The sequence below is a fragment of the Phenylobacterium sp. LjRoot97 genome (assembly GCF_964254345.1).
Lineage (GTDB): Bacteria > Pseudomonadota > Alphaproteobacteria > Caulobacterales > Caulobacteraceae > Phenylobacterium.
In genome coordinates this window covers 1-54,302 of the sequence record NZ_CAXUTH020000001.1, presented here as the reverse complement: position 1 = coordinate 54,302, position 54,302 = coordinate 1, and the positions used below count along the sequence as shown (strand labels likewise).

The following is a 54,302-nucleotide window of genomic DNA, read 5'->3' as shown; positions in this document are numbered from 1 at the left end:
AGGGCGCTCTCGACCAGGTCGCGGACGATCTGCTCGACGTCGCGGCCGACATAGCCGACCTCGGTGAACTTGGTGGCCTCGACCTTGAGGAACGGGGCCTGGGCGAGCTTGGCCAGGCGGCGGGCGATCTCGGTCTTGCCGACCCCGGTCGGGCCGATCAGCAGGATGTTCTTCGGCGTCACCTCGTCGCGCAGGTCGGCCGGCACGCGGCGGCGGCGCCAGCGGTTGCGCAGGGCGACGGCGACGGCCTTCTTGGCGTCGGGATGGCCGACGATGTAGCGGTCGAGCTCGGAGACGATCTCGCGGGGGGAAAACTCGGTCATGGCCCGCTAGATAGTCATGCCGGCGCGTCTGCGACAGGAAGAATCTGATCGAAGACCAGCCGCCAGCCGTCGGCGCGGCTCTGCCAGATCCGGACATAGTGCCCGCGGCGATCCTTGGCGCCCTCCGTCCAGCGCGCATCGCCATACGTCCAGACCAGATCGCCGCCGGCCGAGGCGCGGCCGCCCAGCGGCGCGAAGGCGATGGCGGACGGCCGGCGAGCCAGTTCCGCCTTCACCGCGATCGGGGTGGTCGCCGGAACCGACGGCGAGCCGGTGACGCGGGCGTCGGGGGCCAGAACCGCCTGGTAGGCGGCGACGGTGTCGGTGGCGGCGGTCTTGGCCAGGTCCGCCTCGACGGCCTGGACGGCGCTCATCGCGGCGGCGGCGTCCGTCTTCGGACCGGTGGCGGGCGGCAGATAGCCGGGTTGCGAGCCTTGGGGCGGCGCCGCGCCATGGGCGCTGGGCGAGCCGCCGTCATAGATCCACTTCCAGGCGCCGTCTTCCTGGCGGGCCCAGACGGTGAAGTACCAGCCGTTCTCCTTGCCGTCGAAGGTGCTCGGGCCGGTGGTGAAGCCGAGGTCGCCCGAGCGGGCGAGGCCGGCCCATAGCGGCCACCAGACCAGCGGCGGGTGGGGCTTGTCGGGGCGCGGGCCGTAGAGCTCGTGCGCCTTGACCGGATCGGGGGCGAACAGGATCGCGTCCGGCGTCGAATGGGCCAGGAACGAACGCTTGATCCCATGCGCCAGGCCGTCGGCCGCAAAGGCCCGCTCCGCGGCGACGACCGCGGAGGGATCAGGTTCGGCCATGACGGGGGTCGAGAGGAGAAGCGCAGCCAGGATCAGGCTACAGGCTTTCAACCGTCAGCTCTCCGTTCGTGTAGACGCAGATCTTGGCGGCGATGCCCATCGCCTTGCGGGCGACCTCCTCGGCGGAGAGTTCGCTGTCGGCCAGGGCCAGGGCGGCGGCGAGCGCGTAGTTGCCGCCCGAACCGATGGCCGCGACGCCGGTCTCCGGCTCCAGCACGTCGCCGACGCCGGTGACGGTGAAGATCGAGTCCTTGTCGGCGACTAGCAGCATGGCCTCCAGCCGCCGCAGGTAGCGGTCGGTGCGCCAGTCCTTGGCCAGGTCGACGCAGGCGCGGGCCAGTTGGGCGGGATACTGCTCGAGCTTGGCCTCGAGCCGCTCGATCAGCGTGAAGGCGTCGGCGGTGGCGCCGGCGAACCCGGCCAGAACCTTGCCGCCGGCCAGGGTGCGCACCTTGCGGGCGTTGCCCTTGACGACGGTCTGGCCCATGGAGACCTGGCCGTCGCCGGCGATCACGGTCTTGCCGCCCTTGCGCACCGCGAGGATGGTGGTGCCGTGCCAATCCGGGAAAGAGCTGGCGGGAAAAGAGTTCGAGCTTGTCGTCATGGCTTCCGATGTGGCCAGGGGGACGGGCGAGGTCAAGCGTGGTGCGACGGGGCCGGCCGGCCGAGCGCCAAGAACGGACGGTTTTGAAGATGAGCTTCACCGACGACGAAGTCGAGCGATACGCCCGCCACCTGGTGCTGCGCGAGGTCGGCGGCCAGGGCCAGCAGCGGCTGAAGGCGGCCAGCGTGCTGATCGTCGGGGCCGGGGGCCTGGGCGCGCCGGCGGCGCTCTACCTGGCCGCCGCCGGGATCGGGCGGATCGTGCTGGCCGACGCCGACGTGGTCGACACCTCGAACCTGCAGCGCCAGGTGATCTTCCGCGACGCCGACGTCGGCCGCCGCAAGGTCGAGGCCGCCGCCGACCAGCTGCGGGCCTTGAACCCGCACGTGCATGTCGATTGCGCGCCGGTGCATGTCGAGCCGTGCAACATCGGGCCGCTGGTGGCCGGGGTGGACCTGGTGCTGGACGGCACCGACGACTTCGCCACCCGGTTTGCGGTCAACGCCGCCTGCGTCCATCACGAGCGGACCCTGGTGTCCGGCGCGATCGGCCGCTGGACCGGCCAGGTCGGGGTGTTCCGCGGCCGGCCCTGCTATCGCTGCCTGGTGCCGGACGTCCCGCCCGAGGCCGAGACCTGCTCGGCGGTCGGCGTGGTCGGCGCGCTGGCCGGGGTGATCGGCTCGATGATGGCGCTGGAGACCATCAAGCTGGTCGCCGGGGCCGGCGAGCCGCTGGCCGGCCGGCTGCTGATCTATGACGGCCTCGCGGGCGAGAGCCGGACCGTCCGCATCGGCGCCGACCCCGAGTGCGAGGTCTGCGGCGGCCGTTGAATTGCTCCCCTTCTGGGGGAGCTGTCAGCCAAAAGGCTGACTGAGGGGGACTGCTGACTCTGCTGGCCCCCTCCGTCTCGCGGCGACGCCGCGAGCCACCTCCCCCAGAGGGGGAGGAATTGCGATCAGAGCATCGAGGGGATGACCCGGTCGGGCGGGCGGTGGCCGTCCATCCAGGTCTTCAGGTTGATGATCACCTTCTCGCCCATGTCGATGCGGGCCTCGACCGTGGCCGAGCCCAGGTGCGGCAGCAGCACGGCGTTCGGCTGGGTCAGCAGCTTGGGATTGATCGCCGGTTCGAACTCGAAGACGTCCAGGCCGGCTCCGGCGATGGCGCCGGCGGCCAGCAGGTCGGCCAGGGCGCCCTCGTCGATGATGCCGCCGCGGGCGGTGTTGACCACCACGGCGTGCGGCTGCAGCAGCTTCAGCCGGCGCGCCGACAGCAGGTGATAGGTCGCCGGGGTGTGCGGGCAGTTGACCGAGATGATGTCCATACGGGCGAGCATCTGGTCGAGGCTCTCCCAGTAGGTGGCCTCCAACTCCTCGGCGATCACATGGCTGACCGGCTTGCGGTTGTGATAGTGGATCTGCATGCCGAAGGCCTTGGCGCGGCGCGCCACCGCCTGGCCGATGCGGCCCATGCCGATGATCCCCAGCCGCTTGCCGTTGACCCGCCGGCCCATCATCCAGGTCGGGGTCCAGCCGGTGAACTCGCCGGCCTGCACGACGTTGGCGCCCTCCACGATGCGGCGCGAGACGGCCATGATCAGCGCCATGGTCAGGTCGGCGGTGTCCTCGGTCAGCACGCCGGGGGTGTTGGTGACGGCGATGCCGCGCTCGTTGGCGGCGGCCACGTCGATGTGATCGACCCCGGCCCCGAAGTTGGCGATCAGCTTCAGCTTGTCGCCGGCCGCCGCGATCAGGTCGGCGTCGATGTGGTCGGTGATGGTCGGGACGATGGCGTCGGCCCGCTGCACCGCCTTGATCAGCGCTTCACGGTCGAGCGGTACGTCGTCGAGGTTCAGCTCGGTGTCGAACAGCTCCCGCATCCGGGTCTCTACCGGGTCGGGGAGGCGGCGGGTGACGATGACTTTGGGTTTTCGAGCGGCCATGGCGTTTGAAAGGAATCTTTAACTGCGCGTGGCGCGCCTTGCGTTGTGACGAAGAACCTCTAGCAAAGCCCCCATGGACGGCCAAGGCGAGCGACGTACCTTTGGACTGCGGAAGCGCGTAACGCCCGTTTTTTTGACGGCGGCGTTGATTTCGGCCGCCCTGACGCCCGCCGTCCAGGCGGCGCCGCGCCAGACGCCGTCCGGCCAGCCGGTGCCGCGCTATGTCTCGCTGAAGTTCGACAAGGTCTATGCGCGGGCCGGTCCGGGGGAAGATCACAAGCTTTTGTGGGTCTATCAGGCCAAGGGCCTGCCGGTGCAGGTGATCGCCGAGAACACCGAGTGGCGGCGGATCTGCGATCCGGACGGCGGGATGGCCTGGGTGCACCGCCGGCTGACCAGCGGCGAGTCCACGGTCATGCGGGTCAAGCCGACGCGTCTGGCCTTGCACAAGAAGCCGCGGGCCGAGGCCGAGATCACCGCCTACCTCAACCCGCGTTCGGTCGCCGAGCTGGTCAAGGAGTGCGAGGACGGCTGGTGCCGGGTGCGCAGCGACGGGGTCTCGGGGTGGGCCCAGGCGGGCGAACTCTGGGGAACTTCCGACGCGATCCAGTGTAAAGTGGGCCGTCCTGGCGCCGCGCGCAGCCGTTGAGCCTGCCGCGCGGCTCTGCTAGGGCCTGAAATTCACGATTCCCGAGGCTCGGAAAAACGGGCCGCCGCCAAGAAAGCCAAGCATGATCCAGGGCGCCAAGGCCAAGGACCACTACAATCTCGAAGAGCTGCTGGCCTGCGGCCGAGGCGAGATGTTCGGCCCGGGCAACGCCCAGCTGCCGGTGCCTCCGATGCTGATGTTCGATCGCATCGTGAAGATCACCGAAGACGGCGGCGCGCACGGCAAGGGCTATCTGGAAGCCGAGCTGGATATCAATCCGGACCTCTGGTTCTTCCAGTGCCACTTCATCAACGACCCGGTGATGCCGGGCTGCCTGGGCCTGGACGCCATGTGGCAGCTGGTCGGCTTCTTCCTCGGCTGGTCGGGCGCGCCCGGCAAGGGCCGCGCCCTGGGCGTCGGCGAGGTGAAGTTCACCGGCCAGGTGACCCCGAAGGTCAAGAAGCTAGTCTACAAGATCGACCTCAAGCGCGTGATCATCCGCAAGCTGGTCATGGGCATCGGCGACGGCGTGCTCGAGGCTGACGGCAAGGTGATCTACGAAGCCAAGGACCTGCGCGTCGGCCTGTTCGACGCCAAGGACCTGGTCTGAGAGCACAGGCAAGACACATGCGTCGCGTCGTCATCACCGGCATCGGTATCGTCTCGTCCATTGGCGCTGACGCCAATGCAGTCCTGGCTTCGCTGCGCGAGGCCAAGTCCGGGATCAGCTTTTCGCCCGAGTACGCCGAGCTGGGCTTCCGCTCGCAGGTCCACGCCGATCCCGGCCTCGACTGGGAAAAGCTGGTCGACCGGCGCGCGGCGCGGTTCCTGGCCCAGGGCACGGCCTTCGGCCACATCGCCATGGAACAGGCGATCGCCGACGCCGGCCTCGAGGAGGCCGAGGTCTCCCACGAGCGGACCGGCCTGATCGTCGGCTCCGGCGGGCCGTCGACCAAGGCGATCATCGAGGCGGCGCACACCGCCAAGGAACGCGGCCCCAAGCGGGTCGGCCCGTTCGCGGTGCCCAAGGCGATGAGCTCGGGCGCTTCGGCGACCCTGGCGACCTGGTTCAAGATCAAGGGCCTGAACTTCTCGATCTCGTCGGCCTGCGCCACCTCCACCCACTGCATCGGCTCGGCCTACGAGCAGATCCTGATGGGCAAGCAGGACGTGGTGTTCGCCGGCGGCACCGAAGAACTCGACTGGTCGCTGAGCGTGCTGTTCGACGCCATGGGCGCGATGAGCTCGAACTTCAACGACCGGCCGGCCACCGCCAGCCGCGCCTATGACAAGGATCGCGACGGCTTCGTGATCGCCGGCGGCGCCGGCATCGTGGTGCTGGAAGAGTACGAGCGCGCCAAGGCCCGCGGGGCCAAGATCTACGGCGAAATCGTCGGCTACGCGGCCAACTCGGACGGCTTCGACATGGTCGCCCCGTCGGGCGAAGGCGCGGTGCGCTGCATGCGCCTGGCGATGGCCGATCTCGGCGGCCGCAAGATCGACTACCTGAACCCGCACGGCACCTCGACGCCGGTCGGCGACAGCAAGGAGATGGGCGCGGTGCGCGAGGTGTTCGGCTCGAACGTGCCGCTGATCTCGTCGACCAAGTCGCTGACCGGGCACAGCCTGGGCGCGGCCGGCGCGCAGGAGGCGATCTACAGCCTGCTGATGCTCAACAACGGCTTCGCGGCGCAGAGCGCCCACATCGAGAACCTCGATCCCGAGTTCGCCGACCTGCCGATCCTGCTTCAACGCAAGGACGTGCAGCTGGAGACCGTGATGTCGAACTCGTTCGGCTTCGGCGGCACCAACGGCTGCCTGGTGATGGCGCGGGTCTAGGACCATGCGAAAGGTTGCGGGACGATCGCTGATCGTTCTCGGCGCCCTGTTGCTGATCGCGCCGCTGGCGGTCTGGATCGGCCGCGGACTCAGCGGCTCGACCCAGCTGCTGGTGGTCGCGCCGACCACGCTGATCTTGGCCGCGGCCGCCTATACCGGACTTTGCTGCGCCCTGGTCGCCGGAGGCGTCCTGCTGTCCCGCTCGGGCTGACCTGAGCGGCGAAGCCGCTTGCGCAGGCTCGCGCGGCCGTCCAAAAACCCACACGACAATTCGCGAGGAGACGCGCATGGCCAAGGATGGCTGGGATCTGCCCAAGGGCGATCTGATGAAGGGCAAGAAGGGCGTGGTGATCGGCATCGCCAACCACGACTCGATCGCCTGGGGCATCGCCTCGCAGCTGGCGGCGCAAGGCGCCGAGATGGCGTTCTTCCACCTGCCGGGCATGGAGCGCCGCGTGCAGCCGCTGGCCGAGAGCGTCGGCGTCAAGACGGTGGTTCCGGTCGACGTGACCCAGGACGACCAGATGGACGCCGCCTTCGAGGCGGTGAAGCAGGCGTTCGGGACCATCGACTTCTTCGTGCATGCGATCGCCTATGCGCCGCGCGACCAGATCAAGGGCTCGTTCGTCGACAACGCCACGCGGGAAGGCTTCCTGCAGGCGATGGACATCTCGGCCTATAGCTTCGTCGACTGCGCGCGCCGGGCCGAGAAGCTGATGCCGAACGGCGGATCGATCATCTGCCTGACCTACATGGGTTCGGAACGGGCGATCCCGAACTACAACACCATGGGCGTGGCCAAGGCGGCGCTGGAAGCGGCGACCCGCTATGTGGCCCGCGACCTCGGCCCCAAGGGCATCCGCGTCAATGCGCTGTCGCCGGGCGCGATGCGCACCCTGTCGCTGGCCGGGATTTCGGGCGGCAAGGGCATGCTGGCCAAGGGCCGCGACCTGTCGGCCCTGAAGGAAGACACCTCGATGGAAGGTGTCGCGGGCGCCGCCCTGTGGCTGCTGTCGGATCTTGGCCGCTCGACCACCGGCGAGCTGATCCACGTCGACGCCGGCTTCCACATGATGGGCTTCACGGAAGACGAAGAAGGCTGAGGCGGAAGGGAGCCGCCGGCTCGGCCGGCTCCCTGGGTCAGCCCTGCGGCTGACCGCTCCTGTCCCTAGGCGTTCGCGCCGCCGTCGACGACGAAGCCGGCGCCGTTGGCGAAGCGGCCCTCGGGGCCGGCCAGCCAGGCGACGGCGCTGGCGATGTCTTCCGGCTTTCCATATTCGGGAATGGGCATGCGTCCGCGCTGCGGATCGGCGCCCGGGCCGGCGGCCGGGTTCATGTCGGTGTCGGTCGAGCCGGGATGCACCAGGTTCACTGTGATCCCCTGCGGCCCCAGGTCGTGCGCCAGCCCCTTGGTGAAGCTAAGTAGCGCCGACTTGGTCATCGCATAGAGGGTGATGCCGGCCATCGGCACCCGTTCGGCCAGGTTCGAGCCGATATTGATGATCCGCCCGCCTTTGGGCAGGTGCGCGGCGGCGGCCTGGGCCGCGACGATCACCCCGCGCACGTTCACCGCCAGCAGCTGGTCGATGTCCTCAAGCGTCCAGCCCTCGACCGGCCCGACGCCGCGGGCGATGCCGGCGTTGTTCACCAGGACGTCCAGCCCGCCCAGCTCGGCGGCGGCGCGGTCGACCGCGGCCTTGACCGCGGCCGGGTCGGCGCTGTCGGCCTGGATCGCCAGGCCCTTGCGGCCCAAGGCCTCGATCTGCCCGACGAGGGCCTGCGCCTTGTCGGCCGAGCGTTCGTAGGTGATGGCGACGTCGGCGCCTTCGCGCGCCAGGCGCAGGGCGATGGCGGCGCCGATGCCGCGGCTGGCGCCGGTGACCAGGGCGCGCTTTCCGGAGAGGTTCGACACGGGTTTGCTCCATTTCTGTGTCGTTCGATACAGAAAGCAGATGGTCGGCTTGCCCGGCGCCGTCAAGGGATTTATATATCGGTCGATCCAGAAAGGTTGAGCCATGGCCGAACGCGGCCGTCCCCGCAGTTTCGATCGCAGCGCCGCCCTGACCCGGGCGATGGAAGTGTTCTGGGCCAAGGGCTACGAGGGCGCGTCGATCAGCGACCTCACCGAGGCCATGGGCATCGGCTCGCCGAGCCTCTACGCGGCGTTCGGGTCGAAGGAGGCGCTGTTCCGCGAGGCGATCGAGCTCTACGGCCGCACCGAAGGGCCGGCGATCTGGGACGCGGTGGAAACCGCGCCTGACGCGCGCTCGGCAGTGGCAGGTTTCCTGACCGCCACCGCACATTCCTTCTCAAGGCCGGGCAAGCCGCGCGGCTGTATGGTCGTGCTCTCGCAGCTCAATCCGACCGAGGCCAGCGCCAGCGTCTGCGCCGCCCTGCGTGAGAACCGGGCCCAGGGGCAGTCGGGGCTGGAGACGCGTCTGCGCCGGGCGGTCGACGACGGCGAACTGGCGCCCGGCACGAACGTCGCGGCGCTGGCGGCGTTCTACCTCACCGTCCAGCAGGGCATGTCGATCCAGGCCCGCGACGGGGCCAGCGAGGCGAAGCTGCTGGCCGTGGCCAAGGGCGCGATGGCGGCCTGGGAGCCGCTCACCGCGCCCTGACGCATCAGGCGAACTGCTGGCCGCGGCGGCGGGCCGAGCGCAGGGCCGTGCCAGCCAGGCCGAAGCCGGTGATCATCATCGCCCAGGTCGCCGGTTCGGGAACCGCCGAGCCGGTGAAGCGCACTTCCGACAGGCCGATCGGCGCGTAGCCATAGGTCTCCGGATACTTCTGGTGATTGCCGTCCAGGGCGATCTGGATGTAGCGGGCCGCGCCGGTGAAGCCGAAGCTCTCGGCGGCCAGCGCCTTGCCGGTTCCGCGGGCGAGCTCGCCGGCCAGCACCTCGGTGTAGGTCACGCCGTCGGTGGAAATCGAGATCTTGAAGGCCTTGGAGGCGCGGTCGAGGGTCGAGGCGAACTCCTCGACGCCGAAGTTGTAGTTCCAGATGTCGGCGCCCGAGAGCTTGTAGGCCTGGCCGAGGTCGAAGGTCAGGGTGGCGGCCGAGACGCCGAGGTCGGTCATCCACATGTTGGCGTAGTCGGCGTCGTGCAGGCCGCCCGACAGGCCGCTGCCGTCGATCAGGTTCTCGGCGTTGTAGGTCCCCCAGAACGGGAAGGTGTTGGTGGCGGTGACGCCGACCGGGGTGATGGTGGTCGCGGCGGCCGCGGGAAGCGCGAGCGAGCCGGCGGCGACGAGGGCGGCGAGGCCCAGGGACTTGGCGAACATGGTTACCCTCCAGTTAATGACTGAAGGGCTGATCGCGCACCTGCATGGCGCCCGCATCATCGTTCGGTGAAGGTTGTGCGTCGAAGGCGACTCTACGCCGAGTAGGCCCGCATGAAGCGCGCGGCCGCCTCGCCGGCGACCCGGTCGATCTCGGCGGCCGAGAACTGGCGCTCGACCCCCAGCAGCTGGGCGATCTGGTGGCCGCCGATAACCATGCTGGCGAAGAACTCGGCGGCGAGCACCGGGTCGTCGACCGCCATGCGGCCGTTCTCGGTCTCCATCTTCAGGAACTCGGCCAGCCGGCGACGCGAGGTGGCGGGGCCGGCCTCGAAGAAGGCCCGCGCCAGGTCCGGCTGCTCGCCGGCGCTCTCGACCGTCATGCGCAGCATCGAGGTCCCGCGCACGTTCAGCACCGCGGTCAGCATCGAGCGGCCGAGCGCGGCCAGCGCCTCCTCGGGGTGGTCGACGGCCTCGGGCACCAGCAGCGGGGCGGTGATTTCGGCCACCCGCCGGTCGACAATGGCGCGGATCAGCTCGGGCTTGGAGCCGTAGTGGTTGTAGATCGTCTGCTTCGACACCCGCGCGCGGCGGGCGATCTCCTCCATCGAGGCGGCCAGGCCGCGCTCGCCGAACACCTCGGCGGCGGCGTCGAGGATGGCCTCGGTCTTGGCGAGGTCGATCTGGCCGGGGGCGCGGGGCATCAGTGGCCTCCGCCGTCGCCGGGCGGCGGCGCGCTCTTGCCGGGCGTGGCCAGGAAGCCGAGCAGGGCCGCGAAGGCGCAGCCCAGCGCCAGGAAGTAGAAGCCGTCGGCGAAGCCGAGCACGGCGGCGTCGCGGCGCAGGGCCATGCCCAGGAACTTGCGGGCCGCGCCCTCCGGATCGGCCAGGCCCTGGGCCTCCATCATCGCGGTCAGGCCGGCCAGCATCTCCTGGCCTTGCAGGTTGGCGACGGTCATCGCCGCCGACAGCTCCGAGAGGTGCACGGCGGTCTGGTCGCTGAGGATGGTGGTCAGGACGGCCAGGCCGATGGCGCCGCCGACGTTGCGGATCAGGTTCACCAGCCCCGACGCGTCCTTCATCATCGAGACCGGCAGGGTCGAGACCGACAGCGCCTGGGCCGCGATCATCGCGATCATCACCCCGAAGCCGCGGATCGCCTGCAGGGCGGCGAACTCCCAGAAGCCCCACTCGGCGGTGACCTTGACCCCGAGCCCGACCCCGTAGGCGGCCAGGGCGAAGCCGGCGACCAGCGAGATCCGCGGATCCATCAGCCGCACGACGCGGCCGACGATCGGCGCGCTGAGGAACATGGTCAGGCCCGAGACCAGCATGGTGGTGCCGACCTCGGCCGCCGAGTACTGGCGGATCTGGCCGAGGAACAGCGGCAGGATGAAGGTGCCGCCGAACAGGCTCATCCCCGAGACGGCGTTCATCAGGAAGCCGAGGGTGAAGTTGCGGTCGGTGAACGGCCGCAGCGAGACGATCGGCTGCTTGTAGGTCAGCTGGCGCCAGATGAAGACGGCGCCGGTGATCACCGCGGTCACGGTCAGCCAGAGGATCAGGTCGTCCTCGAACCAGCCCTCGCTCGAGCCTTCCTCGAAGACGTACTGCATCGAGAGCAGGAACACCGTCATCGTGAACAGGCCGAACCAGTCGATGCCCTTGGCCAGCGACGGGTCGCCCTTGTCGAAGTCGCCGTAGCGGCCGACCAGGAACATCACCAGCAGGCCGGGCGGGATGTTGACGAAGAACAGCCAGCGCCAGTTCAGCGCCTCGGTCAGGTGACCGCCCAGGGTCGGGCCGATGGTCGGGGCCAGGGTGACGATCAGACCGACGGTGACGTTGGCCATCACCCGCTTTTCCGGCGGGAACACGGTCATGGCGGTGGCGAACACGGCCGGGATCATCGCCCCGGCGGCCAGGCCCTGAAGCGCGCGGGTGGCGATCATCATCTCGATGCTGGTCGACAGCCCGGTCATGATCGAGGTGACGATGAAGGCGGCGGCGGCGAACACGTAGACCGGCCGCGTGCCCCACATCTTGGTCAGGTAGGCGGTGAGCGGAATGATCACCACCTCGGCCAGCAGATAGATGGTCTGCACCCAGCTGATCTCGTCGGCGCTGGCTCCGACCCCGGCCTGGATCTGGCTGAGCGAGGAGGCGACGATCTGGATGTCCAGGGTGGCCATGAACTGGCCGATCACCATCCCGCCGAAGCCGAGGAAGATCTTGATCCAGTCGACCTCGCCCGTGGCGGTCACGTGACCGCCCGGCGGGGCCGGGTTGGCGGGCGCGGCGCCCGGCTTGGGGTCGACGGCGGCGTCGGTCACGGCCGCGGGTCCTTAGCGGGCGACGCCGCGCCGGGCGTATTCGGCCGAGGGCGTGGCTTCGGCGAAGCTCGGGCCGGTGTCGGCGGTGACGTCGACCTTGACCTCGACCGAGAGGCCGGGACGCAGGGCGCCGGCCAGCGGCGACTGCGGATCGACGGCGATCTTCACGGGCAGCCGCTGGGCGATCTTGGTGAAGTTGCCGACCGCGTTCTCGACCGGGATCAGCGCGAACTCCGAGCCGGTGGCCGGGGCGAAGCTGTCGATCTTGCCCTTGATCTCCTGCTTGCCGAAGGCGTCGGCCTTGATGGTCACCGGCTGGCCGATCTTCAGGCGCGCGACTTGGGTCTCCTTGAAGTTGGCGACCACATAGGCCTGGCCCAGCGGCACCACGGTCATCAGCGACGAGCCGGGCCGCACGTACTGGCCGGTGCGCACGGCGCGGGCCCCGACGACGCCGGAGGCCGGGGCCTTGATCTCGGCGCGGTCGAGGTCGATGCGCGCCTGGTCGACGGCGGCGCGGGCGGCGTTCGCCTGGGCGACGGTCTGGTCGCGGGCCGAGCCGAGGCTGGCGGCGCTGCGGCGCTCGGCCTCCAGGGTGGCCTTGGCCTGGTCGACGCTGGCGGTCGCCTGGCTGGCGGCGGCGCGGGCCGACTGGGCGCGCTGGGGCGAGACCCAGCCCTGGTTGGCGAGGGCGCCGTAGCGGGCCAGTTCGGCCTCGGCGAGCTGGGACTCGGCGTGGGCCGAGGCGACCCCGGCCGCCTTCTGGGCGATCATCGCCTGTTCCAGCCGGGCCTTGTCGTCGACGGCGCGGACGGCGGCGTCCAGCGCCGCCGCGTTGGCCTCGGCCTTGGCGAGCGCGGCCTTCAGCGGGGCGGTGTCGAGGCGGACCAGCACCTGGCCGGCCTGGACGTGCTGGTTGTCGGCCACCAGCACCTCGGCGACGTAGCCGTCGACCTGCGGCGCGACGGTGACCTTGTCGGCCTGGATGAAGGCGTTGTCGGTGGCTTCGAACTTCTGCTTGTTCATCCACCAAGCGCCGCCGCCGACCACGAGGCCGACCGCGACGACCCCGCCGACGGCGAGGGGCATGAACTTCTTGGGCAAAACCGCCATGTGGAGCGCCTGAAAATCCAAAAGTGGACGCAAAAGTCCAATCAAGACCGAAGTAGGGCGAGTTCGGATCGCCGGCAATGGGTAAAATGGACGATTGCGTCCAAGAAACGCGCGTGAGGCAGAATGCCGCCGAACGCGGAAGGGGGCGCTCAGCCTAGGCGGCGCATGCGGTAGGCGTTGATCGCCATGTCGCCGACCCGCTGGGTCAGCCGCCAGTTGACGACCGCGCCGATGGGCGCGCCGACGATCGGGATCAGCTGGGCCATCTTCGCCAAGTCGATGTAGTCCCGGTACTCCTGCTGGAAGCGGCGCCAGTCGAAGTCGTCCAGGTGCTGGGGATGGGCCTGGGCGTCCCAGTCCTCCATGGCGCGGAACACTTCGGCGCGGTGCGCGGCCGAGGAGAAGGCCAGCTGGAAGATGTGCAGCAGGTAGAGCCGCTCGGAGAAGTCCTTCCCCGACTTGCCGTAGATCGCCATCAGGTCGAACAGCAGCTTGAGCTTGATGGTGATGAGCGCCGGGAAGTCGGCGACCGCCAGCCAGAAGCCGCCGGCCCCGGCGACGCCGCCCTCGACCGCCGCAGTGGTGCGATAGCCGCCGATGGTGGCGATGGCGCGGGCGTCGCGCAACGCCAGCGGGGCGTCCAGCAGAGGCGCGGCGGTGACGACGTTGGAGCCGGTCAGGATCGCCCGGGTCATCTGCTCGATGACCGCGGTGGCGGTCTTGTGCACCTGTTCGGGGATGACGCTGTTGATCTTCTGCTGGACGCCGCGGGTGGCCTTGTCGAGCAGGTTGGGCGACTTCAGCATCTCAGCCCGCCAACGGGCGACCTCCTGGCGCGCCCAGGCCTCGTAGTCGGTTTCCGACGCGCCGAACGGCGGCTCCACCTTGGCCACGCGTCAGGCGTCCGCGAGGTGGGCGCGGGCCGCCTCGATGGCGGCGGCGATCGCGCCGCGGGCCTGCGGGCTGTTGCGCCAGCAGGTCGAGCCGAGCATCGCCGAAGCCGCCGTGCAGATCGCGCCGGCGTCCTGGCGGGCGAGGGCGGCGAGATCCTCGATCCCGACCTGCTCCAGCCGCTGCACCACGGTGGGGCCGACGCCCTTCACGGCGAGCAGAACGGCGCGTTCGTCGGCGGCGAAGGGCATGGCGGCTCCAACTCTCCTTGGGCGTCCAGAGGTAGGCCTTCGCCGCCCCGGCGTCGAGGTTCGGCCTGGACCTTTGCCGTCATTCGTCGGCATATCCGCCCATGGCTGAGACCTTCGATGCGGACGTGATCATCGCCGGCGCCGGGATGGCGGGGGCGACCTTGGCGCTGGCGCTGAAGAGCGCGGGACTGGAGCCGCTGCTCATCGATCCGGTGGTGTTCGACGACCAGCTGGCGCCGACCTTCGACGGCCGCGCCTCGGCCATCGCCTACGCCTCGTTCCGGCAGTGGCGAACCCTGGGCCTGGCGGCCGAGATCGAGCCCTACGCCCAGCGCATCGAACAGATCCTGGTCACCGACGGCTTTTCGCCGGGGGCGGCGGCGCGGGCGCCGACGCCGTTCTACCTGCGCTTCGATTCCGCCGAGATCGCCGACCGCTCGGAAGGCGAACCGCTCGGCTATATGATGGAGAACCGCCGCACCCGCGCGGCGCTGGCGGCCGGGGTCGGCCGGGCCGGCATCCGCGTCGAAGCCCCGGCCCGGGTCGCGGGCGTCGAGCTCGGCGCCGGCGGGGCGAGCGTGACCCTCGAGGACGGCCGGACCTTGCGCGCGCCGCTGGTCGTCGGCGCCGAGGGCCGCGGCTCGGTGGTGCGCAAGGCGACCGGCATCGGCGTCACCGGCTGGGACTATCCGCAGACCGGCGTCGTCGCCACGGTGCGGCTGGCCCGCGGCCACGAGGGCGTCGCCCACGAGTACTTTCTGCCCGGCGGGCCGTTCGCGATCCTGCCGCTGACCGAGGACCGCGCCAGCCTGGTCTGGACCGAGAGCCGGTCCAAGGCCGCGGCGCTGAAGGCCGCCTCGCCGCAGGCCTTCCACGCCCACCTGCAGCGCCGGTTCGGCGAATTCCTCGGGGCCGCGACGCTGGACGGGCCGGTGTTCACCTATCCTCTGTCGCTGCAGCTGGCCGAGCGGATGACCGCGCCGCGGGCGGTGCTGCTGGGCGACGCCGCCCACGGCATCCATCCGATCGCCGGCCAGGGGCTGAACCTCGGCCTGAAGGGCGCGGCGGCGCTGGCCCAGGTGCTGGTCGAGGCCGCGCGGCTCGGCGAGGACATCGGTTCGGAGCTGGTGCTGGAGCGCTACGCCCGCTGGCGCAGCTTCGATACCGTGATGCTGGCGGCGGCGACCGACGTGTTCACGCGGCTGTTCTCGAACGACAACCCGGTGCTGCGGCTGGCCCGCGGGGTCGGCATGTCGGCGGTCAACCGCATCGGTCCGGCGCGGCGGTTCTTCATGGAAGACGCGGGCGGCGCGACTGGCGACCTGCCGCGGCTGCTGCGTGGCGAGGCCTTATAAGCCGCTCGTCCCCGCGAAGGCGGGGATCCAAGCTGATTCCGTGATTTTCGAACGCCCCTTGGGTCCCCGCCTTCGCGGGGATGAGCGGGGCCTAGTCGATCGTGCGGGCTTCTTCCGGCAGCATGATCGGCACGCCGTCGCGGATCGGATAGGCGAGCTTGGCGCCGTTGCTGATCAGTTCACCGGCGTCGCGGTCATAGACCAGCGGCCCGTGGGTGACCGGGCAGACGAGGATTTCCAGCAGCCGCGGATCGACGTCGGCGGTCAGGGCGAGCGGGGCGAGGGCGTCGGACATGGCGCGCTTCTACTGGATCGACTGCGGGCCGTCATCGTCCGCTTCGAGACTGTCGATCTCGAGCAGGGCGGTCAGGGCTTCGCAGCGGTCGGCGACGGTGGGCGCCTCGAGCAACGCCTGCTTCTCGGCCGGCTCGAACGGCAGGCCCATGGCCAGCGAGGTCACCAGGCTCTCCAGCGGCGCGGTTTCGGCCGTCTCCCAGTCGATGTCGAGCTCACGTCGGTTCAGATAGCGCTTGAGCGCCCCGGCGAAGCGGTGGCGGTCGAAATCCGGGATCTCGGCGGCCTCGACGCTGAGGTCCTCGGCATAGGGCTCGAACTCGGCCCGGACCTGGCGGTAGGGCGTGGCCGCCGACAGCTCCTCGCGGACCAGGAAGCGGCAAACGCCGGTCAGGGTGATGAGGTAGCGCCCGTCGGAGGTCTCCGAGAAGCTGGTGACCCGGCCGGCGCAGGCGACGCTGGTCAGGTTGGGCCGTGTCCGGTCGCCGCCGGAACGGGTCTGGACCATGCCGATCATCCGGTCCCCGGCCATGACGTCGTCGATCATGTTCAGGTAGCGCGGCTCGAAGATCTGCAGCGGCAGGTCGCCGCCAGGCAGCAACAGCGCCCCGTCCAGCGGGAACACCGGGATCACCTGCGGAAGATCTGAAGCTCTGCGAAACGCGGCGGCCGGCATGATGCGGCCCTTCCTCATGAAAACAGGATGGATGAAAGCCGGCGGCGGCCGGCGCGGGTGATGTCCGAGCCGGAGCCCGCCGCCTCGAAGATGGTCAGCAGCTGCTTGCGGGCGGCCTCGTCGTTCCAGGCGCGGTCGGCGGCGATGATGGTCAGCAGATGATCGGCGGCCTGGTCCCAGGCGCCGCGGGCGGCCAGGGCCTTGGCGATCTCGTAGCGGGCCTCGTGGTCGTTCGCATCCTTGGCCAGGCGCTGTTCGAACTCGCCGGTCTCGCTGGGGCCTTCCTCGGCCAGGGCCAGGGCGGCGCGCACGCTGTCGAGGTCGGCGTCCTTGGCGCCCTCGGGGGCCATGGCGGCGACTTCCGCCGCCCGCTCGGCGTCGCCGCCGGCCAGGTAGCAGCGGGCGAGGCCGCCGATGGCCTTGACGTTGTCGGGCTCGGCCTGAAGCACCTGGGCGTAGGCCTGGGCCGCGCCGCCGACGTCGCCGACCTCCAGGCTCTCCTTGGCCATGGCCAGCAACTCGTCGGTGGCGTTGGCCGGGGCCTGGCCGGCGATGCGGTCGACGAACTGCTTCACCTGGCTGTCGGGCAGGGCGCCCATGAAGCCGTCCACCGGTCGGCCGCCGACGAAGGCGAACACCGCGGGGATCGACTGCACGCGCAGCTGGCCGGCGAACTGCGGGTTGGCGTCGATGTCGATCTTGACCAGCTTGACCTTGCCCTTGGCGGCCAGGACGTTCTTCTCAATCGACGGGCCGAGCTGGCGGCACGGGCCGCACCAGGTCGCCCAGAAGTCGACGATGACCGGGACATCCTTCGAGGCCTCGATGACGTCGGCCACGAAGCTGGCGTCGGTGCCGTCCTTGATCAGGTCGCCGGCGGCGGCTTGGGGCTGGGTCTCGCCGATCAGGCTCATGACAGGTCTTCCAAACGGGGGTTGTCGGGACGTAACGCGTCCGGGCGCTAAAATGGTCCCTTAGCGCCGCCGCTTCAACGGGGCTTTAGGCGTTCTCGACCACGGCCATGGCCGCGAAGTCGACGACCAGGGGGGCGATCCCCAGCGCCTGCAGGAACTTGGCGAAGCCGGCCCGCGAGACGCCGGTGGTGGCGGTGTTGGTCATCGGGTGGAAATTCACCCGCTCGGCCTCTGCGAGCCGGCGGTCGAGCACGAAGGTCGCGCGATGCTCGGCGTCGTTGATCAGCGCGAAGGCGGTGACCGAGCCCGGGGTGACGCCCAGCACCTCCTCCATCAACTCGGCCGAGCCGAACGACAGCCGCGCCGAGCCGATCACCGTGTGCAGCTGCTTGAGGTCGATCTGGGTGTCGTCCTGGGCCGAGATCAGCCACAGCCGGCCCTTGGCGTCCTTCAGGAACAGGTTCTTCGTGTGGGCGCCGGGGATGTCGTCCTTGATCCCCTCGCCCTCGCCGACCCGGAACACGGCCGAATGGTCGGTGGTGTCGTGCTCGACGCCGTGCGCGTCGAAGAAGGCGATGAGGTCGGACCGGGTCTTCATGGCGTCTGCTTAGCGCATGGCTGCTGTTGGCCGCTAGCGGCCGGCCGATCGCAGGTCTAGAGCAGTCGCAAGGACACAAGCTGGAGGAGCCCATGGAGCTCGAGTGCTATCCCACCGCCGAGCGGCCGCCGGAAATCGTGCCGGGACGGCCGCAGCGCGCCTGGATGGACCGCTTCGCCGAGCGCCACCCCTACCGCTGCCTGCCGCTGACCATGGCCAACACCACGGGATGGGAGATCCTCTGCCCGATGGCGTTCACCGCCGAGTGGAACGGCGGGGTGATGCAGGAGGACATCAAGATGGCCCCCGATCGCCCGCACCCGGACTTCCACAACTTCGTGAAAAGCCACTTCAGCCACGGGGTGATGACCTTCCACCCCGGCTACCTGTTCCGCACGCCGCCTGGCTGGTCGATGATCGCCCAGGGCCCGCCCAACCACGTCAAGGACGGCATCCAGCCGCTGGCCGGGCTGGTCGAGACCGAATGGCTGCCGTTCCCGTTCACGATGAACTGGATCTTCACCCGCCCGGGCCGCGTGCGCTTCGAGAAGGGCGAGCCCTTCTGCTTCATCACCCTGACCAAGGACCGCGAGCTGGCCGAGTTCCAGCCGGTGATCCGCGGCATGGACCGCAACCCGGAACTGCGCGGCCAGTACGACACCTGGGAGAAGCATCGCAGCGAGTTCAACAAGCGGATCTTCCGCGCCGACCCCGACGCCACCAAGGAAGCCTGGCAGCGCTACTACTTCCGCGGCGAGTTCCCGGAGGAGGTCGCCGAGGCCCCGAAAGACCACGTCAACAAGCGCCGTTTGAAGGCCCCGAAATTTGGCTGACAAAAAAAGCGATCGATGGTGTTGCCAACTTGCGGGCCCTCTGCCATAAGCCCGCTCTCGATTTTCGGGCGGCGCGGGAAACCAAATCGCTTCGGAGTGCGGGCGTAGCTCAGTGGTAGAGCACAACCTTGCCAAGGTTGGGGTCGAGAGTTCGAATCTCTTCGCCCGCTCCAATCGAAAATCGGACTAAGCAGGGGTCGCCTTCGGGCGGCCCTTTTGCGTTTCGGACAGGTCTTTCACCGGTCGAGTTGCGCATGAGATCGTGCGTGGTCTATAGCTCCCGGCGATGACCCTGGCTCTCGACCTTGCCGGCCTGACGAACGCGCGCCCCGCGGCGCCCGCGGCCGCCTGCGCGTCGAAAACCACCATGATGATTATTATTACCCCCACCATCGGGACGGGGCGAACGTACGCGCTTTAAAACAAGCCGACGGATCGCAAGATCAGGAACCCCGCTCCCGAACAGGCAGCGGGGTTTTTTGTTGCGCGCTCCGTCGGTCCCTCACCCTCGAAAGGACTGACCGCAATGGACCATGCCGAACTCTCACCCGATCCCGCCAGCGCCGGCCTGGCGGCCCGCCGCTTCGCCGCCGCGCTGGCGCATGAAGCCCTGCTCGAGCAAACCGCCCGCCTGGAGGCGACGCTCAGCGGCGGCCTGGAGTCGCTGCTGGCGGTCGAGCAGGCCCTGGACCTCGCCTGGCCGAGCGCAGCCCCGACCTGCGAGCTGATCTGGGCCGTGGAGCCCGCGCCCGAGGCCCTGCGACTGCGCGCGTTCGACGACGCCGGCCGGTTGCTGCTGGCTCAGGTCTATCCGGCCAAGGCGCTCAAACATGGCTGAGCGGCGGACCTTCCTGATCGAAGCGCGCCCGGAGGCCGACATCGTGCTGCGGGTGCTGGCCCCGTTCGCGGTGCAGGGCGCGCAGATCCTGACCCTGGCCGCCGAGCAGGGCGCGGAACGGACCTCGATCCGGCTGGAGGCGAGCGGCATGGGACCCGATGCCGCAGGTCTGCTCGTCGAAAGGTTGCGGGCTATGCCGTCGGTGACCACCGTCGGGCTGGGGTGGCGCGCCGGGACTTGAATTTATTTAGCGCAATGAGCCGTTTATTTACCGTGCCCACCTAGAACGCGCGCCTATTTCAGCCGCCGGGACGTGGTGCATAGTGTTCAAAGTGTTAAATTGCTTGGCGACAGAGCATGACCTGCGCCTGGTTGTTGTTGCTGGACTCGTGTGCTTTGGCGGTTGCTTCACCGCCTTTCGCTTATACTCTAGGATGCGGACCGCGTCGGGACACGGTGTGCGTGCGGCCTGGGTGCTGCTGACCGGCCTGGTCGCCGGCTGTTCGGTCTGGGCGACGCACTTCATCGCCATGCTGTCCTACGAGACCGGGCTGCGCTCGGGCTTCCTGCCGCTGGGCACGCTGGCCTCGCTGCTGATCGCCGGGGTGTTCATGGCGGCGGCCTTCGCCGCGCCGGCCTTTGCGCCTGGGCGGGCAGGCAAGATCGCGGGCGGCGTGCTCGCCGGCCTCGGGGTCGGGGCGATGCACTACACCGGCATGGGCGCCTATGTGACCGAGGGCGTGCTGGCCTGGGACCTCTCGATCGTGGCCGGTTCGGTCGTGGTCGGCGTCGGGGTGGCGCTGGCGGCGATGTTCGTGGCCCGCGACGCCTCGCGGCTGTCGCAGCAGCTGCTGGCCGGCCTGCTGCTGACCGTGGCGATTTGCAGCCTGCACTTCGCGGGCATGGGCGCGATCACCGTCGTGCCGGACCCGACCGTGAACGTCCCGGCCCAGCTGCTGTCGTCGGTGATGATGACCTTGGCCGTGGCGCTGATCGTCAGCCTGATCATCCTCGGCGGCCTCGGCGCGGTGCTGATCGAGGGCGGCGCCAACGCCCAGGCCCTGACCCGCATCCGCCGGCTGGCCGACGCCGCCTACGAGGGCATCGTGGTCGTGCAGGGCGACCGCATCCAGGACGCCAACGCCGCCTTCTGCGCCCTGGCCGGCGCGCCGCTGGCCGAACTGGCCGGCCGCCAGCTGACCGGCGAGATCCTGATGTTCGACGACGCCTCCTGCGTGGCCCACAACGCCCGCTGCGAAGGCGTCCTGCGCCCGGCCGGCGGCGGCGAAGACATTCCCGTCGAGACCTTCGGCCGGATGCTCGAGCAGCGTCGCGGCGCCGGCGAGGCGGGCGATGTCATGGTGCTGGCGGTTCGCGACCTGCGCGAGCGCCGCTCGGCCGAGGAGAAGATCCGCTACCTGGCCGAACACGACGGCCTGACCGGCCTGGCCAACCGCAACATGATGCAGGCCCGGCTGGCCCAGGCGCTCGAGCGGATCGCGATCACCGGCGAGACGCTGTCGGTGATCTGCATCGACCTCGACCACTTCAAGGAAGCCAACGACCTGCACGGCCACCTGGCCGGCGACGCCATCCTCACCGAGGTCGCCCGCCGCCTGCAGCAGGCGGTCGTCGCCCCGTCCTTCGCCGCCCGCCTGGGCGGCGACGAGTTCGTCGTCGTGCAGATCGGCGCCGACGACCAGCCGACCGCCGCGGCCGAGCTCTGCGCCAAGCTGCTGGACGTGCTGAGCGCGCCGGCGCCCTATGCCGACCAGGAGCTGCAGGTCGGCGCCAGCCTCGGCGTCAGCCTCTATCCCGACGACGGGGCGAGCGGCGAAGCGCTGCTGGCCAACGCCGACATGGCGCTCTACCGCGCCAAGGAGGACGGCCGCGGCAGCTACCGGTTCTTCAAGCGCGAGATGGACGAGTCGATCCGCGTGCGCCGGGCCCTGGCCCGCGAACTGCGCCAGGCGATCACGGCCGAGGAGCTGGTGCTGCACTATCAGCCGCTGGCCCGCGCCGAAGACGGCGAGGTCTGCGGCTACGAGGCGCTAGTCCGCTGGCGCCATCCGCAGCGCGGCCTGGTCGCGCCGATCGACTTCATCCCGGTGGCCGAGGAGAGCGGGCTGATCCTGCCGCTCGGCGAATGGGTGCTGCGCCGCGCCTGCGCCGACGCGGCCGCCTGGGACAAGCCGCTGCGCATCGCCGTCAACCTGTCGCCGGTGCAGCTGCACCAGGCCAACCTGCCGGCGGTGGTGCACGAGATCCTGGTCGAGACGGGCCTGGCCCCGCGCCGGCTGGAGCTGGAGATCACCGAGACCGCGTTGTTCAAGGACTATCAGCGCGCGCTCGACAACCTGCGGCGGCTGAAGGCGCTGGGCGTGCGCATCGCCATGGACGACTTCGGCACCGGCTTCTCGTCGCTCTCGACCCTGCAGTCGTTCCCGTTCGACAAGATCAAGATCGACAAGAGCTTCGTCGAGAACATCCACCGCCACGACCGGGCGACGGCCATCGTCAAGGCCGTGCTGGGCCTGGGCCGCAGCCTCGACATCCCGGTCACCGCCGAGGGCGTCGAGACGCTCGAACAGCTGGAGTTCCTGCGCGGCGAGGCCTGCGCCGAGGTTCAGGGCTATGCGATCGGCCGCCCGGCCCCGCTGACGGCGCCGGACGACTGGACCGAGGCCGAGCGCAAGGCCGGCTGACGCCCGCGCCCTTAAGGCGCGGGGCGCAGGACCCGCGGGCCGAGGTTGCTCATCACCGCCCGGGCGTCGAAGGCGCCGGGGTTGTCGGCCGGCTTGGCGCCGCGACGCATGACGATCTCGGCGCTGGCCTCGAACTTGGTCACCGTGCGGACGTCGACGCTGTTCGACCAGAAGGGGTCGCCCCAGTAGGGGTCCCAGGTCCGCCAGCCGTACGGGCCGCCGTAGTAGCGCCAGGCTGGGCGCCAGTAGCCGTAGCTCGGCCCGTACCAGGGGCTGTAGAACGGATCGCGGTCGATGTAGGTCTGGCGGTCGGCGTCGGTGTTGCGATCGACGATTTCGAACCAGTCGAAGCCCTGCTGCACGGTCAGCTCGGCGGCGCGGTAGAGCAGATAGCCCTCGACCGTCTCGCGCGAGGTCAGGCTGTTGCCGGAAAAGGTGACGCGGAACCGGTCGGTCTCGACCTGCTGCTCGGAATACCCGCCCTGGACCTTCTGGCCGGTGATGTTCGGCTGGTAAGGCGTGGCGGTCGTACAGGCGCCGAGCAGGGCCGTAAGGGCCAGGCTGGCGACAATGGCGGCGGATTTACGTGACATGACTTTCGGACCCGAATTTCCTCGTACCTCGAGGAAGGTGGCGCACTAGGGAAAAACACCTGGGCCTAATTATGGTTGCGCTTGTTAAGCTCCGCCAGCCTTGAGCGCCATCAACACCGCCGCGGTCAGCAGCAGCAGGCCGACGATCACCGCGAAGCCGCGGGCGAAGCGCGGCTCGGTCATCTTGGCGGCCAGCGCCGCCCCGCCCAGGCCGTAGGCGCTCATCGCCAGGACATCGAGGGTCAGGGTCGCGCAGGCGAACGCCGCCAGCTGGGCCGGCAGCGGCCGGGCCGGGTCGAGGAACGGCGGCAGCACGGCGGTGAAGAACAGCACCGCCTTCGGATTGGCGATCTGGACCGTGAAGCCGTCGAGATAGGCCGACTTCCCCTGCTTGAAGCTCCCGTGGCCGGGTTCGGCGTCGTGGCGGAACGCGCCGCGCAGCGATTTGACGCCCAGCCAGGCGATATACGCCGCGCCGGCGAAGGCCAGCAGGTGGAAGACCTGCGGAAACGCCAGGATCAGCGCGCCCAGCCCGAGGGCCGCGGCGCAGAACCAGACCAGGGTGGCGGTGTTCATGCCGGCCACCCCGACCAGGGCGGCGGCCTTGCCCTTCTGAGCCCCGGTGGCGATCGCGAACAGATTGGCCGGGCCGGGCGTCACGGCCATGACAGCCATCACGCCTAGAAAGGCGCCGTAGCGGGCGGGATCGACGGGCAGCTGCATGGGACTATCGGCCGGGCTGAAACGCAGAAATGCTGATTCCGCCCCGAGGTAATCCCCATTGCGCCTCTCGGATAGCTCTGCGAGTTGCGGCCGGCGAATTGGAGGGGCGATGGGTCCTGAGTTCTGGCTTTACGCCGCGGTCGGCTTCGCCGCCCAGCTGGTCGACGGCGCCTTGGGCATGGCCTACGGCGTGGTCTCGACGACCGTGCTGCTGGCCAACGGCGTGCCCCCGGCCAGCGCCTCGGCCAGCGTCCACGCGGCCAAGGTGTTCACGGGCGCAGCCTCGGCCGCCTCGCACATCGCCCACCGCAACGTCGATTGGCGGCTGCTGGCGTTGCTGTCGCTGGGCGGGGTCGTCGGCGGGGTCGCCGGCACCTACCTGCTGACCTCGGTCGACGGCGAGAAGATCAAGCCGTTCGTGGTCGGCTGGCTCGGCCTGATGGGGCTGGTGATCCTCTACCGCGCCTGGAAGGGCGCGCGACCCAAGCCGTTCTCCTGGAAGTCCCCCGCGCCGCTCGGCCTGGTGGGCGGGTTCTTCGACGCGGTCGGCGGCGGCGGCTGGGGCCCGGTGGTCACCTCGACCCTGCTGGGCTCGGGCGCCGACCCGCGCAAGGCGATCGGCACCACCAACGCGGCGGAGGCCTTCGTCGCCGCCGCCGTGTCGGCCGCCTTCCTGACCGCCCTGGTCACCGGCCACTGGCAGACCGAAGGCCTGGCCGATCACATGTGGTCGGTGCTGGGGCTGATCGCGGGCGGCGTGGTCGCCGCCCCCATCGCCGGCTGGATGACCAAGGTCATGCCGATCCGGGCGCTGACCTGGGTCGTGGGCTTCGTCGTCACCGGCCTGGCGATCTGGCAGGCGGTCGTGCTGTTCGGCTAGGCCCCGATGGTGGCCAGCGTCCAGATGACCCGCCCGGCCGCGCCCAGCAGCAGGACCGCCGCGGCCACGAACTGGATCAGGAAGCCGGCCTCGCGCTTCTTCGGGTCGGCCACATAGCCGAGCGCATAGAGGATCCGCCCGACGATCCAGACCACGCCCAGGCCGGCGGCGATCAGGTCGTTCCAGTAGATCGCGAACAGCCACAGGCCGACCAGGAAGATCGGCAGCCATTCCAGGGTGTTGTAGTGGACGCGGATGTGCCGCTCGAGGATCGGATCGCCGGTCATCGCCGGCGGCGAGATCCCGCTCTTGGCGCGGGCGCGGCCGACCCGCAGGCCCATCCAGAAGTAGGTCAGAAGCGCGGCGACGGTGACCAGCGCCACATAGCTGTGCGGTTGCATGTTTCCCCCTGAATCGGCCGGCGGACGCGGCCGTTGTGCGGCCAAGCTTGGCACGGCTCAGCGGCGCGGGGGAACACTTTCGCCCGCTCTGCGCGTTTAGGGGTGTCCACGGAGAATAGGAGGCCCCGCCATGCAGGTCGACTCCGAAGCGATCCGCGAGATCATCTACGACGAAGACCGGGCGAAGTTGTTCGTCACGTTCCATGACGGCGACAGCTACGTCTATGTCGGCGTCCCAGGCGAGGTGCACCGAAGTTTCCTGGACGCGGATTCCAAAGGCCGGTTCTTCGCCTATGAAATCCGCGACCAGTATCCCTACAACAAGGTCGACGCTTAGCCCCGACGGTCGCGCCTGGCGGCGACGCGCAGGCGCAGGGCGTTGAGCTTGATGAAGCCGGCGGCGTCGCGATGGTCGTACGCCACCTTGCCTTCTTCGAAGGTCACCAGGTCCTGGTCGTACAGCGAGTACGGGCTGGTGCGGCCGATGACCGTGACGTTGCCCTTGTAGAGCTTCACGCGCACCTGGCCGGTGACGTTCTTCTGGCTGAGGTCGATGGCGGCCTGCAGCATCTCGCGCTCGGGCGCGAACCAGAAGCCGTTGTAGATGAGCGATGCGTACTTCGGCATCAGCTCGTCCTTCAGGTGCATGGAGCCGCGGTCGAGGGTGATGCTCTCGATGCCGCGGTGCGCCGCCAGCAGGATGGTCCCGCCCGGGGTCTCGTAGACGCCGCGCGACTTCATGCCGACGAAGCGGTTCTCGACCAGGTCGAGGCGGCCGACGCCGTTGTCGTGGCCCAGCTGGTTCAGCTTGGTCAGCAGGGTGGCCGGGCTCATCTTGACGCCGTCGATGGCGACGGGGTCGCCGTTCTCGAAGTCCATGGTGAAGATGGTCGGCTCGTTCGGCGCGTCCTCGGGCGAGATGGTGCGCATGTGCACGAACTCGGGGGCCTCGACCGCCGGGTCCTCCAGCACCTTACCCTCGGACGAGGAGTGCAGCAGGTTGGCGTCGACGCTGAACGGGGCCTCGCCGCGCTTGTCCTTGGTGATCTGGATCTGGTGCTTCTCGGCGAAGTCCAGCAGCGCCTCGCGGGACTTGAAGTCCCACTCGCGCCACGGCGCGATCACGTGGATGTCGGGCTCGAGCGCGTAGTAGCCGAGCTCGAAGCGGACCTGGTCATTGCCCTTGCCGGTCGCGCCGTGGCTGACGGCGTCGGCGCCGGTCTGGCGGGCGATCTCGATCTGGCGCTTGGCGATCAGCGGCCGGGCGATCGAGGTGCCGAGCAGGTACTGGCCCTCATAGACGGTGTTGGCGCGGAACATCGGGAACACGAAGTCGCGCACGAACTCTTCGCGCACGTCCTCGATGAAGATGTTCTCGGGCTTCACGCCGGCGGCGAGCGCCTTGGCGCGGGCGGGTTCGATCTCCTCGCCCTGGCCGAGGTCGGCGGTGAAGGTCACGACCTCCGCCCCATACTCGGTCTGCAGCCACTTCAGGATGATCGAGGTGTCGAGCCCGCCGGAATAGGCCAGGACGACTTTTTTGATGGGGGGCGTGGTCGTGGTCATGCGCGGCACCCTGAGCCAGATCAGATTTGAGGCCGGCACCCTAAGCCAAGATCAAAACAATTGGATTGCAAATGCACCAACAATGAGGGCGAAGTTGGCATCTGATTCCAATCCGATGCTAGCTAGGGGCGCCTGGCGCCATGAAACTCGACGCCATCGATCGGCGCATCCTGCGCGCCCTGCAGCGTGACGGCCGCATGCAGAATATCGAACTCGCCAAGGAGGTGGGACTCTCGCCGTCGCCCTGCCTGCGGCGGGTGCGGCTGCTCGAGGACGCCGGGGTCATCGAGCGCTATGTGGCGGTGGTCGACGGGGCCAAGGTCGGGGTCGGGCTGACGGTGTTCGCGCGGGTCTGGTTCAAGACCCAGGACGCGGCGATGACCCACCAGTTCGCCGAGGCGGTGCGGCGCTTCCCCGAGGTGGTCGAATGCTATCTGACGACGGGCGAATGCGATGCGCTGCTGCGCATCGTCACCGCCGACCTCAACAGCTACTGGCGCTTCCAGGCCGACCACCTGACGCGGATCCCGAGCGTGCAGAGCGTGAAGACCGACGTGCCGATGGAGACCGTCAAGCGCAGCTACGAGATCCCGCTGACCTGACCTAGGACTTCAGCGAGCCTTCGGCGTCGAGCGTCGACAGCGCGCCCTTCAGCCACTGCAGGTGGACCATGGCGACGATCGCCGCCAGGGTCGCGCGCAGGCCGAAGAAGATGACGTTGGCCGACAGATCGGCGGCGTTGCGATGACCCCACAGCAGCGCCACCCCGACGACGAAGGCCACGGCGACGGGAACGATCAGCGCCAGGTTCCGCGGCAGCCGCCAGGTTCCGACCATCGGCACCATCACGCTCGCGTCCATGCGTCGCCAGGCCACCCGCGCGGCGCCGGCCATGATCGACAGGGCGATGATCCAAAGCGTGTCGGCGGCGATACTCAGCACATTCATCAGACGCTCACCTGGGTCCCCAGCTCCACCACGCGGCCGGGCGGAATCTTGTAGAAGTCGGTCGGGTTTGCCGCGTTTTTCATGAGGAAAATGAAGATCTTGTCCTGCCAAAGCGGCATGCCCGACTGCGCCGACGGAATGATCGAGCGCCGGCCGAGGAAGAAGCTCGTGGCCATGATGTCGAACTTCAGGCCGAGCTTGCGGCAGAGGCCCAGCGCCTTGGGCAGGTTGGGGCTCTCCATGAAGCCGTAGGAGATGAAGACCTTCTTGAAGTCGTCGTTGACCGGCTCGATGCGGATTCGGTCGTCCTCGCGCACCCGCGGGGTCTCGGCCGTGACCACGGTCAGGATGATGTTCTTCTCGTGCAGGACCTTGTTGTGCTTGAGGTTGTGCATGAGGGCGACCGGCGCGATGTCGGGGTCGGAGGTCAGGAAGATCGCCGTGCCGGGCGCGCGGTGCGGCGCGCGGGCCTTGAGGATCTCGGACAGCTCGACCAGGGGCACGGAGTCGCGCCGGGTCTTGTCCGAGAGGATCTGGGCGCCGCGGGTCCAAGTCCACATGATCAGCACCAGGAAGGCGCCCATGACCAGCGGCATCCAGGCCCCGTCCGGGATCTTCAGCAGGTTGGAGCCGATGAACACTACGTCGATGACGCCGAACGCCCCGGCGCCGAGCGCGGCCTGCCAGACCGGCCGCTTCCACATGTGGCGGATGATCACGAAGAACAGCAGGGTGTCGACGAACATCGCCCCGGTCACCGCGATGCCGTAGGCCGCGGCGAGCGACGACGAGGTCTGGAAGGTGAACAGCAGGATCAGCACGCCGATCATCAGGTAGGTGTTCACCTGCGGCACGAAGATCTGGCCGGCCTGGGTCTCGGAGGTGCGGCGGATGTCGATGCGCGGCAGCAGGCCGAGCTGCACCGCCTGCTGGGTCATCGAGAAGGCGCCGGTGATCACCGCCTGGCTGGCGATGACGGTGGCGGCGGTGGCCAGCACCAGCACCGGCCAGTAGGCCAGCTCCGGGACCATCTCCCAGAACGGATTGAAGCGCGCCTCGGTGTGGGCCAGCACGTTGGCCCCCTGGCCGAGATAGTTCAGCGCCAGGCAGGGCAGGGCGAAGAACAGCCACGAAGCCCGGATCGGCTTCAGTCCGAAGTGGCCCATGTCGGCGTAGAGCGCCTCGGCGCCGGTGACCGCCAGGAACACGCTGCCGAGGATCACGAACCCGACCCAGCTGTTGTCGAACAGGAACATCACCCCGTAGTGCGGGCTGAAGGCCTGCAGGATCGACCAGTCGTCGGAGATGTGGAACACGCCGAGCCCGCCGAGCACCAGGAACCAGGCGGCCATGATCGGGCCGAAGAACGCCGCGACCCGGTGGGTGCCGCGGGCCTGGACCATGAACAGCGCGACCAGCACGCCGGCGGCGATCGGCACCAGGTAGGGCTCGATGCCGGCCCCGACGCCGGGTGCTTCCTTGAGGCCCTCGACCGCCGAGAGCACCGAGATCGCCGGGGTGATGATGCCGTCGCCGTAGAACAGCGCCGCGCCGATCACCCCCAGGAAGAACACCCAGGTCGAACGCTTGGGCAGGTGGCGCTGGGCCAGGGCCATCAGGGCCAGGGTGCCGCCCTCGCCCTTGTTGTCGGCCCGCATCAGGAAGACGACGTATTTGATCGTGACGATGAGCACGAGCGCCCAGATCACCAGCGACACGACGCCGAGCACGGCCAGCTCGCTGGCCCCGCCGGAGCGCGAGTGGTGCAGCGCTTCCTTCATCGCGTAGAGCGGGCTGGTGCCGATGTCGCCGAACACGACGCCGATCGCCCCCAAGGCCAGGGCGGCGAAGCTTTCCCGCTTGTGGGAGTGAGATTCCTCGGTCGCTTCTTGAGCGACGGCGGCTGAGTCAGCCATTCAAGGTCTCCGGGAACACGACAGAGGCTCCCACGCGCGGCCCGATGCCGCAAAGGCGGGCGCGATTACACCCAATCTCGCCAGCGTACAATCGCCACGTGCCGGCGTCACGCCGCCGCGAGCGGTGCAGACCCCTGTCCGGCTTGACCTTGCCTGCGGTTTCGCCACCTTCGCCCTGTTCGGGACGCAAGGGGCGCAGATGGACCGCAGATTGGCGCTGGTGACGGGAGCCTCGGCCGGGATCGGCGCGGCTTTCGCCAAGATCTACGCCAGCCACGGCTACGACGTGGCCCTGACCGCCCGCCGGACCGACCGGCTGGAGCGGCTGGCCGAGGAGATCCGCCTGGGCCATGGGGTCGAGACGCTGGTCTTCGCCGCCGACCTTTCCGATCCTGACGCGCCGGGCCTGATCCTCGACCATCTGGCCGCCCACGGCCGGGGGGTCGACGTGCTGATCAACAACGCCGGCTACGGCGTGCCGGGCGCCTTCCTCGAGTCCTCGTGGGAGGCGCACGAGGCGTTCCTCCGGGTGATGCTGACCGCGCCGACCGAGCTCGCCTACCGGGTGCTGTCGGGGATGGTCGAGCGCCGCTTCGGCCGCATCGTCAACGTCGCCTCGCTGGCCGGACTGATCCCCGGCTCGCCCGGCGCGACGCTCTACGGGGCGGTGAAGAGCTACCTGATCAAGGCCTCGCAGAGCCTGCACCTGGAGACCCTCGACAAGGGCGTGCACGTCAGCGCGCTGTGCCCGGGCTTCACCTATTCGGAATTCCACGACGTCAACGACACCCGCGAGCAGATCAGCCGCAGCGCCCCGCCGTGGATGTGGCTGGGGGCCGACGAGGTCGCCGCCGCCGGCTACGAGGCGGCCGAGGCGAACCGGTCGATCTGCGTGCCCGGCGCGCCCAACAAGGCCATCGCCGCGGGGGTCAAGCTGCTGCCCGACGAGTGGGCGCTGGCGCTGATGGCTTCGCAGGGGCCGCGCTTCCGCGGCAAGCTCTGAGCCTATCGGCAGGCCGCGCGGGAAAACCGCCGATAGGGGCGGATTCTGACGATAGGGCGGCGTTTTGCCCGCCGTTCGCGACGCGAGCGGCAGGTTTTCGCCTGCGGGGCCGCAGGAAGCTGACGATCCCATTGCTCCCCGGTTGGGGGAGCTGTCAGCCGTATGGCTGACTGAGGGGGCTTGCAGACTCAGCAGGCCCCCTCCGTCGCGCTACGCGCGCCACCTCCCCCAGCGGGGGAGGAACTAAGGATCAGCTACTTCGCGTAGGGGGCGGCGGCTTCGCGCAGGATGACGCCGGCGGTCGACTCGGCGATGCCGGCGATGATGAACTGGACGGCGAGCGCGCAGAGGATCAGGCCGAGCACGCGCACGACGATGGTCAAGCCGATCCGGCCGAGCATGCGGGTGATCAGCGGCGTCGCCCAGAAGATCAGCATGGTCACGATCGAGATCGCGGCGATGACCGCCACGCCGGCCGCCGCGCCGCCGAGCCCGAACTTCTTGGCCTCGCTGGCGTAGATCACCACGGTCGAGATCGCGCCGGGGCCGATCAGCAGCGGCATCGCGAACGGGACGATCATCCGCTCGAAGCGGCGGCGGGCCTGGGCGCGGTCGCCGCCGGTCGGGGCTTCCTCGTCGGCGGCGCCGGCGAAGGCGGCGGTGAAGTCGTCGCGGGCCATCTCCAGGCCGAGCAGGAACAGGATCACCCCGCCGGCGATGCGGAAGGCGGCCAGCGAGATGCCGAAGAACTCCAGCAGCGCCAGGCCCGAGAAGTAGAAGAAGGTCAGGAAGCCGAGCACGAACAGCGCGATGTAGACCGAGATGAACCGCGCCTCGCGGGGCTTCACGCCGTTGGTCGCCGCCGCGAACAGCGGGACGTTGCCGATCGGGTCGATCAGCGCGAACAGCGCGACGAAGAAGTTGACGGCGAAGTCCCACTGGCTCATGCAGATTTCTTAGCCCATTTCGCTACGCTCGCCGACCGCCCGCTGCGGCGGCGCGCGCCTGCCTGAAAGGACGCCGCCATGGCCGTCACCGAAGCTCCCGTGCGCGCCGACCCGCGCCTGATCGTCCCGCTGGACGTGCCCACCGTGACCGAGGCGCGCGCCCTGGTCGAGTCGCTGGGCGAGGCGGTCAGCTTCTACAAGGTGGGCTTGGAGCTGTTCGCGACCGGCGGCGGCATGACCCTGGCCCAGGAGCTGAAGATCCAGGGCAAGCAGGTGTTCCTCGACTGGAAGCTCCACGACATCGGCACCACGGTCCAGCGCTCGGCCGCGGTGCTGGCCGAGACCGGCTGCGATTTCCTGACCGTCCACGCCGAGCCGCAGGTGCTGAAGGCCGCCGTGCAGGGGCGCGGCCGCTCGAACCTGAAGATCCTCGGGGTGACGGTGCTGACCAGCCTGACCGACGCCGACCTGGTGGAGATGGGCTTTTCCGAGAGCGCCCGCGCGCTGGTCGAGCGCCGCATCCACCACGCCATCGCCGCCGGCGCCGACGGGGTGATCGCCAGCCCGCACGAGGCCGAGCTGGCCCGCAAGCTGGGCGGCAAGGACTTCCTGGTGGTCACGCCCGGCGTGCGCCCCGACTGGTCGGCGAAGAACGACCAGGCGCGCGCCGCGACCCCGGCCGACGCCCTGCGCGCCGGCGCCAGCCACATCGTCTGCGGCCGGCCGATCACGGCGGCCAACGACCCGCACGCCGCCGCCCTGCGGGTGGCCGGCGAGATGGCGGGGGTCTGAATTGACGCCAATTGCTCCCCCTCTGGGGGAGCTGTCAGCGCAGCTGACTGAGGGGGGTTGCTGACTCAGCAGGCCCCCTCCGTCGCGCTACGCGCGCCACCTCCCCCAGCGGGGGAGGAACTAAGAATATCAACGGGGGGCGACGACCGGGCGGCCGGGCGGGTTGCGCCAGCCGCTGTCATAGTCCCAGCGCCGGGCGCCGACGAAGCGCCCGTCGGACATGTAGCCGCCGTTCCAGGAACCGCCCGGCCAATAGCCGCCGGGCCAATACTCGCCCGGCCAGACGCCGTCGGCGAGATAGCCGCCGACCCCGCTCGAATAGCTGGACGACGAGGAGCTGTAGCTCACCTCGCCGCCGCCGGAGGCGCAGCAGCCCTGTCCGGGCCAGCCATAGTTCTGCGAGGCGTAGCCGTAGGTGGGGATCTGGTAGCCGCCATAGCCGCCGCAGTTGCAGGGCATGGGCGGGGCGTAGGACTGGGCGTAGTCGTAGGCCGGCGGCTGGTAGACGTCCGGCCCCACCGCCTGGCGACGGAACTCTTCCTCGTAATAGTCGGGCCCGTTCGGATCGCCCCAGCTGTAGCGATAGCCGCCGTTCTGGTCGTCGCCCCAGGACTCGTAGTTGGGCGCCGGGCCGCCCTGGGGAGCCGGCGGGCCATAGGCCTGCTGGAAGGGCGCCTGCTGCATGGGGGCCTGCTGCATGGGCGCCTGCTGGGGCGCGACCTGCTGGGCGGGCCGGAAGTCCTGCGGGGCCTGGCCCATAGGCGCTTGCCCCTGAGGGGCCTGGCCGGGCGGCACATAGGGCTGAGGCGCCTGACCCGGAGGCGCAAAGCGGGGCACATGGTCCTGCGGCACGGGCTGGGCCTGCGCCGCCCCGGCGGCCGCCAGGGCCAGGCCGATGATCATGCCGGTCGATCGCCGCATCGTCGTCTCCGCGTTCGAAACCTGTCGGCGGCAGTCTAGACGCGGCGGACGCGCAGCGCGACGGATTGCGCCTGTCGCGGGAACCTCAGGGTTTAGAAATCAACCGCTATGCCCTTGCGCTCCCAGTCGCCGAAGCGGGTCGGCTCGGGTCCCGACGGGCCGCCGAGCTCGGACTCGCGAGCCTGGCGCTCCTGTTCGGCGGCGTGGCGCGCGGCCGCCTCTTCCAGGGCGCGGCGGGCGGCGGGGGTCAGCACCTTCCCCGGGGCGGCGTTGGGCGGTTCGCTCATGAGAGGGAGATAGAGCCTGACGGCGTCGGGCGCCAGACCGCCGGTCGGAACCACGCCCCCGACCCGGTGATTTCCCTGCAGCGACGAATGCAAAGGAGATCCCGATGCCTGACCTGGCCAAGCCCACCTGCGACGAGATCATCGCCCTTGAGCGGTCCTACTGGGACGCGATGAAAGCCAAGGACGGCGGACGCACCGCCGAGCTTTCGGGCGACCACAGCCTGGTCACCGGCGCCCGCGGCGTGATGAGCATCGCTAAGGACAAGATGGGCAAGATGACCGAGGAGGGCGGCTGGGCGCTCAACGCCTACGAGTTCGACGACGTCGAAGTCGCCACGCCGGCGCCGAACGTGGCGATCATCGCCTATACGGTGCGCCAGAACGTGACGATGGACGGCAAGACGGCCGACCTGCACGCCGCCGACAGCTCGACCTGGGTCAAGGGTCCCAAGGGCTGGGAGTGCCATGCCCACAGCGAGACCTTCCTCGACGACAAGAAGGCGGCGTAGCGGCGCCATCTCGTCGGCGGGGCTAGCCGAGCAGGCCCTTGGCGGCGACGGCCTTGAGGCGCAGGCCGTCGATCTCGCGGAAGGCCAGGTCCTTGGCCCCGAAGTATTCGGCCTGGTTGGTCGCGTTCCAGTCGGTGGTGGCGATGTGGACCGTGTCGCCCGTCGGGGCGGCGACCTGCTCGCCATAGAGGAAGTCGCCGTTGCGCTGATCGAGCGGCATCGGGCGGTCCTGGTTGGCGCGGGCCATGAAGCCGGCGAGCCGTTCGCGCGACACCTCGGCGACCATCAGCTTGCCCTCGAAGCGGACCACGGCGTCGAAGGCGTGGCGCGAGACCGGGCCGGCCGGCAGGCCGGTCCCGAGCGTGGTGTGGCCGATGAAGCCGGCCTCGGCGCCGGCCGCCTTGGCCATGGCGGCGGCGACCGCCCGGCCGGTGTCGCCGAGCGAGAGCGCGGCGCGCGAGGTCCCGAGCACGGCGCGTTCCTCGTCGGTCAGGCTGCGGGCCAGCACGGCGGGGATCAGCTGCGCCAGCGCCGGGGCGAGCGGGCCGTCGAGGGCGACCGGGACCGAGACCGCGTCGTCCGGGCCGGCGGCGCGCAGGGCCACGGCGGTGTAGGCGTTGCTCCACGAGCCGGTGTGCGCATAGAGGCTGCGCCCCTGGCGATGCTGGAAGAGCAGGTGGTTGTGGCCGCCGATCATCAGCGTCCCGTCCGGCAGCAGGGGCAGGATCTCGCGGTCGGGGGCGACGCCGGCGTGGCTCATGACCATGGCGAGGTCGGCGCCGGCCAGCGCCTGGGCGAGGTTGGCGCGGGCCCACTCGCCGGGAACCGGGATCTGCAGGGTCGGACGGCTGACGGCCGGATAGGTGTTGATCGAGTTGGTCGCCACCCCGACCACGCGCAGGGTGCGCCTGCCGAGCGGCAGGTCGGCCTGGGCCGGGGCGCAGGGCGCGCCGGTGCGGGCGTCGACGATGTTGGAGACTACGCTCACGCCCAGGCCGCGCAGGCGGGCGACGACCTCGGCGAGGTCGGTGGTGATGTCGTTGTCGTGATTGCCGAGATTGACCACGGTCGGGGCGATCTTCGGCAGGGCGGCCAGGAACGCCCAGTCGATCTCGCCGTTCGAGCGCACGGCCGCGACATTGCCGTGCTCGAAGATGTCGCCGTCGATGGCGATGACATGCGGGACCCTGTGGGCCGCGACCTCGGCGGCCAGGGCGGCGAGCAGCTGGCCGGTGCGCTCATAGGCCGAATGCAGGTCGGACATCGCCAGCACGCGGCCGACGACGGGCGCGCGGGCGGCGAAGCCGGTCAGCAGCGGGGTGGCGGCGAGGCCGGCCAGCAGCCGGCGGCGATCGGTGAAGAGGGCGTGAGACACGAGGCCTGATTTCCACCAAATCGGCGGTCAGGCAATGCGCGGCAGGACGCCGCGATGCGTGATTGTGGTCACGTCGTGAAAATTTCACGAGTCGAACGCCGTTTTGTATTGGCTCTTTTGTGCGCTGCAACGTAGGGGCGGCGCCAATAATCCAAAACCTCGGGGATATACTCATGTCACGTCGTCTCGGCGCGCTGGCCTGCACGGTCAGCGGCCTGGCTCTTCTCGTCTCCACGCCCGCCCTGTCGCAGACGGCGGACACCGCCGACGCGGCCTACACCGTCGAAGACATCGTGGTGACCGCCCAGCGCCGCAGCGAAAACATCCGCGACGTGCCGTTCGCCGTCACCGCGGTGACCGAGCAGAAGCTGGCGCAAGTGGCGGCCGGCGGCGGCGACATCCTGTCGATGACCGCCCGCGTGCCCAGCCTGCAGGTCGAAAGCTCGAACGGCCGCTACGCCCCGCGCTTCTACATCCGCGGCCTCGGCAACGTGGACTTCGACTTCAACGCCTCGCAGCCGGTCTCGGTCGTGCTCGACGACGTGGTGCTTGAGAACGTCTTCCTGAAGGGCTTCCCGCTGTTCGACGTCCAGCAGCTGGAAGTGCTGCGCGGCCCGCAGGGCACGCTGTTCGGCCGCAACACCCCGGCCGGCGTGGTCAAGATCGACACCGTCAAGCCGACCAACGAATTCACCGGCTTCGGCTCGCTGGCGATGGGCAACCTGGGCGCGGTGCGCGCCGAGACCGGCGTGACCATCCCGGTCAACGACACCCTGCAGGTCCGCATCGCCGGCCTGTGGAACCATCGCGACGACTGGGTCGACAACATGTACAGCCCGGCCTTCGCCGATCCGAACGGCAAGGACCTGGGCAACTTCGACGACCGCGCCGGCCGCGTGCACGTCGCCTGGGCCCCGACCGAGCGCCTGTCGACCCTGCTGACCCTGCAGGCCCGCGACTACGAAGGCACCGGCACGATGAACCGCGCCAACGTGCTGACCAAGGGCTCCAACGAGCTGAACGCCAATTTCGACCGCGAGCGCGTCTACTATGACGGCGGCCGCAACAACTTCCAGAAGCAGAAGACCCGCTCGGGCTCGCTGAAGGTGGCCTACGACTTCGGTCCGGCGACCCTGACCGGCGTGGCCGCCCGCTACTGGGGCGCCTCGGCCGGCAACGGCGACATCGACGGCGGCGTGGCCTCGGCCCCGGCCGGCGCGCCGTGGAAGACGCCGTTCAACTCCGAGACCGGCACCCTGGACAGCGACCTGACCCAGGACACCTACGAGCTGCGCCTGGCCTCGAACGGCGACGGCGCGTTCGGCTGGCAGGTCGGCGCCTTCTACTGGGAAGAGCGCTTCAACCTGATCTCGGCGACCTTCAACGGCGTCGGCGGCCTGCAGCCGACCATCGTCACCGACATCGTTCAGGAGTCGGACTCCTGGTCGGTGTTCGGCCAGGGCTACTATCAGGTCAACGACGCCCTGAAGCTGACGGCCGGCCTGCGCTACACCGACGACAGCCGCGACTTCCGCGGCCAGCGCGTGCTGGGCGCGCCGCTGGACGTGACCAAGGCGGTCGGCGACGAGCAGCTGAGCTGGGACGTCAGCGCCCTCTATGAGCTGAACGACGACCTCAACCTCTTCGCCCGCGTGGCCAACGGCTATCGCGGTCCGTCGATCCAGGGCCGGATCGCCACCTCGAACGTGGTGACCACCGCCAACTCGGAAACGGTGATGTCCTACGAAGCCGGCTTCAAGGCCCGCCTCTGGGAGCGCCGCGCCAGCCTGAACGCCACCGCCTACTACTACGAGGTCACCGACCCGCAGTTCACGGCGATCGGCGGCGAAGGCAACTTCAACCAGCTGATCAACGCCGACAAGGGCGAGGGCTACGGCATCGAAATCGACGGCGACGTCTATCTCGGCGGCGGCTTCAACCTGACCGGCGGGTTCGCCTGGAACCACACCGAGATCAAGGACAGCAACCTGCTGGTGGCGTTCTGCGGCGCCAACTGCACCGTCACCGACCCGATCGTGAACGTCGGCACGACCCGCCGCGCCAACATCAACGGCAACCCGTTCCCGCAGGCGCCGGAATACACCGCCAACATCGCGCTGGACTGGGTGCACACCCTGTCGAGCGGCGCGCAGCTGTTCGCCTCGACCGACTGGGTGCTGCAGAAGAACTTCAACCTGTTCCTCTATGAATCGGTCGAGTTCCAGCAGGACACCGCCTTCGAAGGCGGGGCCCGCGCGGGCTGGCGTGCGCCGGAACTCGGTCTGGAAGCGGCGCTCTACGTCCGCAACATGACCGACGAAGCCAACGTCATCGGCGCCATCGACTTCAACAACCTGACCGCCTTCGTCAACGAGCCCCGGACCTTCGGGATCCAGGTGACGAAGCGCTTCTAAGCCTGCTGGCGGCCCGGCGGAGCCAAGCGCTTCGCCGGGCCTGCGCCATACTGCGTCTTGCATCGCGGGCCCAATGAGGGCACGCACCGCCGGTGACCGAAGACCGTGACATCGGCCTGCCCGCCCGCCGGGCCGCCATCGACATTCTCGCTTCCGCCCTGGCCCGCCGCGCCGGGCTGGACGAGGCGCTGACCCGCCCCGCCTTCCGCAACCTCGAGCCCCGCGACCGCGGCTTCGCCATGGCGCTGGCCATGGCCACGCTGCGCCGGCTGGGACCGATCGACCGCGCCCTGCAGGGCCGGCTGGCCAAGCCGCCGCCGGACGGGGTGGTCAACATCCTGCGGATCGGCCTGGCCCAGGCCTTCGTGCTGGAGACCCCGGCCTTCGCGGCGGTGACCACCAGCGTCGACCTGGCCGCCAGCCATTCCTCGACCCGCGCCTTCAAGGGGCTGGTCAACGGCGTGCTGCGCGGGCTGCTGCGCGAGCCGCCGGACCTCAACGCGCCCGACGCCCTGTGCCCGCCGTGGCTGCTGGCCCGCTGGGGCGCGGCGTTCGGACCGGAAGCGGCGCTGGCCATGGCGGCGCTGATCGCCGACGAGCCGGCCACCGACCTGTCCCTGAAATCCGCCGCCGCCGCCGAGCGGCTGGCCGGCGAGCTCGAAGCCGAGGTGCTGGCCGGCGCGACCCTACGCACCGCCCGCAAGGGCGACGTCGGCGCCTGGCCGGCCTATGACGAGGGCGCCTGGTGGGTGCAGGACGCCAGCGCGGCGATCCCGGCCCGGCTGCTGGACGTGCAGGCCGGCGAGCAAGCGCTCGACCTCTGCGCGGCGCCCGGCGGCAAGACCCTGCAGCTGGCCGCGGCCGGGGCGCAGGTCGTGGCGGTCGACCGCTCGGCCGCGCGGCTGATGCGGGTGAAGGAGAACCTCGAGCGCATGGCGCTGAGCGCCGAGATCGTCACCGCCGAGGCCGGCGACTGGGACGACGCGCGCACCTTCGACGCGGTGCTGCTGGACGCCCCGTGCAGCGCCACCGGCACCTATCGCCGCCATCCCGACGTGCTGTGGGCCGCGCGGCCCAGCGACGTCGCGGCCCTGGCCGGGGTGCAGAGCCGGCTGCTGGACTCGGCCGCGCGCCGCGTGAAGCCGGGCGGACGGCTGGTCTACTGCGTCTGCTCGCTGGAGCCGGAGGAGGGCGAGGCGCAGATCGCCGCCTTCCTGAGCCGGCATGGCGACTTCAAGCTGGTCCCGGCCGCGCCGGGCGAAGGCGGGGCGCCGGAGGCCAGCCTGCTGGCCGATGGAACCTTGCGCCTGCTGCCGCATCATCGCCCGGGCGGGCAGGACGGCTTCTACGTCGCTCGCTTGCGACGTGAAGTTTAGTCGCCCCGACAACCTTGTCCCGAACACAACCCTTGGCTAAGTCGAAGACCATGACCGCACCGATCATCGCCCCGTCCATCCTGGCCTCGGACTTCGCCAAGCTCGGCGAAGAGGTCGCGGCCATCGAAGCGGCCGGCGCCGACTGGGTGCATGTCGACGTCATGGACGGCCATTTCGTGCCGAACATCACGCTGGGTCCCGACATCGTGAAGGCCCTGCGGCCGCACGCGAAGATCCCGTTCGACGTCCACCTGATGATCGCCCCGGCCGACCCCTATCTGGAGGCGTTCCGCGAGGCCGGCGCCGACTATATCAGCGTCCACCCGGAGAGCGGCCCGCACCTGAACCGCACCCTGAAGCGGATCCGCGAGCTGGGGGCCAAGGCCGGCGTGGTGTTCAACCCGTCGACCGATCCCAGCGTCATCCAGTGGATGATGGACGAGATCGACCTGATCCTGGTGATGTCGATCAACCCCGGCTTCGGCGGCCAGAAGTTCATGCATTCGCAGCTGCGCAAGATCGAGGCGCTGCGCAAGATGATCGACGCCAGCGGCAAGCACATCGAGCTGGAAGTCGACGGCGGGGTGACCCCGGAGACCGCGCCGCTCTGCGTCGCGGCCGGCGCCACGGCGCTGGTGGCCGGCACCGCCGTGTTCAAGGGCGGACCCGCCAAGTACGCCGAGAACATCCGCGCGCTGAAGGGCGGCTGACCGGGTGGCGGCTGCGCCCCCGAGGATCTTCAAACATCCGGCCGGCCTCTGGGGCCAGGCCCTGGCGGCCGGCGTGGTGCGCCAGGCCCGGCGCGACTGGGCCGGCTCGCCGCTGCACCGCGCGCTGCTGGCGCGGCCGCGTCCGGAGGGGCTCGCCGTCGCGCCGCGCGACTGGCGTCCGGCCGACGCCGAGGCGGGGCGCAAGATTCTGGCCGGCCGGTTCGCGTTCGCGGGCGTGGTCATGGAGGTCGGGGCCGGCGGCGATCCCTGGGACCGTCCGAGCCCGAGCCACGGCTTTGCGGTCGGGCTGCACGGCTTCGACTGGATGCGCGACCTGCTGGCGCTGGACGGCGAGGGCGCGACCGAGGCGCTGCGGCTGACGCTCGACTGGCGCGGGCTGTTCGGCAAGTGGAACGCGTTCTCCTGGAGCCCCGAGGTGCTGGAGCGGCGGGTGCTGCACCTGGCCTGCGGGGCCAAGGCGATCTGCGCCGGGGCCTCGGACATGGAGGCCGGGCTGATCGCCCAGGACCTGGCGCGGCAGGCGCGGCAGCTGCTGTCGGTGGCCGACGGTCCGGCCCGGGCGGCCGAACGGGCCAGCGTCGCGGCCCTGGCCGGGGCGGCGCTGGGCGGCGAGGCCGGCGAGCTGCTGATGAAGCACGGCCTGATGCGGTTGATCAAAGCGCTGCCGGTCAGCGTCGCGCCCGACGGCGGCCACGCCAGCCGCTGCCCGCGCGCGGCGCTGGAGCTGCTGTTCGACCTGCGCAGCCTGGACGACGCGCTCGAGCAGCGCGGGCGGCCGGCGCCCGAGGAGATGATGCGCGCCATCGACCGGCTGGCCGGGGCGGTGCGGTTCTTCACCCTGGCCGACGGGGCGCTGCCCGAGCTGCAGGGCGGCGAGGCCGGCACCCGGGCCTATGTCGCCGCCGCCAAGGCCGGCGAGAGCGCCGCGGTCGCCAAGCCGCCGGCCTCGCGCAACGGCTATCACCGGCTGGAAGGCCGCAGCCTGCAGATCCTGGCCGACGCCGCGCCGCCGGCGGCGGGGGCGTGGAGCGTCACCGCCTGCGCCCAGCCGCTGGCCATGGAGGTGCTGGCCGACGGCCGCCGGCTGATCGCCGCCAGCGCCTGGTCGCCGGAAGCGGCCGGTCCGCAGGCGCTGCGGCTGGTCGACGCCTCCTCGACGCTGTCGATCTCGGACGAGGCCTGCGGCGAGCCGCTGCGGGGCTTCCGCGCCGCCGCCCTGGGGCCGCGACTGATCGGCGCCTACGGCCACGTCGAGGCCCGCCGCTACGAGACCGAGCAGGCGCTGTGGCTGGAGCTGGCGCACGACGGCTGGGCCCGGCGCTTCGGCCTGCGCCACGAGCGGCGGCTCTATCTCGACCTGGCCGGCGACGAGCTGCGCGGCGAGGACATGCTGGTCCCGGTCAAGCCGGGCGACATGGGCGAGGCGGGCCGGCGGTTCATCCCGTTCAAGGTCCGCTTCCACGTGCATCCGGACGTCAGCGCCAGCCTGGCGCGCGACGGCAAGAGCGTGCTGCTGCGCGGCGGCGACGACGACCACGGCTGGTGGCTGCGCAACGACGCCCAGTCGGCCGACATCGAGACCGGCGTCTATTTCCAGGACGGCAAGCCGCGCCGCACCCAGCACGTCGTGCTGCGCGGCCAGGCCCGGGCCGAGAGCGGCGCCAAGCTGCGCTGGAAACTGGCGAGCGCGGCGCCGACGGCGGGCGGCTGAGACTGTAGACCCCCTCACCCCGACCCTCTCCCCAGGGGGCGAGGGAGCCCTTCTAGATGCTCCCCCGCTGGGGGAGCTGTCAGCGCAGCTGGCTGAGGGGGACTTTGAGGCTGCTGAGTGAGAGCGGTCCCCCTCCGTCTCGCCGCGTTCGCGGCGATCCACCTCCCCCAGGAGGGGAGGATCAGTTCTAGCGCAGGTCCTCTTCCCCACTGGGCGAGGGAGCTTCGTCCGGAAGAGCGCCCTCTGCCGCATTGACCCCGGCCCGCGCGGGGCCTAAGTCGGCGGCGTTCCGTGTGACTGGCGAAATCTAAGGTGGGCGACCACCGGGGAGCGCGGGACCTCATCACGCCGCTCGCCTGGGCATTTTCCTTTTTGAACCCTTCGAAGGAGACTGCGCCGTGCCCGCCGCCCCGAATTTCCCGCCCGCTCCCGACCGCGTCGTTCCCAAGCGCGCGCTGATCTCGGTCTCCGACAAGACCGGCCTGATCGAGGCCGCCCAGGCGCTGGCCGCGGCCGGCGTAGAGCTGGTCTCGACCGGCGGCACCCGCGCGGCGATCGAAGGCGCCGGCCTGGCCGTGAAGGACGTCTCGGACCTGACCGGCTTCCCGGAGATGATGGACGGGCGGGTGAAGACCCTGCACCCGATCGTGCACGGCGGCCTGCTGGGCGTTCGCGACGCGGCCGAGCACGCCAAGGCGATGGCCGAGCACGGCATCGGCCCGATCGATATCGTCTATGTGAACCTCTATCCGTTCGAGGCGACGGTCGCGAAGGGCGGCAGCTTCGAGGACTGCGTCGAGAACATCGACATCGGCGGCCCGGCCATGGTCCGCTCGGCGGCCAAGAACCACGGCTATGTCGCGATCTGCACGGAGATCGCCGACCTGGAAGAGGTGCTGGGCGAGCTGAAGGAGGCCGGTTCGACCTCGCTGGCCCTGCGCAAGCAACTGGCCGCCCGCGCCTACGCCCGCACCGCTTCGTACGACGCGGCGATCTCGGCCTGGTTCGCCCAGGCGCTGGGCGAGGAAGCCCCGCGCCGCAAGGCCTTTGCCGGCGAGCTGGTGCAGACCATGCGTTATGGCGAGAACCCGCACCAGAAGGCCTCGTTCTACCGCTTCGCCAACCCGCGGATCGGCGTGGCGACGGCCAAGCAGCTGCAGGGCAAGGAACTCAGCTACAACAACATCAACGACACCGACGCGGCCTATGAGCTGATCGCCGAGTTCGATCCCAAGGCGGCCCCGGCCTGCGCGATCATCAAGCACGCCAACCCCTGCGGCGTGGCCACCGGCGCCAGTCTGGCCGAAGCCTATGAGCGGGCCCTGGCGTGCGATCCGACCAGCGCCTTCGGCGGCATCGTCGCCCTGAACACCAAGCTGGACGCGGCCACCGCGGCCAAGGTGCTGGAGGTGTTCACCGAGGTGGTGATCGCCCCGGACGCCGACGAAGAGGCGGTGGCGCTGTTCCGCAAGAAGAAGAACGTCCGTCTACTGACGACCGGCGGCCTGCCCGACCCGCACGCGGCCGGCGACACCTTCCGCTCGGTGGCCGGGGGCTTCCTGGTGCAGAGCCGCGACACCGCCAACCTGACGGCGGCCGACCTGAAGGTGGTGACCAAGCGCGCGCCGACGGACGAAGAAGTGCGCGACATGCTGTTCGCCTTCACCATCGCCAAGCACGTGAAGTCGAACGCCATCGTCTATGCGCGCGGCGGCCAGACCCTGGGCGTCGGCGCCGGCCAGATGAACCGCAAGGACTCGGCCCGGATCGCGGCGCTGCGGGCGGCCGACTTCGGCCTGGACCTGAAGGGCTCGGCCTGCGCGTCGGAAGCCTTCTTCCCGTTCCCGGACGGGCTGCTGCAGGCGGCCGACGCCGGCTGCACGGCGGTGATCCAGCCGGGCGGCTCGATCGGCGACGACAAGGTGATCGAGGCGGCCGACGAACGCGGCATCGCCATGGTGTTCACCGGCGTGCGGGTGTTCCGGCACTAGACGAAAGTCCCTTGGATGCTTCCCCGCTTAGCTGACCGAGGGGGACTTTGACGCGGCTCGTGAGAGCGGTCCCCCTCCGTCTCGCCGCTTTGCGGCGATCCACCTCCCCCAAGAGGGGAGGAACTAGAATGCCGTCGCCGTCGGCGAAGCCGGGATAGTCAAACGCCGCGGATCGGGGAGATCCGCGGCGTTTTCGTTGGACGGTCTGACGCCTACTTCGCCTCGACGTTCGCCAGTTCGCGCAGGGCGGCGTTGGCGATGGTGAGCTTGGCGAAGGACCAGGCGCCGCCGGAGGCTTCGATCTCCTCGACCGCCTTGCGGGCGGCGAGGGCGACCTCGCGGCGCTCGGTGGTCCAGGCGGCGATGGCGGCCTGGGCGGCCTCGTCGCTGGCGCCGGCCTTGTCGTCGGCGTAGGCGATCACCGCGCGGGTGACGGCCGCCTGTTCGGCCAGCAGGTCCTCGACCAGGCGGCGGACGGCGGTGCGCTCGAAGGCGTCGCCGGCCGTGAAGCCGCCGGCCGCGGCCCGCAGGCGGTCGAAGGCGAAGGCGGCGCCGACCTGGTGATAGAGGCGGGCGGCCGCCTCCAGCTTCCAGTTCGAGGCCTCGGCCAGGTCGACCAGGTCGACGGCGACGGTCAGCGGCTGGAGGCCGGCGACCTGGCGGGCCAGGGCTTCGGGCGCGCCGGCGTCGGTCAGGCGCTTGACCTGGGCTTCCAGGCGCTCGCGCTCAACCGGAGAGAGGATCTCCGGCACCAGCTTCTTGAGGGTCGCCGCGCCCGGACCGTAGCGCTTGACCAAGGCCTCGACGCCCTGGCCGCCGCGGGCGGCGCGGCGGGCGAGCCAGAAGGTCTCGCCGCGCAGGGTGTAGGCCAGGCGCCGGTAGAGGGCCATCTGGCCGGCGGCCGGGATCTGGCCGTCGAGAGCCGAGACCTGGTCCCAGGCGGCCGGCACGCCGAGCACCGCCTTGGCCGCCTCGTAGGCGGTGACGAAGGCGGTGACGTCGCAGGACGCCGCCGCCATCAGCCGGGTCGGGAACGACGGGCCGCAGCGGTTGATGGCGTCGTTGGCGACGACGGTGGCGATGATCTCGCGGCGCAGGCGGTGACGGCGCAGGGCGTCGTCGTACTTGCGCACCCCCTTCGGGAAGTAGCCTTCCAGCAGGTCCTCGAAATAGGGGTCGTCGGCGACCTGGCTGTGGGCCATGTCGCCCTTCAGCTCCAGCTTGCCATAGGCCAGCAGCACCGCTTCCTCCGGACGGGTCAGGCCCCTTCCGGCCTGGCGGCGTTCGGCGATGACGGCGACGTCGGGCAGCCCTTCGACCGCGCGGTCGAGCTGACCGCGGCTTTCGAGGTGGGCCATGTAGCGGGCGTGGGGCTCGAGCTCGCCGGCCGCGTCCAGGTCCATCAGCGAGAGCGCCAGGGTCTGGTCGTAGTTGTGGTCGAGCACGTGGTCGGCGACGTCGTCGGTCATCGACTTCAGCAGCTTGTCGCGCTTCTTGCGGTCGAGGACCCCGGTGCGCTCGAGCGTGCCGGTGAGGATCTTGATGTTGACCTCGTGGTCGGACGAGTCGACCCCGGCGGAGTTGTCGATGGCGTCGGTGTTGACCCGCCCGCCGCGCAGCGCGAACTCGATGCGCCCGGCCTGGGTGAGGCCGAGGTTCGCGCCCTCGCCGACGACCGTGACCCGCAGGTCGGCGCCGTTGATGCGGATGGCGTCGTTGGCCTTGTCGCCGGCCTCGGCGTTGGTCTCGCGCGCGGCCTTCACATAGGTGCCGATGCCGCCGAGATAGAGCAGCTCGGCCGGGGCCTTGAGGATCGCGGTCATCAGCTCGGACGGGGCGAGGCTGTCGGCCGCCACGCCGAGCATGGCCTTCACTTCCTTGCTGAGCGGGATCGACTTCAGGCTGCGGGCGAAGACGCCGCCGCCCTTGGAGATCTTCTTGCGGTCGTAGTCGTCCCAGGACGAGCGCGGCAGCTCGAACATGCGCTGGCGCTCGGCGAACGAAGTCGCCGGGACGGGATCGGGATCGAGGAAGATGTGCCGGTGGTCGAAGGCGGCCTGCAGGCGGATCTGCTGGCTGAGCAGCATGCCGTTGCCGAACACGTCGCCGGACATGTCGCCGACCCCGACCACGGTGAAGGGCTCGGACTGGATGTCCTTGCCGACCTCGCGGAAGTGGCGCTTGACCGCTTCCCAGGCCCCGCGGGCGGTGATGGCCATCTCCTTGTGGTCGTAGCCGGCCGAGCCGCCCGACGCGAAGGCGTCGCCCAGCCAGAAGCCGTAGGACTCGGCGATGCCGTTGGCGATGTCGGAGAAGGTCGCGGTGCCCTTGTCGGCGGCCACGACCAGGTAGGGGTCGTCGCCGTCATGGGCGATGACGCCGGCCGGATGGATCACCTTGCCCTCGGGATCGAGGTTGTCGGTGATGTCGAGCAGGCCCGACAGGAAGGTGGTGTAGGCGCGGACCGCCTCGGCACGAACCACGTCCGGGGCGCCGCCCTTGGGCAGCTGCTTGGGATAGAAGCCGCCCTTGGAGCCGACCGGCACGATCACCGCGTTCTTGGTCTGCTGGGCCTTCACCAGGCCGAGCACCTCGGTGCGGAAGTCGTCGCGGCGGTCGGACCAGCGCAGCCCGCCGCGGGCGACGGGGCCGAAGCGCAGGTGGACGCCCTCGATGTGCGTCGCCCAGACGAAGATCTCGCGATAGGGCTTGGGCAGCGGCAGGTCGGCGAGCTCGCCCGACGCGACCTTGAAGCTGATGTAGGGCTTGGGGGCCCCGTCGGCGCCGAGCTGATAGTAGTTGGTGCGCTTGATGGCGCCGACCAGCAGCGCCAGGCGGCGCAGTACGCGGTCGTCGTCGAGGCTGTCGACCTGCTGCAGGGCCTGGACGATCTCGTCCATCACCGCCACGGCCTGGGCCGTGCGGGTCGGCAGGTCGGCGTCGACAGCCGGGTCGAACTTGGTGCGGAACAGGTCGAGGATCAGCCGCGCCACGCCCGGATGGTTGGAGAGCGCGGTTTCCTGCACCCGCTGGCTGGGATCGAGGCCCGACTGCTGGCGATAGCGCGCCAGGGCGCGGATCAGCGCCGCCTCGCGCCAGGAGATCGACAGCTCCAGCACCATGCGGTTGAAGCCGTCGCTCTCGGTGTTTCCGGTCCAGACGGCGGTGAAGGCGTCCTCGAAGGCGGTCTTCACGTCCTCGAACACCAAGTGTTCGCCGTGCTGGTCGTCGAGCTCGAACTCGTGGACGAACACGCGGCGGCCGCCGGCCGGCATCACCGGATAGCCGCTCTCGACCATGGCCTTGAGGCCCATGTTCTCGAGGATCGGCAGCACGTCGGCGAGCGGAGCGGGCGAACCCGGGCGGTAGAGCTTGAAGCGCAGCTGGGTCTTGGAGTCGGCGGCGCGGCGGAAGGCGCGGATGCGCACCGGCTCGCCGGGCTTCAGGCTCTCGATGATCGCGATGTCGGCCAGGGCCTCCTCGGCGTCGTAGCGCTCGCGGTAGCCGGCGGTGAAGGCCTCGGCGTAGCGGGCGACCATGTCGGCGACCTGGGCCGTCGCCCGGCCCGAGGCGCGGACGGCGGCGGCGAAGCGGTCTTCCCAGGTGCGGGCGGCCGCCGCGATCTGGGCTTCCAGCGACTTCAGGTTCGGCTCGGCGTGATGGCCGGGCTGGACGCCGATGATGAAGTGCACGCGGGCCAGCGGGCTGTCGTTGAAGGCCGGATAGTAGGCCGAGACGCGGCCGCCATAGGCTTCGGCGAGGATCTCGCCGGCGCGCTGGCGCAGGTCGGAGTCGTAGCGGTCGCGCGGCACGAACAGCAGCACCGAGGCGAAGCGGTCGAACGGGTCGCGCCGCTCGAACAGCCGCACGCGCGGGCGGTCGTAGAGGTGCAGGATGCCGAGCGCGGCGGCCAGCAGGTCGTCTTCCGAGGCCTGGAACAGCTCGTCCCGGGGATAGGTCTCCAGGATGTTGCGCAGGCGCTTTTCGTTGTGGCTGCCCGGCGCCTTGCCGGCCCGGGCGAGGACGGCGGCGACCTTGGCGCGGATGAGCGGCACAGCGTGGGCCGGCTCGTCATAGGCCTCGGCGGTGAACAGGCCGACGAAGCGGATCTCGCCGGCGGGCTTGCCGTCGGCGCCGTAACGCTTGATGCCGACATAGTCCATGTAGCCGCGGCGATGGACGCGCGAGCGCAGGTTCGACTTGGCGACGATGACCGGGTCGGAGGCGAGGCTGGCCTGGACCTGGGCGGTCAGCAGGGCCGGCTCGGAGGAGCGGCGCAGCACGGTGCGGGCCGGGTCGCGCAGCACGCCCAGGCCGTCCTGCGGCTGGAACAGCGGTTCTTCCTTGGCGTAGCCGCCGTCCTGCAGGCGCGGGTACTCGTAGACCCGGGCGCCGAGATAGACGAAGTGCTCGTCGCGCAGCCAGCGCAGGAATTCGAGGTCCTCGTCGCGGGTCGGGCCGGCGGGGGCGTCGTGCAGCTCGGCGATCGTGCGGGCCATCAGCTCGAGCATGGCGGGGAAGTCGTCCACCGCCGCGCCGACGTCGGCCAGGGTCGCGCGCAGGCCCTCGACCAGGGCGGCCTCGCGGTCGGCGCCGACCCGTTCGAGGATCACCTGGATCATGGATTCCCGGCGGGGCGCGCCCTCGGCCTGGCGCGCGCCCTTCTTGTCGCGCGCGACCTCGACCACGGGGTGGAACATGGCGCGGACCGACAGGCCCTGATCGGCGATCTCGCCCATCACGCTGTCGACCAGGAACGGGGCGTCGTCCTGGATGATCTCCAGCCGTTCGAGCGCCGGGGCGCCCTCGACCGGGGCCAGGCGGATGATCGGGGCGGCGCCCTTGCGGCTGGCGGCGAAGGCCCAGAAGTCGGCCAGCTGCGCGGCCAGCGCCTTGCCCGGCAGTTCGGGGATCTCGTCCGGGGCTGCGTCTTCGGCGGCCTGGGCGATGAAGGCGGCGGCGGCGGGCTCATCGCCGGCCAGGGCGGTGAAGGCCGACACCAGGGCGCGCTGGGCGCTGGTCAGCTTGGGCCGCTTGCTCATTGGAAGGCCCCCGATGCGAGGGCGCCGCCGGAGGAGAGAGTCCGGCGGCGCGTGGCTCCGCCTTGGGGGGACAGGCGGAGCGCTTGGGGCTCGCAGCGGCCGGAGCCGCCTTGAATTCGGGGGGCGCCCGAACGGACCTTAGATAGGGAGGAAGCGAACAAGTTGAAGGCCTTGATTTTCAGTCTTGGGTTTCACGCTTGCGTGACGGCGGGCGGGTGCGTTTTGCGACCGGCTTTTCGGTCGGCGCGGCGACGGGATGGCGGTCGCGGAGCTTCTCGGGCTGGCCGTCGGCCGACAGCAGCACCGCCAGCCAGCGGGTGCCGTCGAACTGGGCGAGGATCACCATCACCATCACGGTGAGCGGGGTGGAGAGGAACATCCCGGTCATGCCCCAGATCAGGCCCCAGAAGGCCAGGCTGAGCAGCACGACGATCGGGTCCATGTTGAGGCTGTCGCCCTGCATGCGCGGCAGGATGATGTTGCCGACCACGAACTGGATGGCCTGCAGCACGGCCAGCAGGACGATCGCCGGCCAGAAGCTCTCGAACTGGATCAGGGCGAAGACCGGCGGGGCCAGGATGCCGACCGCGCCGCCGATCACCGGGATGTACGAGGCGATGAAGATCAGGAAGGCCCAGAACACCGCATTGTCGAGCCCGATCGCCATCATCGCGATCCACGAGGCGACGGCGATGATCAGGCCGGTGACGGTCTGGACCCAGAGGTACTGCTCGACCCCGTCGCGAATGCGGCGGAAGGCGGCCATCGCCTCGTTGCGCTCGGCGTGGTGCGGGAACAGGCCGACCACCTTGCGCTGGAAGCCGCGCCGCGAGGCGATGATGAACCCCAGATAGATCAGGATGAAGAAGGCGTCGGAGGCGAAGCCCTGCAGTCCCTTGGCGAAGTCGGCCAGATAGGCGCTGGGGTTCAGCTGATTGAACAGGTCGCTGATGGTCGGCGGCACGGCCATGCCGAACAGGCCGGCGATCTGGGCGATCAGGTTGTTGAGCCGCGGGGTGTAGGTGACCAGTTGGCCGACGAAGGTGCTGGCGTTCTCGGCGATGATCACCCCGGAGGCGCCGAACAGCAGCACCGAGAGCACGATGGCCGCGGGCAGCGCCGCCTTCTCGCTGACCCAGGGCAGGCGCTGGCGGATCACCCGCGCGAAGCCGTCGATCATCACCGCCAGGAACACGGCGAGGGCCAGCGGGGTGAGAATTCCCCGCAGCAGGTAAAGCGCAAGGCCGGTCGCGATCACCGCCAGGATGACGAGTGAGACGCGGACCGTGTGGGACTCTGAAGCTCGGACGGACATGAGATCTTTTTGCGGTGGTGGTTCCTCGAGACTGTCAGTGTCGAGGCCTGCCGCGTCAATTTCGACCATCCCTACCCCGGTTCGACCGGCGTGGGGAGGGTATATGCCGATAAGACGTGCTCCTGCGGCTTATCCTCACCGCTTCCGCAGAGAATTCGGCAATGAGTTTTCGTGAACGCCGTTCATGAACGCGAGGGAATGCCTTCCAGACGGCCGGGCCGCGACGAGAGAAAGCGAGGGGACTGCTGAGTCCGAAGTCCCCCTCAGTCAGCCATGCGGCTGACAGCTCCCCCAGCGGGGGAGCAATTGTGCTGGCGATCACGCTTTGAAAACAGCCTATCGCGCTGGCGGCGGCGGGCGGATAGCTTCGCCGGATACGAACCTTGCGGAGCTCCCCATGTCCGACGGCGTCCTGATCGGTTTTTCGGATCACCTCGAAAACCTGCTGCTCAACCGCGCCAACCGCCACGGCCTGGTCGCCGGGGCGACGGGGACCGGCAAGACCGTGACGCTGCAGGTGCTGGCCCAGGGGCTGTCGGACGCCGGGGTGCCGGTGTTCGCCGCCGACGTGAAGGGCGACCTCTGCGGGGTGGCCGAGCCGGGGACCCCGAACGCCAAGTTCGAGGAGCGCGCCAAGCTGATGGGGCTGACGCTCAATCCTCAGGCCGCGCCGACCGTGTTCTGGGACCTGTTCGGCCAGCAGGGCCACCCGATCCGCGCGACGGTGTCGGAGATGGGGCCGCTGCTGATCTCGCGGATGCTCGACCTCAACGACGTGCAGGAGGGCGTGCTGACGGTGGTGTTCCGCGCCGCCGACGACGAGGGGCTGCTGCTGCTCGACCTCAAGGACCTGCAGGCGGCGCTGACCTTCGCCTCGGAGAACGCCAAGGAGCTGGGCGCCAAGTACGGCAACGTCTCGCCGGCGACGGTGGCGACCATCCAGCGCAAGCTGCTGGTGCTGGAGGACCAGGGCGGCGGCGGCTTCTTCGGCGAGCCGGCGCTGCAGCTGTCTGACATCATGCGCACCGACGGCTCGGGTCGCGGCTATGTGAACATCCTGGCGGCCGACAAGTTGATCGCCAGCCCGCGGCTCTATGCGACCTTCCTGCTGTGGCTGATGAGCGAGCTGTTCGAGGAGCTGCCCGAGGTCGGCGATCCGGAGAAGCCGCGGCTGGCGTTTTTCTTCGACGAGGCGCACCTCTTGTTCCGCGACGCGCCCAAGCCGCTGCTGGAGAAGGTCGAGCAGGTGGTGCGGCTGATCCGCTCCAAGGGCGTCGGGGTCTATTTCGTGACCCAGAACCCGGCCGACATCCCTGAGACCGTGCTCGGCCAGCTGGGCAACCGCATCCAGCACGCGCTGCGCGCCTACACCCCGACCGAGCAGAAGGGCCTGAAGGCGGCCTCGAACTCGTTCCGCGCCAACCCGGCCTTCGACACCGCCGAGGCGATCCAGGGGCTGGGGGTCGGCGAGGCGCTGGTCAGCGTGCTCGACGAGAAGGGCGCGCCGACCGTGGTGCAGAAGACCCTGATCCGGCCGCCGGTCTCGCGGCTGGGACCGATCACCCCGGCCGAGCGGGCGGCGATCATGGCCCAGAGCCCGGTGCGCGGGCTCTACGACACCGCCAAGGATCGCGAGAGCGCGTTCGAAGTGCTGAAGGCGCGGGCCGCGTCAGCGGCCCAGGCGGCCGAGGCGCCGCCGGCCGGCGGATCGCCCTGGGGCGGGCAGCCGGCGCCGGCCCCGGCCCCGCGCGGCCGGGCGCCCGCCGCGCCGCGGCCGCGGGCCTCCAACCGCCAGTCGATGGGCGAGGCCTTCACCAAGTCGCTGCTGCGCCAGGCCGGCAGCACCATCGCGCGCGAACTGATGCGCGGCATCCTGGGCGGCATGAAGAAGCGGTAGCGGGGCGGCTCTCCTTTTCCTCCCCCATCCTGATGGGGGAGGGGGACCGGCGCAGCCGGTGGAGGGGGCCATGACGCGATAGGTCTCGCTCCCTCCACCACCCTTCGGGCGGTCCCCCTCCCCCGCTGCGCAGGGGAGGAAGAAGACGTCGAAAACCCGTGTTATGTTTCCGGCGGCTTAGCTGGGAGCGCGCGATGACGGACGCCGCCTTTGTCGGTTCGATACCGGACCTCTATGAGCGTTATCTGGGGCCGATGCTGTTCGAGCCCTATGCCCGCGACATGGCGCGGCGGTTCGAGGACTTCGAGGGCGACCTGCTGGAGACCGCGGCCGGCACCGGCCGGGTGACGCGGGCCCTGGCCAAGGCCGCGCCGCGGGCGAGGATCCTGGCCACCGACCTCAACCAGCCGATGCTCGACACCGCCGCGGGGCTGACCGCCGCCTCCAACGTCGCCTGGCGGCAGGCCGACGCCCAGGCCCTGCCGTTCGAGGACGCCAGCTTCGATGCGGTGGTCTGCCAGTTCGGGGTGATGTTCTTCCCCGACAAGGCGGCGGGGTTCGCCCAGGCGCGGCGGGTGCTGCGGCCGGGCGGGCGGCTTGTGTTCAACGTCTGGGACGACATCGCCGGGAACGAGATCTCGCGGATCGTCGGCGAGGCGGTGGCCGAGCTCTATCCGAAGGACCCGCCGCGGTTCCTGGAGCGGACGCCGTTCGGCTATCACGACCACGCGACGATCGCCGCGGCGCTGACCGCGGCCGGGTTCGCCGCGCCGCAGTTCGACGTGGTGCGGCTGGAGCTGCATTCGCCCAGCGCGGCCGATGCGGCCACGGGGCTCTGCGCCGGTACGCCGCTGCGCGGTGAGATCGAGGCGCGCGATCCAGAGGGGCTGGACGCGGCGACCGAAGCGGCGACCGCGGCGCTCACCGAGGCCTTCGGCGGCGGCGAGATCGTCGGCTACGGCCAGGCGGTGGTGGTGACGGCGGCGGTGACCTGATCCGCGCCTTCGCCGCTGGCGGAACCGGAGCCATGCATGGCGGAGGCGGCAGACCCCCTCACCCCAGCCCTCTCCCCCAAGCGGGCGAGGGAGTTTTGGGTGAGCTTTGGATGCTCTGGGGAGCTGTCAGCACAGCTGATTGAGGGGGGCGGGGCTCGTGAGAGCGGTCCCCCTCCGTCTCGGCGCTTGGCGCCGATCCACCTCCCCCAAAGGGGGAGGAACTGGGAGGGAGGGCTCTAGCCGCGGAGCTTGCGCAGCAGGACGTCGAGGTCGCGGGCGATCATCGGGTCTTCGGCCTTGAGGGCCTCGATGCGGCGCACGGCGTGCAGGACGGTGGTGTGGTCGCGGCCCCCGAAGCGGCGGCCGATGTCGGGCAGCGAGCGGGTGGTGATCTGCTTGGCCAGCCACATGGCGACCTGACGCGGCCGGGCGACGACGCGGGCGCGGCGCTCGGAGATCAGGTCGGCCTGCTTGAGCTGGTAGTGCTCGGCGACGGTCTTCTGGATCTGGTCGACGGTCACCCGGCGCTCGTTGCAGGCCAGGTTCGGACGCAGGATCGCCTGCGCCTCGTCGAGGGTCATGCGCGAGATCTCGCCGCCGACGCGGGCGACCAGGGTGTTGAGCGCGCCTTCCAGTTCACGGACGCTGTCGGTGAAGCGGTCGGCGAGGAACTGCAGTACCTCCGGACGCGCCGAGGGCACGAACTTGCCCTGTCCCGCGAGGGTGGCGAGCTTGCGCTCGAGGATGCCGAGGCGAAGGCTGCGGTCGGCCGGCTCGATGCCGCAGACCAGGCCGGCCTGCAGGTGGCTGCGCAGGCGCGGCTCCATCTCCTGGAGCTCGGCCGGCGAGCGGTCGGCGGTCATCACCACGCGGCGGCCGTCCTCGACCAGGGCCAGCAGGGTGTGGAACAGCTCTTCCTGGGTCGACGACTTGCCGGCGACGAACTGGACGTCGTCGATCAGCAGCAGGTCGGCGTTGCGCAGCTCGTCCTTGAAGGCGGCGGTCGAGCGGTCCTGCACGGCCTTGACGAAGGTCGAGGTGAAGCGCTCGGCGGTGATGTAGACGACGCGCTTCTCCGGGGCCGACTGCATGGCCTCCCAGGCGAGCGCGTTCAGCAGGTGGGTCTTTCCGAAGCCGTAGGGGCCGTGGAAGATCACCGGGTTGAAGTGGCCGTCCGACCAGGCCGCCACGCGGCGGGCCACGGCGAAGGCGAATTCGTTGGCGGGACCCGAGACGAAGGTCTCGAACGAGAAGCGGTCCTGCAGGCCCTGCTGGCGGCCGGCGCGCGCGGCGACCGGAGCGCCGGCGCTCGCCAGCGGCACTTCGATCTCGATGACGTTGCCTTCCGCGAGGGGGGCGGCCATCGGCTCGGCCTTGAGCACCACCGGAGCGGCCGGAGCGCTCGGGGCCTCGGCCTCGTACTCCATGCGCGACTTCAGTTCGAGGTTGCGGCCCATCGGGTCGTTCTGAGCCCAGAGCTCGCCGATGCGGCGCCAGGCGTGACGGCGGATCCAGTCGCGGGCGACGCCGGTCGCGGCGACCAGGCACAGCTCCTCGCCGCGCTCGCGCAGCGCGGCCTGCCCCAGCCACGATCCGAAGGTGGCCTCACCGAGTTCCCGCTTCAGCGCGGCGCAGGTCGTCGACCACACGGCCGATGCTTGCGTCTCGACAACAGAACTCGCAACGCCCCCAGCGGCCATCATTCCAACCTCTTTCATAGTCAT

The 54,302-nt window shown here is 70.0% G+C and carries 53 protein-coding genes, 1 tRNA gene and 1 riboswitch (1 of these 55 running past the window's edge); of the genes, 26 read left to right on the top strand and 28 right to left on the bottom strand.

What is annotated here, in order from left to right:
* The 3 genes in view from hslU to hslV are tightly spaced (at most 37 nt apart) and all read right to left on the bottom strand, a layout consistent with a single transcriptional unit that may run on beyond the window.
* On the bottom strand, nt 1–323 hold the 5' portion of the coding sequence (gene hslU, locus ACSQ2H_RS00270) for an ATP-dependent protease ATPase subunit HslU (protein ID WP_436059492.1). The gene continues 982 nt to the left of window position 1, outside the view; only the first 323 of its 1,305 coding nucleotides appear in the window; the start codon lies at nt 321–323; its stop codon lies beyond the left edge, outside the window.
* A gap of 14 nt (nt 324–337) precedes the next feature.
* Complete coding sequence (locus ACSQ2H_RS00265) at nt 338–1,129, bottom strand: nuclear transport factor 2 family protein (RefSeq protein WP_436059491.1); 792 nt, start codon at nt 1,127–1,129, stop codon at nt 338–340.
* 37 nt (nt 1,130–1,166) lie between these two features.
* Nucleotides 1,167–1,733 (bottom strand): ATP-dependent protease subunit HslV, encoded by a 567-nt coding sequence (gene hslV, locus ACSQ2H_RS00260; RefSeq protein ID WP_436059490.1) that lies wholly within the window; start codon nt 1,731–1,733, stop codon nt 1,167–1,169.
* Nucleotides 1,734–1,822: 89 nt separating this feature from the next.
* Between hslV and ACSQ2H_RS00255 the strand changes: the two genes are divergently transcribed.
* Nucleotides 1,823–2,563 carry a HesA/MoeB/ThiF family protein gene (locus ACSQ2H_RS00255; RefSeq protein ID WP_436059489.1) on the top strand — a complete coding sequence of 247 codons (741 nt, stop codon included), beginning with the start codon at nt 1,823–1,825 and terminating at the stop codon, nt 2,561–2,563.
* Between the two features lie 125 nt (nt 2,564–2,688).
* On the opposite strand, the gene ACSQ2H_RS00250 is transcribed toward ACSQ2H_RS00255, so the two are convergent.
* A complete protein-coding gene (locus tag ACSQ2H_RS00250) occupies nt 2,689–3,675 on the bottom strand; it encodes a 2-hydroxyacid dehydrogenase (protein ID WP_436059488.1) in 987 nt (328 codons plus the stop codon).
* Nucleotides 3,676–3,820: 145 nt separating this feature from the next.
* On the opposite strand from ACSQ2H_RS00250, the gene ACSQ2H_RS00245 reads away from it, so the two are divergent.
* The 5 genes from ACSQ2H_RS00245 to ACSQ2H_RS00225 all read left to right on the top strand — a co-directional run bounded on the left by ACSQ2H_RS00245 (nt 3,821) and on the right by ACSQ2H_RS00225 (nt 7,266).
* Nucleotides 3,821–4,324 (top strand): SH3 domain-containing protein, encoded by a 504-nt coding sequence (locus ACSQ2H_RS00245; protein ID WP_436059487.1) that lies wholly within the window; start codon nt 3,821–3,823, stop codon nt 4,322–4,324.
* A gap of 82 nt (nt 4,325–4,406) precedes the next feature.
* Nucleotides 4,407–4,934: a 3-hydroxyacyl-[acyl-carrier-protein] dehydratase FabA gene (gene fabA, locus ACSQ2H_RS00240; protein WP_183775527.1), complete on the top strand. Its 528-nt coding sequence runs from the start codon at nt 4,407–4,409 to the stop codon at nt 4,932–4,934.
* 17 nt (nt 4,935–4,951) lie between these two features.
* A complete protein-coding gene (gene fabB, locus ACSQ2H_RS00235; protein ID WP_436059486.1) occupies nt 4,952–6,163 on the top strand; it encodes a beta-ketoacyl-ACP synthase I in 1,212 nt (403 codons plus the stop codon).
* Nucleotides 6,164–6,167: 4 nt separating this feature from the next.
* Nucleotides 6,168–6,374 carry a hypothetical protein gene (locus tag ACSQ2H_RS00230; protein ID WP_436059485.1) on the top strand — a complete coding sequence of 69 codons (207 nt, stop codon included), beginning with the start codon at nt 6,168–6,170 and terminating at the stop codon, nt 6,372–6,374.
* 76 nt (nt 6,375–6,450) lie between these two features.
* Complete coding sequence (locus ACSQ2H_RS00225; RefSeq protein WP_436059484.1) at nt 6,451–7,266, top strand: enoyl-ACP reductase FabI; 816 nt, start codon at nt 6,451–6,453, stop codon at nt 7,264–7,266.
* A 65-nt stretch (nt 7,267–7,331) separates the two neighbouring features.
* Here ACSQ2H_RS00225 and ACSQ2H_RS00220 read toward each other — a convergent pair whose 3' ends face one another.
* Nucleotides 7,332–8,075 carry a 3-oxoacyl-ACP reductase family protein gene (locus tag ACSQ2H_RS00220; RefSeq protein ID WP_436059483.1) on the bottom strand — a complete coding sequence of 248 codons (744 nt, stop codon included), beginning with the start codon at nt 8,073–8,075 and terminating at the stop codon, nt 7,332–7,334.
* Nucleotides 8,076–8,178: 103 nt separating this feature from the next.
* Between ACSQ2H_RS00220 and ACSQ2H_RS00215 the strand changes: the two genes are divergently transcribed.
* Nucleotides 8,179–8,784 carry a TetR/AcrR family transcriptional regulator gene (locus tag ACSQ2H_RS00215; protein WP_436059482.1) on the top strand — a complete coding sequence of 202 codons (606 nt, stop codon included), beginning with the start codon at nt 8,179–8,181 and terminating at the stop codon, nt 8,782–8,784.
* Between the two features lie 4 nt (nt 8,785–8,788).
* Here the strand turns inward: ACSQ2H_RS00215 and ACSQ2H_RS00210 are convergent, their stop codons facing one another.
* The 6 genes from ACSQ2H_RS00210 to ACSQ2H_RS00185 all read right to left on the bottom strand — a co-directional run bounded on the left by ACSQ2H_RS00210 (nt 8,789) and on the right by ACSQ2H_RS00185 (nt 14,032).
* On the bottom strand, nt 8,789–9,448 hold the full coding sequence (locus tag ACSQ2H_RS00210; RefSeq protein ID WP_436059481.1) for a PEPxxWA-CTERM sorting domain-containing protein: 660 nt from the start codon (nt 9,446–9,448) through the stop codon (nt 8,789–8,791).
* A gap of 92 nt (nt 9,449–9,540) precedes the next feature.
* On the bottom strand, nt 9,541–10,149 hold the full coding sequence (locus ACSQ2H_RS00205) for a TetR/AcrR family transcriptional regulator (protein WP_436059480.1): 609 nt from the start codon (nt 10,147–10,149) through the stop codon (nt 9,541–9,543).
* Nucleotides 10,149–11,777: a DHA2 family efflux MFS transporter permease subunit gene (locus ACSQ2H_RS00200; RefSeq protein ID WP_436059479.1), complete on the bottom strand. Its 1,629-nt coding sequence runs from the start codon at nt 11,775–11,777 to the stop codon at nt 10,149–10,151. Before ACSQ2H_RS00200 ends, ACSQ2H_RS00205 begins: the two co-directional genes overlap by 1 nt.
* 12 nt (nt 11,778–11,789) lie before the next feature.
* Entirely contained in the window at nt 11,790–12,890 is a 1,101-nt protein-coding gene (locus ACSQ2H_RS00195; protein ID WP_436059478.1) for an HlyD family secretion protein, read from the bottom strand.
* A gap of 149 nt (nt 12,891–13,039) precedes the next feature.
* Complete coding sequence (locus ACSQ2H_RS00190) at nt 13,040–13,783, bottom strand: EcsC family protein (protein WP_436059477.1); 744 nt, start codon at nt 13,781–13,783, stop codon at nt 13,040–13,042.
* A 3-nt stretch (nt 13,784–13,786) separates the two neighbouring features.
* Entirely contained in the window at nt 13,787–14,032 is a 246-nt protein-coding gene (locus ACSQ2H_RS00185; protein ID WP_436059476.1) for a helix-hairpin-helix domain-containing protein, read from the bottom strand.
* 101 nt (nt 14,033–14,133) lie between these two features.
* Here ACSQ2H_RS00185 and ACSQ2H_RS00180 point away from each other — a divergent pair, with 101 nt between their 5' ends.
* Nucleotides 14,134–15,387, top strand: a complete 1,254-nt coding sequence (locus ACSQ2H_RS00180; protein WP_436059475.1) for a UbiH/UbiF/VisC/COQ6 family ubiquinone biosynthesis hydroxylase — start codon at nt 14,134–14,136, stop codon at nt 15,385–15,387.
* A gap of 91 nt (nt 15,388–15,478) precedes the next feature.
* Here the strand turns inward: ACSQ2H_RS00180 and ACSQ2H_RS00175 are convergent, their stop codons facing one another.
* The 4 genes from ACSQ2H_RS00175 to ACSQ2H_RS00160 form a co-directional block, all read right to left on the bottom strand.
* Complete coding sequence (locus ACSQ2H_RS00175) at nt 15,479–15,682, bottom strand: Trm112 family protein (RefSeq protein WP_436059474.1); 204 nt, start codon at nt 15,680–15,682, stop codon at nt 15,479–15,481.
* 9 nt (nt 15,683–15,691) lie between these two features.
* Complete coding sequence (locus tag ACSQ2H_RS00170; protein ID WP_436059473.1) at nt 15,692–16,357, bottom strand: LON peptidase substrate-binding domain-containing protein; 666 nt, start codon at nt 16,355–16,357, stop codon at nt 15,692–15,694.
* Nucleotides 16,358–16,371: 14 nt separating this feature from the next.
* A complete protein-coding gene (locus tag ACSQ2H_RS00165; RefSeq protein ID WP_436059472.1) occupies nt 16,372–17,271 on the bottom strand; it encodes a tetratricopeptide repeat protein in 900 nt (299 codons plus the stop codon).
* Nucleotides 17,272–17,356: 85 nt separating this feature from the next.
* Nucleotides 17,357–17,869 (bottom strand): prolyl-tRNA synthetase associated domain-containing protein, encoded by a 513-nt coding sequence (locus tag ACSQ2H_RS00160; RefSeq protein WP_436059471.1) that lies wholly within the window; start codon nt 17,867–17,869, stop codon nt 17,357–17,359.
* 92 nt (nt 17,870–17,961) lie between these two features.
* Here ACSQ2H_RS00160 and ACSQ2H_RS00155 point away from each other — a divergent pair, with 92 nt between their 5' ends.
* The 5 genes from ACSQ2H_RS00155 (at nt 17,962) to ACSQ2H_RS00135 (ending at nt 22,245) form a co-directional block, all read left to right on the top strand.
* Nucleotides 17,962–18,702, top strand: a complete 741-nt coding sequence (locus ACSQ2H_RS00155) for a DUF6065 family protein (RefSeq protein ID WP_436059470.1) — start codon at nt 17,962–17,964, stop codon at nt 18,700–18,702.
* A 98-nt stretch (nt 18,703–18,800) separates the two neighbouring features.
* Nucleotides 18,801–18,875: transfer RNA gene (locus ACSQ2H_RS00150), tRNA-Gly, on the top strand.
* Nucleotides 18,876–19,228: 353 nt separating this feature from the next.
* On the top strand, nt 19,229–19,540 hold the full coding sequence (locus tag ACSQ2H_RS00145; protein WP_436059469.1) for a hypothetical protein: 312 nt from the start codon (nt 19,229–19,231) through the stop codon (nt 19,538–19,540).
* On the top strand, nt 19,533–19,781 hold the full coding sequence (locus ACSQ2H_RS00140) for a hypothetical protein (RefSeq protein ID WP_436059468.1): 249 nt from the start codon (nt 19,533–19,535) through the stop codon (nt 19,779–19,781). The genes ACSQ2H_RS00145 and ACSQ2H_RS00140 overlap by 8 nt, the downstream gene beginning before the upstream one ends.
* 82 nt (nt 19,782–19,863) lie before the next feature.
* Nucleotides 19,864–22,245 (top strand): bifunctional diguanylate cyclase/phosphodiesterase, encoded by a 2,382-nt coding sequence (locus ACSQ2H_RS00135; protein ID WP_436059467.1) that lies wholly within the window; start codon nt 19,864–19,866, stop codon nt 22,243–22,245.
* 11 nt (nt 22,246–22,256) lie between these two features.
* Here the strand turns inward: ACSQ2H_RS00135 and ACSQ2H_RS00130 are convergent, their stop codons facing one another.
* Together ACSQ2H_RS00130 and ACSQ2H_RS00125 are read right to left on the bottom strand one after the other, a co-directional pair.
* The gene (locus tag ACSQ2H_RS00130) at nt 22,257–22,838 is read right to left on the bottom strand and encodes a CC0125/CC1285 family lipoprotein (RefSeq protein WP_436059466.1); all 582 of its coding nucleotides are present in this window, start codon (nt 22,836–22,838) and stop codon (nt 22,257–22,259) included.
* 84 nt (nt 22,839–22,922) lie between these two features.
* Nucleotides 22,923–23,561, bottom strand: a complete 639-nt coding sequence (locus tag ACSQ2H_RS00125; RefSeq protein WP_436059465.1) for a LysE family translocator — start codon at nt 23,559–23,561, stop codon at nt 22,923–22,925.
* Nucleotides 23,562–23,670: 109 nt separating this feature from the next.
* On the opposite strand from ACSQ2H_RS00125, the gene ACSQ2H_RS00120 reads away from it, so the two are divergent.
* Nucleotides 23,671–24,441 (top strand): sulfite exporter TauE/SafE family protein, encoded by a 771-nt coding sequence (locus tag ACSQ2H_RS00120; RefSeq protein WP_436059464.1) that lies wholly within the window; start codon nt 23,671–23,673, stop codon nt 24,439–24,441.
* On the opposite strand, the gene ACSQ2H_RS00115 is transcribed toward ACSQ2H_RS00120, so the two are convergent.
* Nucleotides 24,438–24,842, bottom strand: coding sequence for an MAPEG family protein (locus ACSQ2H_RS00115; RefSeq protein ID WP_436059463.1), 405 nt, complete (start codon nt 24,840–24,842; stop codon nt 24,438–24,440). The two genes, ACSQ2H_RS00120 and ACSQ2H_RS00115, sit on opposite strands and share 4 nt — an antisense overlap.
* 130 nt (nt 24,843–24,972) lie before the next feature.
* Here ACSQ2H_RS00115 and ACSQ2H_RS00110 point away from each other — a divergent pair, with 130 nt between their 5' ends.
* Complete coding sequence (locus tag ACSQ2H_RS00110; protein ID WP_436059462.1) at nt 24,973–25,179, top strand: KTSC domain-containing protein; 207 nt, start codon at nt 24,973–24,975, stop codon at nt 25,177–25,179.
* On the opposite strand, the gene ACSQ2H_RS00105 is transcribed toward ACSQ2H_RS00110, so the two are convergent.
* Nucleotides 25,176–26,408: an argininosuccinate synthase gene (locus tag ACSQ2H_RS00105; protein WP_436059461.1), complete on the bottom strand. Its 1,233-nt coding sequence runs from the start codon at nt 26,406–26,408 to the stop codon at nt 25,176–25,178. The two genes, ACSQ2H_RS00110 and ACSQ2H_RS00105, sit on opposite strands and share 4 nt — an antisense overlap.
* 140 nt (nt 26,409–26,548) lie before the next feature.
* Between ACSQ2H_RS00105 and ACSQ2H_RS00100 the strand changes: the two genes are divergently transcribed.
* Nucleotides 26,549–27,010: an Lrp/AsnC family transcriptional regulator gene (locus ACSQ2H_RS00100; protein WP_436059460.1), complete on the top strand. Its 462-nt coding sequence runs from the start codon at nt 26,549–26,551 to the stop codon at nt 27,008–27,010.
* Nucleotide 27,011: 1 nt separating this feature from the next.
* Here ACSQ2H_RS00100 and ACSQ2H_RS00095 read toward each other — a convergent pair whose 3' ends face one another.
* Together ACSQ2H_RS00095 and ACSQ2H_RS00090 are read right to left on the bottom strand one after the other, a co-directional pair.
* Complete coding sequence (locus ACSQ2H_RS00095; protein WP_436059459.1) at nt 27,012–27,356, bottom strand: hypothetical protein; 345 nt, start codon at nt 27,354–27,356, stop codon at nt 27,012–27,014.
* On the bottom strand, nt 27,356–29,272 hold the full coding sequence (locus ACSQ2H_RS00090) for a potassium transporter Kup (RefSeq protein ID WP_436059458.1): 1,917 nt from the start codon (nt 29,270–29,272) through the stop codon (nt 27,356–27,358). The genes ACSQ2H_RS00095 and ACSQ2H_RS00090 overlap by 1 nt, the downstream gene beginning before the upstream one ends.
* 199 nt (nt 29,273–29,471) lie before the next feature.
* Between ACSQ2H_RS00090 and ACSQ2H_RS00085 the strand changes: the two genes are divergently transcribed.
* Nucleotides 29,472–30,275, top strand: coding sequence for an SDR family NAD(P)-dependent oxidoreductase (locus tag ACSQ2H_RS00085; RefSeq protein ID WP_436059457.1), 804 nt, complete (start codon nt 29,472–29,474; stop codon nt 30,273–30,275).
* Between the two features lie 254 nt (nt 30,276–30,529).
* Here ACSQ2H_RS00085 and ACSQ2H_RS00080 read toward each other — a convergent pair whose 3' ends face one another.
* Nucleotides 30,530–31,222: a MarC family protein gene (locus tag ACSQ2H_RS00080; protein ID WP_436059456.1), complete on the bottom strand. Its 693-nt coding sequence runs from the start codon at nt 31,220–31,222 to the stop codon at nt 30,530–30,532.
* Between the two features lie 99 nt (nt 31,223–31,321).
* Here ACSQ2H_RS00080 and pyrF point away from each other — a divergent pair, with 99 nt between their 5' ends.
* Nucleotides 31,322–32,014 (top strand): orotidine-5'-phosphate decarboxylase, encoded by a 693-nt coding sequence (gene pyrF / locus ACSQ2H_RS00075; RefSeq protein ID WP_436063516.1) that lies wholly within the window; start codon nt 31,322–31,324, stop codon nt 32,012–32,014.
* Nucleotides 32,015–32,143: 129 nt separating this feature from the next.
* On the opposite strand, the gene ACSQ2H_RS00070 is transcribed toward pyrF, so the two are convergent.
* Nucleotides 32,144–32,935 (bottom strand): hypothetical protein, encoded by a 792-nt coding sequence (locus ACSQ2H_RS00070; RefSeq protein ID WP_436059455.1) that lies wholly within the window; start codon nt 32,933–32,935, stop codon nt 32,144–32,146.
* Nucleotides 32,936–33,027: 92 nt separating this feature from the next.
* Nucleotides 33,028–33,222: a DUF1674 domain-containing protein gene (locus ACSQ2H_RS00065; RefSeq protein WP_436063515.1), complete on the bottom strand. Its 195-nt coding sequence runs from the start codon at nt 33,220–33,222 to the stop codon at nt 33,028–33,030.
* Nucleotides 33,223–33,326: 104 nt separating this feature from the next.
* Here ACSQ2H_RS00065 and ACSQ2H_RS00060 point away from each other — a divergent pair, with 104 nt between their 5' ends.
* On the top strand, nt 33,327–33,731 hold the full coding sequence (locus tag ACSQ2H_RS00060) for a nuclear transport factor 2 family protein (protein WP_436059454.1): 405 nt from the start codon (nt 33,327–33,329) through the stop codon (nt 33,729–33,731).
* Nucleotides 33,732–33,753: 22 nt separating this feature from the next.
* Here ACSQ2H_RS00060 and ACSQ2H_RS00055 read toward each other — a convergent pair whose 3' ends face one another.
* Entirely contained in the window at nt 33,754–35,106 is a 1,353-nt protein-coding gene (locus ACSQ2H_RS00055; RefSeq protein WP_436059453.1) for a metallophosphoesterase, read from the bottom strand.
* Nucleotides 35,107–35,279: 173 nt separating this feature from the next.
* On the opposite strand from ACSQ2H_RS00055, the gene ACSQ2H_RS00050 reads away from it, so the two are divergent.
* From ACSQ2H_RS00050 to purH, 5 genes are all read left to right on the top strand, one after another.
* Complete coding sequence (locus ACSQ2H_RS00050) at nt 35,280–37,520, top strand: TonB-dependent receptor (protein WP_436059452.1); 2,241 nt, start codon at nt 35,280–35,282, stop codon at nt 37,518–37,520.
* 92 nt (nt 37,521–37,612) lie between these two features.
* Entirely contained in the window at nt 37,613–38,896 is a 1,284-nt protein-coding gene (locus ACSQ2H_RS00045) for an RsmB/NOP family class I SAM-dependent RNA methyltransferase (RefSeq protein ID WP_436059451.1), read from the top strand.
* A 50-nt stretch (nt 38,897–38,946) separates the two neighbouring features.
* Nucleotides 38,947–39,606, top strand: coding sequence for a ribulose-phosphate 3-epimerase (rpe, locus tag ACSQ2H_RS00040; protein WP_436059450.1), 660 nt, complete (start codon nt 38,947–38,949; stop codon nt 39,604–39,606).
* 4 nt (nt 39,607–39,610) lie between these two features.
* A complete protein-coding gene (locus tag ACSQ2H_RS00035) occupies nt 39,611–41,338 on the top strand; it encodes a heparinase II/III family protein (RefSeq protein WP_436059449.1) in 1,728 nt (575 codons plus the stop codon).
* Nucleotides 41,339–41,621: 283 nt separating this feature from the next.
* A riboswitch (ZMP/ZTP riboswitch) is annotated at nt 41,622–41,707 on the top strand.
* Between the two features lie 29 nt (nt 41,708–41,736).
* Entirely contained in the window at nt 41,737–43,329 is a 1,593-nt protein-coding gene (gene purH / locus ACSQ2H_RS00030; protein ID WP_436059448.1) for a bifunctional phosphoribosylaminoimidazolecarboxamide formyltransferase/IMP cyclohydrolase, read from the top strand.
* A 212-nt stretch (nt 43,330–43,541) separates the two neighbouring features.
* On the opposite strand, the gene ACSQ2H_RS00025 is transcribed toward purH, so the two are convergent.
* Both ACSQ2H_RS00025 and ACSQ2H_RS00020 read right to left on the bottom strand, forming a co-directional pair.
* Entirely contained in the window at nt 43,542–48,371 is a 4,830-nt protein-coding gene (locus ACSQ2H_RS00025; protein ID WP_436059447.1) for an NAD-glutamate dehydrogenase, read from the bottom strand.
* 178 nt (nt 48,372–48,549) lie between these two features.
* Nucleotides 48,550–49,686 (bottom strand): AI-2E family transporter, encoded by a 1,137-nt coding sequence (locus tag ACSQ2H_RS00020; RefSeq protein WP_436059446.1) that lies wholly within the window; start codon nt 49,684–49,686, stop codon nt 48,550–48,552.
* Between the two features lie 397 nt (nt 49,687–50,083).
* Here ACSQ2H_RS00020 and ACSQ2H_RS00015 point away from each other — a divergent pair, with 397 nt between their 5' ends.
* Nucleotides 50,084–51,583 (top strand): helicase HerA-like domain-containing protein, encoded by a 1,500-nt coding sequence (locus ACSQ2H_RS00015; protein WP_436059445.1) that lies wholly within the window; start codon nt 50,084–50,086, stop codon nt 51,581–51,583.
* Between the two features lie 194 nt (nt 51,584–51,777).
* Nucleotides 51,778–52,578: a class I SAM-dependent methyltransferase gene (locus ACSQ2H_RS00010; RefSeq protein WP_436059444.1), complete on the top strand. Its 801-nt coding sequence runs from the start codon at nt 51,778–51,780 to the stop codon at nt 52,576–52,578.
* A 236-nt stretch (nt 52,579–52,814) separates the two neighbouring features.
* On the opposite strand, the gene dnaA is transcribed toward ACSQ2H_RS00010, so the two are convergent.
* A complete protein-coding gene (gene dnaA, locus ACSQ2H_RS00005; protein ID WP_436063514.1) occupies nt 52,815–54,281 on the bottom strand; it encodes a chromosomal replication initiator protein DnaA in 1,467 nt (488 codons plus the stop codon).
* Nucleotides 54,282–54,302 lie beyond the last annotated feature (21 nt).

What these genes read in the sequence shown, in the direction of transcription:
- ACSQ2H_RS00175 (WP_436059474.1), bottom strand. Translation starts at nt 15,682, where the DNA reads ATGTCCGACGCCCTCGCCCCGCTCGCCCTGACCGCCGACGTCGATCCG.
- ACSQ2H_RS00120 (WP_436059464.1), top strand. Translation starts at nt 23,671, where the DNA reads ATGGGTCCTGAGTTCTGGCTTTACGCCGCGGTCGGCTTCGCCGCCCAG.
- ACSQ2H_RS00050 (WP_436059452.1), top strand. Translation starts at nt 35,280, where the DNA reads ATGTCACGTCGTCTCGGCGCGCTGGCCTGCACGGTCAGCGGCCTGGCT.
- ACSQ2H_RS00230 (WP_436059485.1), top strand. Translation starts at nt 6,168, where the DNA reads ATGCGAAAGGTTGCGGGACGATCGCTGATCGTTCTCGGCGCCCTGTTG.
- ACSQ2H_RS00155 (WP_436059470.1), top strand. Translation starts at nt 17,962, where the DNA reads ATGGAGCTCGAGTGCTATCCCACCGCCGAGCGGCCGCCGGAAATCGTG.
- ACSQ2H_RS00195 (WP_436059478.1), bottom strand. Translation starts at nt 12,890, where the DNA reads ATGGCGGTTTTGCCCAAGAAGTTCATGCCCCTCGCCGTCGGCGGGGTC.
- ACSQ2H_RS00145 (WP_436059469.1), top strand. Translation starts at nt 19,229, where the DNA reads ATGGACCATGCCGAACTCTCACCCGATCCCGCCAGCGCCGGCCTGGCG.
- ACSQ2H_RS00095 (WP_436059459.1), bottom strand. Translation starts at nt 27,356, where the DNA reads ATGAATGTGCTGAGTATCGCCGCCGACACGCTTTGGATCATCGCCCTG.
- dnaA (WP_436063514.1), bottom strand. Translation starts at nt 54,281, where the DNA reads ATGATGGCCGCTGGGGGCGTTGCGAGTTCTGTTGTCGAGACGCAAGCA.
- ACSQ2H_RS00070 (WP_436059455.1), bottom strand. Translation starts at nt 32,935, where the DNA reads ATGCGGCGATCGACCGGCATGATCATCGGCCTGGCCCTGGCGGCCGCC.
- ACSQ2H_RS00215 (WP_436059482.1), top strand. Translation starts at nt 8,179, where the DNA reads ATGGCCGAACGCGGCCGTCCCCGCAGTTTCGATCGCAGCGCCGCCCTG.
- ACSQ2H_RS00255 (WP_436059489.1), top strand. Translation starts at nt 1,823, where the DNA reads ATGAGCTTCACCGACGACGAAGTCGAGCGATACGCCCGCCACCTGGTG.
- fabB (WP_436059486.1), top strand. Translation starts at nt 4,952, where the DNA reads ATGCGTCGCGTCGTCATCACCGGCATCGGTATCGTCTCGTCCATTGGC.
- ACSQ2H_RS00090 (WP_436059458.1), bottom strand. Translation starts at nt 29,272, where the DNA reads ATGGCTGACTCAGCCGCCGTCGCTCAAGAAGCGACCGAGGAATCTCAC.
- ACSQ2H_RS00010 (WP_436059444.1), top strand. Translation starts at nt 51,778, where the DNA reads ATGACGGACGCCGCCTTTGTCGGTTCGATACCGGACCTCTATGAGCGT.
- fabA (WP_183775527.1), top strand. Translation starts at nt 4,407, where the DNA reads ATGATCCAGGGCGCCAAGGCCAAGGACCACTACAATCTCGAAGAGCTG.
- ACSQ2H_RS00170 (WP_436059473.1), bottom strand. Translation starts at nt 16,357, where the DNA reads ATGCCGGCCGCCGCGTTTCGCAGAGCTTCAGATCTTCCGCAGGTGATC.
- ACSQ2H_RS00140 (WP_436059468.1), top strand. Translation starts at nt 19,533, where the DNA reads ATGGCTGAGCGGCGGACCTTCCTGATCGAAGCGCGCCCGGAGGCCGAC.
- rpe (WP_436059450.1), top strand. Translation starts at nt 38,947, where the DNA reads ATGACCGCACCGATCATCGCCCCGTCCATCCTGGCCTCGGACTTCGCC.
- ACSQ2H_RS00115 (WP_436059463.1), bottom strand. Translation starts at nt 24,842, where the DNA reads ATGCAACCGCACAGCTATGTGGCGCTGGTCACCGTCGCCGCGCTTCTG.
- ACSQ2H_RS00250 (WP_436059488.1), bottom strand. Translation starts at nt 3,675, where the DNA reads ATGGCCGCTCGAAAACCCAAAGTCATCGTCACCCGCCGCCTCCCCGAC.
- ACSQ2H_RS00105 (WP_436059461.1), bottom strand. Translation starts at nt 26,408, where the DNA reads ATGACCACGACCACGCCCCCCATCAAAAAAGTCGTCCTGGCCTATTCC.
- ACSQ2H_RS00020 (WP_436059446.1), bottom strand. Translation starts at nt 49,686, where the DNA reads ATGTCCGTCCGAGCTTCAGAGTCCCACACGGTCCGCGTCTCACTCGTC.
- ACSQ2H_RS00080 (WP_436059456.1), bottom strand. Translation starts at nt 31,222, where the DNA reads ATGAGCCAGTGGGACTTCGCCGTCAACTTCTTCGTCGCGCTGTTCGCG.
- ACSQ2H_RS00225 (WP_436059484.1), top strand. Translation starts at nt 6,451, where the DNA reads ATGGCCAAGGATGGCTGGGATCTGCCCAAGGGCGATCTGATGAAGGGC.
- ACSQ2H_RS00125 (WP_436059465.1), bottom strand. Translation starts at nt 23,561, where the DNA reads ATGCAGCTGCCCGTCGATCCCGCCCGCTACGGCGCCTTTCTAGGCGTG.
- ACSQ2H_RS00165 (WP_436059472.1), bottom strand. Translation starts at nt 17,271, where the DNA reads ATGAGCCTGATCGGCGAGACCCAGCCCCAAGCCGCCGCCGGCGACCTG.
- ACSQ2H_RS00160 (WP_436059471.1), bottom strand. Translation starts at nt 17,869, where the DNA reads ATGAAGACCCGGTCCGACCTCATCGCCTTCTTCGACGCGCACGGCGTC.
- ACSQ2H_RS00180 (WP_436059475.1), top strand. Translation starts at nt 14,134, where the DNA reads ATGGCTGAGACCTTCGATGCGGACGTGATCATCGCCGGCGCCGGGATG.
- ACSQ2H_RS00265 (WP_436059491.1), bottom strand. Translation starts at nt 1,129, where the DNA reads ATGGCCGAACCTGATCCCTCCGCGGTCGTCGCCGCGGAGCGGGCCTTT.
- ACSQ2H_RS00110 (WP_436059462.1), top strand. Translation starts at nt 24,973, where the DNA reads ATGCAGGTCGACTCCGAAGCGATCCGCGAGATCATCTACGACGAAGAC.
- ACSQ2H_RS00130 (WP_436059466.1), bottom strand. Translation starts at nt 22,838, where the DNA reads ATGTCACGTAAATCCGCCGCCATTGTCGCCAGCCTGGCCCTTACGGCC.
- ACSQ2H_RS00100 (WP_436059460.1), top strand. Translation starts at nt 26,549, where the DNA reads ATGAAACTCGACGCCATCGATCGGCGCATCCTGCGCGCCCTGCAGCGT.
- ACSQ2H_RS00015 (WP_436059445.1), top strand. Translation starts at nt 50,084, where the DNA reads ATGTCCGACGGCGTCCTGATCGGTTTTTCGGATCACCTCGAAAACCTG.
- ACSQ2H_RS00060 (WP_436059454.1), top strand. Translation starts at nt 33,327, where the DNA reads ATGCCTGACCTGGCCAAGCCCACCTGCGACGAGATCATCGCCCTTGAG.
- ACSQ2H_RS00185 (WP_436059476.1), bottom strand. Translation starts at nt 14,032, where the DNA reads ATGCCCTTCGCCGCCGACGAACGCGCCGTTCTGCTCGCCGTGAAGGGC.
- ACSQ2H_RS00025 (WP_436059447.1), bottom strand. Translation starts at nt 48,371, where the DNA reads ATGAGCAAGCGGCCCAAGCTGACCAGCGCCCAGCGCGCCCTGGTGTCG.
- hslV (WP_436059490.1), bottom strand. Translation starts at nt 1,733, where the DNA reads ATGACGACAAGCTCGAACTCTTTTCCCGCCAGCTCTTTCCCGGATTGG.
- ACSQ2H_RS00210 (WP_436059481.1), bottom strand. Translation starts at nt 9,448, where the DNA reads ATGTTCGCCAAGTCCCTGGGCCTCGCCGCCCTCGTCGCCGCCGGCTCG.
- ACSQ2H_RS00085 (WP_436059457.1), top strand. Translation starts at nt 29,472, where the DNA reads ATGGACCGCAGATTGGCGCTGGTGACGGGAGCCTCGGCCGGGATCGGC.
- ACSQ2H_RS00205 (WP_436059480.1), bottom strand. Translation starts at nt 10,149, where the DNA reads ATGCCCCGCGCCCCCGGCCAGATCGACCTCGCCAAGACCGAGGCCATC.
- ACSQ2H_RS00065 (WP_436063515.1), bottom strand. Translation starts at nt 33,222, where the DNA reads ATGAGCGAACCGCCCAACGCCGCCCCGGGGAAGGTGCTGACCCCCGCC.